The sequence below is a fragment of the Mangrovibacterium marinum genome, assembly GCF_003046625.1.
Lineage (GTDB): Bacteria > Bacteroidota > Bacteroidia > Bacteroidales > Prolixibacteraceae > Mangrovibacterium > Mangrovibacterium marinum.
In genome coordinates, this window is the sequence record NZ_QAAD01000007.1 from 173015 (window position 1) to 230685 (window position 57671).

50 protein-coding genes and 2 tRNA genes (2 of these 52 running past the window's edge) are annotated in these 57671 nt (G+C 47.9%); 26 read left to right on the forward strand and 26 right to left on the reverse strand.

Annotation, left to right across the window (positions count from 1 at the left end; genetic code table 11):
- From C8N47_RS08785 to C8N47_RS08800, 4 genes are all read right to left on the reverse strand, one after another.
- Positions 1-916: the 5' portion of a sensor histidine kinase gene (locus C8N47_RS08785; protein ID WP_107822172.1), read on the reverse strand. 695 nt of this gene lie to the left of the window's left edge; 916 of the gene's 1611 nt are visible here — the first part of the coding sequence; the start codon lies at positions 914-916; the stop codon falls past the left edge of the window.
- Positions 917-1192: 276 nt separating this feature from the next.
- Positions 1193-1942 carry a ribonuclease III gene (gene rnc / locus C8N47_RS08790; RefSeq protein ID WP_146161478.1) on the reverse strand — a complete coding sequence of 250 codons (750 nt, stop codon included), beginning with the start codon at positions 1940-1942 and terminating at the stop codon, positions 1193-1195.
- 4 nt (positions 1943-1946) lie between these two features.
- The gene (fabF, locus tag C8N47_RS08795; protein ID WP_107822174.1) at positions 1947-3188 is read right to left on the reverse strand and encodes a beta-ketoacyl-ACP synthase II; all 1242 of its coding nucleotides are present in this window, start codon (positions 3186-3188) and stop codon (positions 1947-1949) included.
- Positions 3189-3207: 19 nt separating this feature from the next.
- Positions 3208-3444 carry an acyl carrier protein gene (locus C8N47_RS08800; RefSeq protein WP_107822175.1) on the reverse strand — a complete coding sequence of 79 codons (237 nt, stop codon included), beginning with the start codon at positions 3442-3444 and terminating at the stop codon, positions 3208-3210.
- 188 nt (positions 3445-3632) lie between these two features.
- Between C8N47_RS08800 and purN the strand changes: the two genes are divergently transcribed.
- The 8 genes from purN (at position 3633) to C8N47_RS08840 (ending at position 14439) form a co-directional block, all read left to right on the forward strand.
- The gene (gene purN / locus C8N47_RS08805) at positions 3633-4208 is read left to right on the forward strand and encodes a phosphoribosylglycinamide formyltransferase (RefSeq protein ID WP_107822176.1); all 576 of its coding nucleotides are present in this window, start codon (positions 3633-3635) and stop codon (positions 4206-4208) included.
- A gap of 51 nt (positions 4209-4259) precedes the next feature.
- Positions 4260-4790, forward strand: coding sequence for a hypothetical protein (locus C8N47_RS08810; RefSeq protein ID WP_107822177.1), 531 nt, complete (start codon positions 4260-4262; stop codon positions 4788-4790).
- 176 nt (positions 4791-4966) lie between these two features.
- Positions 4967-5986, forward strand: a complete 1020-nt coding sequence (locus tag C8N47_RS08815; RefSeq protein ID WP_107822178.1) for an adenosine deaminase — start codon at positions 4967-4969, stop codon at positions 5984-5986.
- A 218-nt stretch (positions 5987-6204) separates the two neighbouring features.
- Positions 6205-7440: a hypothetical protein gene (locus C8N47_RS08820; protein WP_211316082.1), complete on the forward strand. Its 1236-nt coding sequence runs from the start codon at positions 6205-6207 to the stop codon at positions 7438-7440.
- Between the two features lie 48 nt (positions 7441-7488).
- Positions 7489-9456, forward strand: a complete 1968-nt coding sequence (locus C8N47_RS08825) for an SDR family NAD(P)-dependent oxidoreductase (RefSeq protein ID WP_107822179.1) — start codon at positions 7489-7491, stop codon at positions 9454-9456.
- Between the two features lie 182 nt (positions 9457-9638).
- Positions 9639-10910 (forward strand): zinc-binding dehydrogenase, encoded by a 1272-nt coding sequence (locus C8N47_RS08830; RefSeq protein WP_107822180.1) that lies wholly within the window; start codon positions 9639-9641, stop codon positions 10908-10910.
- Positions 10911-10981: 71 nt separating this feature from the next.
- A complete protein-coding gene (locus tag C8N47_RS08835; protein ID WP_107822181.1) occupies positions 10982-11647 on the forward strand; it encodes a transaldolase family protein in 666 nt (221 codons plus the stop codon).
- 245 nt (positions 11648-11892) lie between these two features.
- Positions 11893-14439: a trypsin-like peptidase domain-containing protein gene (locus C8N47_RS08840; protein WP_170111342.1), complete on the forward strand. Its 2547-nt coding sequence runs from the start codon at positions 11893-11895 to the stop codon at positions 14437-14439.
- On the opposite strand, the gene C8N47_RS08845 is transcribed toward C8N47_RS08840, so the two are convergent.
- The 3 genes from C8N47_RS08845 to C8N47_RS08855 all read right to left on the reverse strand — a co-directional run bounded on the left by C8N47_RS08845 (position 14408) and on the right by C8N47_RS08855 (position 17142).
- Complete coding sequence (locus C8N47_RS08845) at positions 14408-15754, reverse strand: sensor histidine kinase (protein ID WP_107822183.1); 1347 nt, start codon at positions 15752-15754, stop codon at positions 14408-14410. The two genes, C8N47_RS08840 and C8N47_RS08845, sit on opposite strands and share 32 nt — an antisense overlap.
- A 112-nt stretch (positions 15755-15866) precedes the next feature.
- Positions 15867-16409, reverse strand: a complete 543-nt coding sequence (locus C8N47_RS08850; RefSeq protein ID WP_107822184.1) for a hydrolase — start codon at positions 16407-16409, stop codon at positions 15867-15869.
- Positions 16410-16527: 118 nt separating this feature from the next.
- Entirely contained in the window at positions 16528-17142 is a 615-nt protein-coding gene (locus tag C8N47_RS08855) for an SIS domain-containing protein (RefSeq protein WP_107822185.1), read from the reverse strand.
- A gap of 261 nt (positions 17143-17403) precedes the next feature.
- On the opposite strand from C8N47_RS08855, the gene sucC reads away from it, so the two are divergent.
- The 4 genes from sucC (at position 17404) to C8N47_RS08875 (ending at position 23467) form a co-directional block, all read left to right on the forward strand.
- Positions 17404-18537: an ADP-forming succinate--CoA ligase subunit beta gene (sucC, locus tag C8N47_RS08860; RefSeq protein ID WP_107822186.1), complete on the forward strand. Its 1134-nt coding sequence runs from the start codon at positions 17404-17406 to the stop codon at positions 18535-18537.
- A 29-nt stretch (positions 18538-18566) separates the two neighbouring features.
- Positions 18567-19442 carry a succinate--CoA ligase subunit alpha gene (sucD, locus tag C8N47_RS08865; protein WP_107822187.1) on the forward strand — a complete coding sequence of 292 codons (876 nt, stop codon included), beginning with the start codon at positions 18567-18569 and terminating at the stop codon, positions 19440-19442.
- Between the two features lie 131 nt (positions 19443-19573).
- A complete protein-coding gene (locus C8N47_RS08870) occupies positions 19574-22462 on the forward strand; it encodes a hypothetical protein (protein ID WP_107822188.1) in 2889 nt (962 codons plus the stop codon).
- 15 nt (positions 22463-22477) lie between these two features.
- Entirely contained in the window at positions 22478-23467 is a 990-nt protein-coding gene (locus C8N47_RS08875) for a mechanosensitive ion channel family protein (protein ID WP_211316083.1), read from the forward strand.
- Positions 23468-23532: 65 nt separating this feature from the next.
- On the opposite strand, the gene C8N47_RS08880 is transcribed toward C8N47_RS08875, so the two are convergent.
- The 18 genes from C8N47_RS08880 to C8N47_RS08965 form a co-directional block, all read right to left on the reverse strand.
- Positions 23533-24102, reverse strand: coding sequence for a YkgJ family cysteine cluster protein (locus tag C8N47_RS08880; protein ID WP_107822190.1), 570 nt, complete (start codon positions 24100-24102; stop codon positions 23533-23535).
- A 147-nt stretch (positions 24103-24249) separates the two neighbouring features.
- A complete protein-coding gene (locus tag C8N47_RS08885; RefSeq protein WP_107822191.1) occupies positions 24250-25770 on the reverse strand; it encodes an MBOAT family O-acyltransferase in 1521 nt (506 codons plus the stop codon).
- Complete coding sequence (locus C8N47_RS08890) at positions 25755-27164, reverse strand: GDSL-type esterase/lipase family protein (protein WP_107822192.1); 1410 nt, start codon at positions 27162-27164, stop codon at positions 25755-25757. The genes C8N47_RS08885 and C8N47_RS08890 overlap by 16 nt, the downstream gene beginning before the upstream one ends.
- Positions 27165-27244: 80 nt before the next feature.
- Positions 27245-28822, reverse strand: a complete 1578-nt coding sequence (locus C8N47_RS08895) for a lytic transglycosylase domain-containing protein (protein ID WP_107822193.1) — start codon at positions 28820-28822, stop codon at positions 27245-27247.
- 15 nt (positions 28823-28837) lie between these two features.
- Positions 28838-29446: a DUF5683 domain-containing protein gene (locus tag C8N47_RS08900; protein WP_146161479.1), complete on the reverse strand. Its 609-nt coding sequence runs from the start codon at positions 29444-29446 to the stop codon at positions 28838-28840.
- A 22-nt stretch (positions 29447-29468) separates the two neighbouring features.
- Positions 29469-30356, reverse strand: a complete 888-nt coding sequence (locus C8N47_RS08905; protein ID WP_107822195.1) for a ParB/RepB/Spo0J family partition protein — start codon at positions 30354-30356, stop codon at positions 29469-29471.
- Positions 30357-30372: 16 nt separating this feature from the next.
- A complete protein-coding gene (locus C8N47_RS08910; RefSeq protein ID WP_107822196.1) occupies positions 30373-31173 on the reverse strand; it encodes a ParA family protein in 801 nt (266 codons plus the stop codon).
- 214 nt (positions 31174-31387) lie between these two features.
- Positions 31388-33859 (reverse strand): replication restart helicase PriA, encoded by a 2472-nt coding sequence (priA, locus tag C8N47_RS08915; RefSeq protein ID WP_107822255.1) that lies wholly within the window; start codon positions 33857-33859, stop codon positions 31388-31390.
- Between the two features lie 200 nt (positions 33860-34059).
- Positions 34060-35094, reverse strand: a complete 1035-nt coding sequence (gene pfkA / locus C8N47_RS08920) for a 6-phosphofructokinase (protein WP_245915692.1) — start codon at positions 35092-35094, stop codon at positions 34060-34062.
- Between the two features lie 222 nt (positions 35095-35316).
- The gene (locus tag C8N47_RS08925) at positions 35317-36168 is read right to left on the reverse strand and encodes a 4-hydroxy-3-methylbut-2-enyl diphosphate reductase (RefSeq protein ID WP_107822198.1); all 852 of its coding nucleotides are present in this window, start codon (positions 36166-36168) and stop codon (positions 35317-35319) included.
- Between the two features lie 34 nt (positions 36169-36202).
- On the reverse strand, positions 36203-36910 hold the full coding sequence (cmk, locus tag C8N47_RS08930; protein WP_107822199.1) for a (d)CMP kinase: 708 nt from the start codon (positions 36908-36910) through the stop codon (positions 36203-36205).
- Between the two features lie 93 nt (positions 36911-37003).
- Positions 37004-37999 carry a type IX secretion system protein PorQ gene (porQ, locus tag C8N47_RS08935; protein ID WP_107822200.1) on the reverse strand — a complete coding sequence of 332 codons (996 nt, stop codon included), beginning with the start codon at positions 37997-37999 and terminating at the stop codon, positions 37004-37006.
- A 90-nt stretch (positions 38000-38089) separates the two neighbouring features.
- Positions 38090-38593, reverse strand: a complete 504-nt coding sequence (locus C8N47_RS08940; protein ID WP_245915693.1) for a YkgJ family cysteine cluster protein — start codon at positions 38591-38593, stop codon at positions 38090-38092.
- Between the two features lie 315 nt (positions 38594-38908).
- Entirely contained in the window at positions 38909-41305 is a 2397-nt protein-coding gene (locus C8N47_RS08945; RefSeq protein WP_107822202.1) for a TonB-dependent receptor, read from the reverse strand.
- A 522-nt stretch (positions 41306-41827) separates the two neighbouring features.
- On the reverse strand, positions 41828-42754 hold the full coding sequence (locus C8N47_RS08950) for a DMT family transporter (protein WP_170111343.1): 927 nt from the start codon (positions 42752-42754) through the stop codon (positions 41828-41830).
- Positions 42755-42860: 106 nt separating this feature from the next.
- Positions 42861-42937 (reverse strand) — tRNA-His (locus C8N47_RS08955).
- Positions 42938-43028: 91 nt separating this feature from the next.
- Positions 43029-43436, reverse strand: coding sequence for a hypothetical protein (locus C8N47_RS08960; RefSeq protein WP_146161480.1), 408 nt, complete (start codon positions 43434-43436; stop codon positions 43029-43031).
- A 55-nt stretch (positions 43437-43491) separates the two neighbouring features.
- Positions 43492-44061: an RNA polymerase sigma factor gene (locus tag C8N47_RS08965; RefSeq protein ID WP_107822205.1), complete on the reverse strand. Its 570-nt coding sequence runs from the start codon at positions 44059-44061 to the stop codon at positions 43492-43494.
- 163 nt (positions 44062-44224) lie between these two features.
- Between C8N47_RS08965 and C8N47_RS08970 the strand changes: the two genes are divergently transcribed.
- The 11 genes from C8N47_RS08970 to C8N47_RS09020 all read left to right on the forward strand — a co-directional run bounded on the left by C8N47_RS08970 (position 44225) and on the right by C8N47_RS09020 (position 54831).
- The gene (locus tag C8N47_RS08970) at positions 44225-44827 is read left to right on the forward strand and encodes a hypothetical protein (protein ID WP_107822206.1); all 603 of its coding nucleotides are present in this window, start codon (positions 44225-44227) and stop codon (positions 44825-44827) included.
- Positions 44828-44909: 82 nt separating this feature from the next.
- On the forward strand, positions 44910-46019 hold the full coding sequence (locus tag C8N47_RS08975) for a L,D-transpeptidase family protein (RefSeq protein WP_170111344.1): 1110 nt from the start codon (positions 44910-44912) through the stop codon (positions 46017-46019).
- A gap of 25 nt (positions 46020-46044) precedes the next feature.
- Positions 46045-46758: a L,D-transpeptidase gene (locus C8N47_RS08980; protein WP_211316084.1), complete on the forward strand. Its 714-nt coding sequence runs from the start codon at positions 46045-46047 to the stop codon at positions 46756-46758.
- A gap of 160 nt (positions 46759-46918) precedes the next feature.
- A complete protein-coding gene (locus C8N47_RS08985) occupies positions 46919-47692 on the forward strand; it encodes a hypothetical protein (RefSeq protein WP_146161482.1) in 774 nt (257 codons plus the stop codon).
- Between the two features lie 674 nt (positions 47693-48366).
- Complete coding sequence (gene mobA, locus C8N47_RS08990) at positions 48367-48924, forward strand: molybdenum cofactor guanylyltransferase (protein WP_146161483.1); 558 nt, start codon at positions 48367-48369, stop codon at positions 48922-48924.
- 255 nt (positions 48925-49179) lie between these two features.
- Positions 49180-51423 carry a molybdopterin-containing oxidoreductase family protein gene (locus tag C8N47_RS08995; RefSeq protein ID WP_107822210.1) on the forward strand — a complete coding sequence of 748 codons (2244 nt, stop codon included), beginning with the start codon at positions 49180-49182 and terminating at the stop codon, positions 51421-51423.
- Complete coding sequence (locus C8N47_RS09000) at positions 51420-51953, forward strand: 4Fe-4S dicluster domain-containing protein (RefSeq protein ID WP_211316085.1); 534 nt, start codon at positions 51420-51422, stop codon at positions 51951-51953. Before C8N47_RS08995 ends, C8N47_RS09000 begins: the two co-directional genes overlap by 4 nt.
- A gap of 12 nt (positions 51954-51965) precedes the next feature.
- Entirely contained in the window at positions 51966-52907 is a 942-nt protein-coding gene (gene nrfD / locus C8N47_RS09005) for an NrfD/PsrC family molybdoenzyme membrane anchor subunit (RefSeq protein ID WP_107822212.1), read from the forward strand.
- Positions 52908-53003: 96 nt separating this feature from the next.
- Entirely contained in the window at positions 53004-53519 is a 516-nt protein-coding gene (locus C8N47_RS09010) for a YeeE/YedE thiosulfate transporter family protein (RefSeq protein WP_107822213.1), read from the forward strand.
- A 71-nt stretch (positions 53520-53590) separates the two neighbouring features.
- Positions 53591-54196 carry a YeeE/YedE thiosulfate transporter family protein gene (locus C8N47_RS09015; RefSeq protein WP_107822214.1) on the forward strand — a complete coding sequence of 202 codons (606 nt, stop codon included), beginning with the start codon at positions 53591-53593 and terminating at the stop codon, positions 54194-54196.
- A gap of 11 nt (positions 54197-54207) precedes the next feature.
- Positions 54208-54831, forward strand: a complete 624-nt coding sequence (locus C8N47_RS09020; protein ID WP_170111345.1) for a rhodanese-like domain-containing protein — start codon at positions 54208-54210, stop codon at positions 54829-54831.
- 156 nt (positions 54832-54987) lie between these two features.
- On the opposite strand, the gene C8N47_RS09025 is transcribed toward C8N47_RS09020, so the two are convergent.
- Positions 54988-55059, reverse strand: a tRNA-Glu gene (locus C8N47_RS09025).
- A 361-nt stretch (positions 55060-55420) separates the two neighbouring features.
- Here C8N47_RS09025 and C8N47_RS09030 point away from each other — a divergent pair.
- From C8N47_RS09030 to C8N47_RS09040, 3 genes are all read left to right on the forward strand, one after another.
- On the forward strand, positions 55421-56722 hold the full coding sequence (locus tag C8N47_RS09030; protein ID WP_107822216.1) for an oligosaccharide flippase family protein: 1302 nt from the start codon (positions 55421-55423) through the stop codon (positions 56720-56722).
- Position 56723: 1 nt separating this feature from the next.
- Positions 56724-57419: a DNA alkylation repair protein gene (locus tag C8N47_RS09035; protein ID WP_107822217.1), complete on the forward strand. Its 696-nt coding sequence runs from the start codon at positions 56724-56726 to the stop codon at positions 57417-57419.
- 138 nt (positions 57420-57557) lie between these two features.
- On the forward strand, positions 57558-57671 hold the 5' end (the start) of the coding sequence (locus C8N47_RS09040; RefSeq protein ID WP_107822218.1) for a Bax inhibitor-1/YccA family protein. 663 nt of this gene lie beyond the right edge of the window; only the first 114 of its 777 coding nucleotides appear in the window; the start codon lies at positions 57558-57560; the stop codon falls past the right edge of the window.

Genomic DNA, 57671 nt, shown 5'->3' on the forward strand with positions numbered 1-57671 from the left:
CATGGGTCATATTGTTGATGAAGTCGTTCTTGATAATTGACAACTTTTTTTGTTTCAGGATAATAAGGATCGTATAGACGAAGATGGCGATCAGCAGAAATGTCAGAATCACTGTGGGGATCACCATAAAACCGGTTGCTTTCAACAGAAAGGTATCGCGTTTCGGAAAATAAATACGCAGGTAGTTGGGTTTGGGGTTTTCATCGTGGGGGAAAAGCACATCCCGGTATTCCTTCCGTTGCCCGGGAGCATAATCGTTACTGCCAAAAACAAACTGTTCTTCGCCAAAGGGAAAGGATTTTACAGCGTATTTAAAATCGAGGTTTATATTGCTTGCTTTCAGCTCTGTCTTCAGAAGATGCTCCAGTTGCTGCTGGTCAACACGTTCTTTCAGCGGTAGACTCGATAGCAGTTGCTGGTTGATCATATTACGCCAAATAGCAGCTCGTTCCAGCTGGCGGCGTTCCCACTCCTGCATGATATAGTTGTCGTAGTCGTGAATCATGTCGAAGGCCGAAGGAAAGTCGCCGGGTTGACCGCGCTCATTTACGCCAACGGGTATCGAATCGAAGAAACTAACCGACAATTCTTCGCGGATAGTACTTAGTCCGTTGTTTTTCGAAAATTGGCGGGCAAAACTAATTGCTTTGCGATTGCTTGCGGTTCCCATGTTTTGAGTGCTTCTGGTATTGGGGAACAGCGAATTGCCCGATGAGTAATAGTTGGGAGCCAGATTGGCCATTTCTTTTCGTTCCAGGTTGCCGATCACTTGTTTCAATACGCGGGCAACCGCTTGGTCAAATTGTTCCTCGCGGATATCAAAAGCTTTTTTTATGGAGTTGGACTGAACCAGAATCAGGCTGGTCATAACCAAGGCCATCAGGATAATCAGGCTTATGATGATCTTTCTACTCATACGGACAAAGATAAGTTTTTATGGTTGGCTGGTATTGCTGCTTAACACAATTTAACAGGCGTTGATTGTCTGTGTGTTAGCCCGCTCGGGAGGGCTTGGAATCGTTAACAGGCTTTAACATTTCTTTACAAGTAGCCAGCTGGCGAATGCCTATCTTTGAAATGTGAAAAGCAGAAGTAATTGTCTTTTTACAATTTGGGGTTTAACTGAGTTTTAACAAGGTGAATTTAGGTTTTGGTTTAGCGGGGTCATTGGGCCCCGCTATTTTTTTAGCCCTTAGTCAAACGATTGGGCATCGGTTTTTTTCAAGTATTTGATGGCCTGATGCGAGGCATTTTGCTGCGATTCCTTTTTCGAATTACCTTCACCCTTACCAATTGGCAAGCCATCGGATGTGATGACGGTGATGAAGCTCGGCGTTTTGCTGTCTCCCGACAGATGTTCGGTTGTCTCGAAGTTGATTTCCTGCTTGTTTTTCTGGCTCCACTCAATCAGTTGGCTCTTGAAATTCGTGTTGGTGTGTTGTACCTGGTTCAGATCAACATAGGAGGGGAGAATCTTTTTTACGATAAATGCTTTGGTCACCCGGTAGCCGCGATCCAGGTAGAGCGCGCCAATGATGGCTTCGAATGCATCACCGTAAATATGACTGTTTTCAGCCGTATTGTTGGTATTGGACCGGATGTAGGCGTTTAGCCCAATCTGGTAGGTTAAATCGGTCAGGAAACTTCGGTTGACCAGCTTCGAGCGCATTTGCGTTAAAAAGCCTTCATCCTGGTTGGGAAAGCGATTGTATAAAAATTCGGCAATAATGGAGCCCAGTATGGCATCGCCCAAATATTCCAGTCGTTCGTTATTGACCTGATTACCCTGCGTATCGAGCTTGGAGGCTGATTTATGGGTGAGCGCTGTTTCATACAGTGTCATATTGTTTGGTGCGGTACCAAACAACGATTTTAAAAAGAAATAAAACTCTTTTCGTGGAGTTGAAAAGAGTTTTATTTTTTGTACGAATGATCGTATCACGTTATCAGTATTTCTTTAAAATTACTGAGGCATTGTGACCTCCGAAACCAAAGGTGTTGCTCAAAGCGTAGTTTACTTCACGCTCTTTTGCTTCGTTGAAAGTGAAATCGAGTTTTGGATCGATCTCAGGATCATCGGTGAAATGGTTAATGGTTGGAGGGATAATTCCGTGTTGCATAGCCAAAATTGATGCAATTGCTTCAATTGCACCGGCAGCCCCCAATAGGTGACCAGTCATTGACTTTGTGGAACTAATGCTTAATTTATAGGCATGATCGCCAAAGCATGCTTGAATTGCTTTAGGTTCTGCAATATCTCCAAGAGGAGTGGAGGTGCCGTGAACATTGATGTAGTCAATGTCTTCTGGTTTAATGCCAGCATCTTCCAGTGCCCATTTCATAACCAAAGCAGCACCTTTTCCTTCTGGATCAGGGGCAGTCATATGGTAGGCGTCTGCAGACATACCTCCTCCTACAAATTCAGCGTAAATTTTTGCTCCGCGGGCTTTGGCGTGCTCGTACTCTTCAAAAATAAGAGCACCAGATCCTTCGCCCATTACAAATCCATCACGATCCTTGTCGAAAGGACGAGATGCAGTTGCCGGATCGTCATTACGTGTTGAAATTGCACGCATCGAATTGAAACCTGCTAAACCAGCTTCGTTGATTGCTGCTTCCGAACCTCCTGTAATAAATAAATCTGCTTTACCCATACGAATATAATTGAATGCATCAATCATTGCGTGTGAGGCAGATGCACAAGCACTTACAGTTGTGAAGTTTGGACCGCGGAAACCATAGCGGATAGATAATAATCCACCAGCTATGTTCGCAATCATTTTTGGAATAAAGTAAGGATTGAACTTAGGACGCTCAATATTGTAGGCTTTTACATCTTCGTAAAAAGTCTGCAAACCTCCAATGCCGGCACCCCAAATTACACCCGCACGATCTTTGTCTAAAACTTCCAAATCTAATCCGGAATCTTCGATCGCTTGTTGTGCAGCTGCATATGCGTAGAGTGCATAAGGGTCGTTTTTACGAACCTCCTTTTTCTCAACGTAAAGCGTTGGGTCAAAGTCTTTCAACTCACATGCAAACTGAGTCTTGTGCAAATCAACATTCATTCTGGTAATGCGTGCTGCTCCACTGACTCCGTTCTTTAGCCCTTCCCAATATTCCTGTACAGAATTACCAAGCGGGTTTACGGTTCCAAGTCCGGTAATAACTACCCGTTTAAATTCCATAAATTTTTGTTCTGATTTATTACTTTTTGTTTGCTTCGATGTGAGCGATAGCTTCACCTACAGTCGAGATCTTTTCAGCCTGATCGTCTGGAATAGCCAAATCAAATTCTTTTTCAAATTCCATGATCAGTTCTACAGTATCCAAAGAGTCAGCACCAAGATCATTTGTGAAAGAAGCTTCAGTAGTTACTTCGCTTTCGTCAACACCTAATTTGTCGACAATAATTGCTTTTACTTTAGATGCAATGTCAGACATAGTTCTAATTTTAAGTTAATATTCAATTTTGTTTTTAAAAAATCGGTGCAAAGTAATAAATTTACCCAAGATAAATCAAAATAAAAGTGAAATAAATCGTTGCTTTGGGGCGTTGAAAGGTTTTCGAGACAGCTATAATTGAACAAGTTAGTCTAAAGTTCTAAAAGTAATTTCTAAGAGGATAAAGTATGAAAAGAATCGCCATTTTTGCTTCAGGGTCAGGCACTAATGCACAAAATATAATCGAGTATTTTAAAAACAGCCGCGACATCGTTGTCGACTCCTTGTGGTCTAATAATGAGGATGCTTATGCACTTATTCGGGCTGAAAAGCTGGGCGTGGATACCAATACCTTCGATCGGGATGTGTTGTATCACAGTATTGATGTGTTGGAAGAGTTGAGCGATCGGAAAATTGATATGATTGTGCTGGCCGGTTTTCTCTGGTTAATGCCGGGCAATCTGACCAGCGAGTTTACGACGGTTAATATTCATCCGGCTCTGTTGCCCAAATACGGCGGAAAGGGCATGTACGGGAAACACGTTCACCAGGCTGTTATTGCCAATAAAGAAAAGGAAAGCGGAATTACCATTCATTTGGTCAACGACAAGTACGATTCCGGAAGTATTATTTTCCAGGCTTCCTGCGAGGTAAATCCCGGGGATACGCCCGAGTCGTTGGCCGACCGTATTCATCAGCTCGAGTATGAACATTACCCACGTGTTATTGAAGAGTTGTTGATGAAAGATGAAGAGCAGGATTAGTTTCGTGTTGTTTTTTTATCTTTCAGCCTAAACCAATAAAAACAGAAACAAATGGAAGATCTGGCTATCGGAACCCGGGTAAAGCACCCGGTATATGGCGAAGGTATTGTAAGTCGTTCGCATTTGACCATTTTTGAGATCTTTTTTGAACGGGGCGGGAAAATGGAGCTCACCAAGTATAATGCCGATCTGGAAATCATCAGTTCCCCTATTGAGGAGCCGCGAACCGGCTTAACCCTTTCGGAAGTTGAAAATGCTTTGGCTCTTGTGCTCGATAAGTATCAGGGGATAACTTATGGGGCCAAGCTGGCCGACAAGTGGAAAGGAGGCATGCTGGAGATGAAGCCTGCAAATCCCGATTTACAGGCAAAAGAGATCCCGATGGAAACCTTCTTCCATAAGATTGTGATGCTCCGCGACCGGCTGCGGGTACTGGAACAAAACATTAACACTCACCCCAAACTCGATGATCAGGATAAAGTGCAATTGCAACAGTACATCACCCGGGCCTACGGGAGTTTGACCACTTTCAATGTCCTGTTTGCCGACAAGGAGGCTTACTTTAAAGGACAGTCGAAATAGCCCGCTGTGTTTATGGGGCCGATTGATAATATTGACAGAAAGAAAGCCGGGAAAGTCCGGCTTTCGCATTTTAAAGTAGTTCAGTCCCCGATAATTGCTCATCATAGCTGATAAACTGACATTTGTCTTGATGTAGATTGAAAAAGAATGCAGAACTTTGCCGCAAATATTCATTTATGGCAAAAACAGTATCACCCGATTTTATCAAAGGCCTGCCAAAGGCTGAATTGCATGTACATATTGAAGGAACTTTAGAGCCCGAATTGTTGTTCGAGCTGGCCAAACGCAATAGTATTCACCTCAAATATCCAAGCATCGAGGCGCTGAGAGAAGCTTATTCCTTTACCAAACTTCAGGACTTCCTGGATATTTACTATGCCGGAGCCAATGTGCTTCAAACCGAGCAGGATTTTTATGACTTGACCTGGGCTTACCTGAAAAAAGCCCAAATGGAAGGCATTGTTCATGCCGAGATCTTTTTCGATCCGCAGACACATACGGCGCGCGGTATTCAGTTTGAAACGGTGATCAATGGTATTTCGAAAGCACTGGAAGACGGGCGCGAGAAGCTGGGCATTTCTGCAAAACTGATCATGTGCTTTTTGCGACACCTGGTCGAGCTGTCGGCCTTCCGCACCCTTGAAGATGCTTTGCCCTACAAAGATCAGATTGTTGGCGTTGGGCTCGACTCATCAGAACGCGGCAATCCGCCGTCGAAATTTACCGATGTATTTGCTGCCGCCCGACGAGAAGGCTTTAAGCTGGTAGCCCATGCGGGCGAAGAAGGAACTGAAGCCTATGTGCGTGAGGCCATCGACTTGCTGAAAGTGGATCGGATTGATCATGGTAATGCCTCCATTCAGGATGATCATTTAGTGGATGCATTAAATGAGCGGCGCATGCCTTTGACTCTTTGTCCGCTGTCGAACAAAGCCTTGCATGTTATTCAAAATATGGAGGAACATCCGTTGAAAAAGATGTTGCACAAAGGCTTGTTGGTTACTGTAAACTCCGACGATCCGGCCTATTTTGGCGGTTATATCAACGCGAACTTTCAGGCCGTTGCCGATGCGCTGTTGCTGAATAAGGAAGAAGTAGCACAATTGGCGCGTAATTCGTTCCACGGGAGCTTTTTGTCGGACGACGAAAAAGCCTGCTTCCTGGAATCGATCGATCGTTATTGTGCCAATAATTAATCGTATGACATCGAGCTGATAATTAAGCTCAGGCAAATAAATAATGGGGATTTGTAGGCAGGGGTGCTTTTGAAAAGGTACCCCTGTTTGATTTTCGGTGCTCGCTACCAGTTCCGGGGCGTATCATCGGCGATGAAGCAGGACACCCAAGGATAGCTTTCCGGTTTTGATTTTTTAATATTGTAAGGCAAACCAATACAATACTAAAAATCAAACTTATGGCAACTTCTGTTTTTGCAAAATACCCGAAGCCGGAGCAGCTGTTGGCAATGGCGCCAACCATCCCTCAGGACATCCTTCCGGTGAACGGACATTTCCATACGCCGTATTCGTTTAGTGCTTTTACCGAGATTCAGCAAGTATTTGCCATGGCACAGGCGGAGAAGGTCCGGGTGTTGGGAATCAACGATTTCTATACAACCGACGGGTATGACGAGTTTTGCGAACTGGCTCGCCAACGGCTTATCTTTCCGTTGTTTAATATCGAGTTTATGAGCTTGCAAAAGGACTTGCAGGCCGCCGGTATTCGGGTCAACGATCCCAATAACCCGGGACGCACTTACTTTAGCGGCAAGGGATTGAAGTATCCGGTGCGCTTAAATGCCGATATGATTGCCCGTCTGTTTCAGGTTCAGAATGAAAGCAACCGGCAGGCTGCACAGATGATCGACAAGTTGAATGACTTTCTGGAGGAGCTGAAAGCCGGATTTTCGTTTACTTACGATGAACTGAAAAGCCGATACGCCAAGAATTTGCTTCGCGAACGCCATATTGCGAAAGCGCTGAGGGAAGCGGTTGTTCAAAAATTCCCGACAGAAGACGAGCAAAAAGCATTCTTCACAAAACTGTTTTCGGGGAAAGAGCCCAAGTCGGCGATGCACGATTTCGCCAGTCTGGAAAATGAAATTCGGTCCCATCTGCTAAAGGCGGGTGGACCAGCGTTTGTGCCGGAAGATGACAAAGCTTTCTTAAGCTTAGAGCAGGTGAAAGAGTTGATCATTCAGGCCGGAGGTATTCCTTGCTATCCGGTGTTGCTGGATAATGCCAAAGGGGAGTTCACCGATTTTGAGGGCGATTACGAACAGTTATACCAGCAACTGGTGGCAAAAAATGTGTCTATGCTGGAGCTTATTCCCGGGCGCAATAAGCCGGAAATCATGGAAGAATTTGTGAATTTTTTCAACAATCGCGGCTTTGTTATTACCTTCGGAACAGAGCATAATACCCCAAAGTTGGATCCAATTACGGTTTATGGAGGCGATGGCGGGGAACTGAGTCCGGCGATGAAAAAGATCGGTTATGAAGGGGCTTGTGTCATTGCTGCGCACCAATATCTGGTGGCGAAAGGCCGATTGGGATACTTGGATAAACAGGGCAAAGCGAAGGTCGACGAGCGTGACACATTTATTGCCTTGGGAAATGCCGTGATTAAAAAATTTGTTAGCGGGCAGTAGCCGTATATTCAGATATAAACCAAAGATCAACCAGGAATTTTCAAACTTATGGAACAAGGAATAAAAGACTTAATTGAAATCTCGCAGTTTTACGGCAAACAAAAAGATTTTGTATTGGCGGGCGGAGGGAATACTTCGTGGAAAACAGCCGGATGTTTGCGCGTGAAAGCCAGCGGATTTAGCCTGGCGACCATTACCGAGCCCGGCTTTGCAAAGCTGGATCGCAAGCTGCTACACGAAATTAACTCCAAAAGCTATTCAACGGATCCTCTGCTGCGGGAAGAGGAAATTAAAAATGACCTGTTGCGAAGTCGACTGGAACCGGAGAAAGGCAGACGTCCTTCGGTTGAAACATCACTGCACAATCTCATCGATTATGCTTTTATTGTACATACGCATTCAACCAAGGTAAACGGATTGATGTGTAGTCAGCAGGCGGCGGAGAAAGCCGCTGAGCTTTTGGGTGACGATGTGTTGTACATTCCGTACGAGGATCCGGGATACATTCTGTTTAAGGTGGTTGAGAAGGCCGTTGTGCAATATCGGGCTGATAAAGGCAAGGATCCGGCAGTCATTCTGCTTCAGAACCACGGTGTTTTTGTTGGTGCCAACACCATTGCTGAGGTGAAGGCTATTTATGATGCTATCATTCAGAAGCTGGATGCGGCTTATGGGCCGGAAGCGCCGGTTGAAGAGTTGCCGGTTTCAGCAGATGCTGCAAAGGTGATTCCTGCCGTTCGGATGATGTTGTCGGCTGACGGCCTTAAAACGGTCAGGCTGGTGAATAATAGCCTGCTGGATTTTTACCTTCAGGAAGAAAATTTTTCCCGAATCTCGAAGCCCTTTACGCCCGATGGCATTGTATATGCCAATTCGGCCTACCTATACACACAATACACCGGTGATCCGGAAGCTTTTTTAGCAGATCTTCAAACTAAAATTGACGAATATAAATCGGCGAAAGGAAAGCTTCCGAAAGTAATTTTTGCACGCGGACTGGGGGTAATGCTCATTGCCGATCATGCTCAGGGCACCGATGTGCTGTATGATGTGGTAACCGATTGTTGCCGAATTGCAGCTTTCGCACAATCCTTTGGCGGCGAGCATCCGATGACTGCCGAACAGGTTCGGTTTATCGAAACCTGGGAGGTGGAGCAATATCGCTCCAAGGTATCCATGGGAGCAACCGCCGGCCGTGCCGATCGCAAGATTATGGTGGTAACAGGGGGCGCTCAGGGCTTTGGTGCCGGTATTGTGGAAGAACTGATGAAGCACGGCGCCAATGTAGTAATTGCCGACCTGAACGCCGAGAAGGGACAGGAATTTGCCGATGAATTGAACGCTGCAAACCGGAAAAACAAAGCATTATTTGTAAAAGCTGATGTGTCGGATGCCGAGTCGGTTCAGAATCTGATTGACAAAACCGTCGTGAATTTTGGCGGTTTGGATGCTTTCATTAGTAATGCCGGTATTCTGCGCGCCGGCGGCCTGGACGAGATGACGCCCGATACTTTCGAGCTGATGACCAAGGTGAACTATTCAGCTTACTTCCTGTGTGCAAAATATGCTTCGGCGGTGATGAAGCTTCAAAATAAAATTAAGCCGGATCATTTTGCCGATATTATTCAAATTAATTCAAAATCAGGCTTAAAAGGAAGTAATAAAAACTTCGCTTATGCCGGAGGTAAATTTGGCGGAATTGGTTTAACACAGTCATTCGCACTGGAGCTGATGCCATCGCGTATCAAGGTGAACTCGATATGTCCCGGGAACTTTTTCGATGGCCCGCTGTGGGCCGATCCCGAAAAAGGCTTGTTTGTTCAGTACTTGAATGCCGGTAAAGTCCCGGGAGCCAAAACCATTGACGATGTGAAAGCTTATTATGAAGCGCAGGTTCCCGCAGGCCGCGGATGTACGCCACTGGATGTGATGCGGGCCATTTTCTATGTCATGGAGCAGGAGTACGAAACCGGGCAGGCAGTTCCGGTTACCGGAGGGCAAAATATGCTGAATTAGGTTCGGCTTTCTCGTCGCTGGTTTTTGGCTTTTGCAATCCGGAACAGCGGCGGAAGCGTCGGAACAATGCGAATGAATCGTATAACAGTAAATTATTAATCTGCGTTGGCAACTAGCAACTAGCAACTAGCAACTAGCAACTAGCAACTAGCAACTAGCAACCAACGCCTAGCAACCAGAATATGAAAACAAAAGCTATTCGACTATACGGCAAGAAAGACTTGCGTCTGGAAGAGTTTGACCTTCCGAAAATTAACGATGATGAGATTTTGGCCAAAGTGGTGTCCGACAGTATATGCATGTCGTCCTACAAAGCGGCTAGCCAGGGGAGCGATCATAAACGTATCCCGAACGATGTGGCCGAAAATCCGGTTTTAATAGGCCACGAGTTTGCCGGCGAGTTGGTTGAAATTGGAGCAAACTGGCAACACAAGTTTAAGGCCGGACAAAAGTTCTCCATTCAGCCTGCAATCTATTACGAACAAGGTCCTGTTGGCGTGTTGAGCGCTCCGGGCTATTCGTACCCGTACATTGGCGGCGATGCCACCTATGTGATCATTCCCAAAGATGTGCTGGTGCAGGACTGCTTGCTGGCCTACGATGGTCCCGGTTACTACCCCGCATCGCTGGCCGAGCCATTGAGTTGTGTGATTGGTGCCATGCACGCCAACTACCACACCAAGCCGGGCTCGTACGTCCATCAGATGGAAATTGTGGACGGCGGAAAAATGGCTATCCTGGCAGGCGTTGGCCCGATGGGTTTGGCAGCAATCAATTATGCGATTCTGCGTCAGGACCGCAAACCGGCACTGCTTGTGGTAACCGATATTGACCAATCTCGGCTTGATCGGGCAGCATCGATCTATTCTCCTGAGTGGGCTAAAGCAAATGGAATTGAGCTAATTTACCTGAACACAAGCGGCGACGATCCGGTGGGTAAACTACGCGGTTTAACCGGAGGGGAGGGCTACAACGATGTGTTTGTCTTCGCACCGGTTCCGGCGGTAATTGAACAGGGCGATGCCATCCTGGCAAATGATGGTTGTCTGAACTTTTTTGCCGGCCCCGGCAATGCCGACTTCACGGCAACGATGAACTTCTACAATGTTCACTATGCATCAACGCATCTTGTTGGGACGTCCGGAGGAAATAATGATGATATGGTTGAGTCGCTCGACATGTTTGGGCGGGGGCTCGATCCGGCGGGTTTGGTAACCCACATTGGCGGACTGAATGCGGTGATCGAAACCACCCTGAACCTGCCCCAGATTCCCGGGGGTAAGAAGTTGATCTATACCCATAAGGATATTCCCCTGACAGCAATTGCTGAATTTAAAGAAAAAGGAAAATCTGACCCTTTATTTGCCGGTCTGCACGAAATTTGCCAGCGAAATAACGACCTTTGGTCCGTCGAAGCTGAAGATTTCCTACTCGCGAATGCGAAGGATATTTAAATGCAGGTATTTGTGATCATATTGCCTGCGATCTTTTCAACTCAACGAATAATATAAAAATTGCAGGCACTATGATTTACATGGCAGACACAGCCGATATTGAGGCTCTGAAGCAGTTGTATGACTTCTTCCCGTTGGAAGGCGTCACAACCAATCCCACAATCCTGAAAAATTCAGGCAATAAGTTGTCGGTAGCAATCGACAGTATTCTGAAAATTATCGGACACGGAATGATTCATGTTCAGGTAATGAGCGAAGAAGCTGAAGACATTGTCCGCGAAGCAAAAACCTATAAAAGTTTTTTCGACGTAGGCGATAACTTTTATGCCAAAATTCCGGTTACTCCGCAAGGCTACAAAGCCATGTCAATCCTCAAGGATGCGGGGATTAATGTGACCGCAACGGCCATTTTTACGCAGCAGCAAGCACTGGTGTCAGCCAAGGCCGGAGCCGATTTTGTTGCTCCTTATGTTAGTCGTCTGGACAATATCTCGTCGCACGGTATCGAGGTTGTCCGCGATATTGTCAAAAATATGAACGACTTTAAGCTGCCGACAAAAGTTCTGGCTGCCAGCTTTAAAACGGTCGACCAAATTCACCGGGTAAGTATGTGTGGCTCGCAGTCGGCAACAATAGGTCCCGATTTGCTGATGCAGCTCATTAAGCACCCCATGACCGATATTAGTGTGAAGACCTTCCTCGAAGACGGGAAAGACTTATACGATATTTCGTTTTAAACGAAAAATACGCCAAAACAACAGATGAGGGCCTTGATGGCCCTCTCTTCGTTTAAATGAAGGGCTAACCTTTGCTGTGCCCGAGTTGTTGTTCTGATAGCGAGCATTTGTGGCTGGCTGAAGAGCAGGAGGTAAACTCCTGTAATATTTCTGAAAAGCATGAAAGACTTGCGTTTTTTCTATTCCTTTGTAAGAGAATGGATTTTCGGGAGTGGCGAGATTATTTGGCATTTGAATTTTTGAGAATGATGACGATCGAAAAACGATATTCTGCTTCGGCGACTTGTGGCTGCCTTCGAAAGCTTGCGATGCTGATGTGGGGCCTACTGCTGTCGGCCGGTTTTGCTTTTGCACAGGTTGCGGATGGCAGTATGCCGGCCTCTTTTAGTGGAACACTGAAAACGGCAACCATTATTCCTGTTGGCAAGCTTCAGCCCGTTGATGCTGCTCGTTTGCAGGCTATCGACGAACAGGAAGGCGTGAATAACCGGTATGGCGTGCTGCAAACCATGAACATAAACTTATGCGAGAAAGCCTTGCGCAGCCAAGTTGGTACGATGAATGTGTGGCGATACAGGCTTTCCGGGAGCGGTGTGTATGCTTTGGGGTTGAATTTCTCAATCTTCGACATTCCCGAAGGAGCCGCTCTCTATGTTTATTCGGCCGACGGAAAGCTGATCCGGGGCGGTTTCACCAGCCGAAACAGCAAACCCAACGGTGGCTTGACGCTGGCTGATTTTCCGGACGACGAACTGATTATCGAGTATAACGAGCCTGTTGATGCAGCCTTCCACGGTGGCGTTATTTTGGGCTCGGTGTCGTCGGCCTATGTTGAGCTATCAACGAAAGCGAGCAACCGGATTCAGATTAACTGTGTGGAAGGAGAAGACTGGCAAGCCCACAAACGGGCGGTGTGCCTCATTACTTTTAACGACGGCCAGAACAGTTATTATTGTACCGGTTTTCTGGTGAATAATGTCAACGAAGATGGAACTCCGTTCTTTTTAACCGCCCGGCATTGTATCAGTTCGGCAGCCGAAGCATCAACATTGGTGGCTTATTTCAATTACGAAAATTCGAGCTGTACGGCAGATGATGCCTCCCGAGAGCAGACCGTTTCCGGAGCCTCCCTGTTGGCCTCCGGTTCAGCATCCGACTTTACCTTAGTGCGCCTCGACGAAGAAATTCCCCAAGAATATGAGCCCTTCTTTGCCGGATGGGATGCAAGCGACAATAACCCGCAGAGTGGTACTTGTATTCATCACCCGAACGGCGCTCCCAAAAGCTTAGCGCAGGACAACGATGAGGTGTTTAGTAACGATACGCCCATTATCTGGGAGCAAAATGAAGGGATATCTGAAGTCGATTCGCACTGGGAGGTTTTTTACGATGTTGGTTCTGACGAGAACGGGTCGTCGGGCGCTCCTTTGTTTGATCACAATAAACGGGTGGTCGGACAATTGCACGGAGGCGATAATTCGACCTCCTTGTTTGGGAAGTTTTCCTGGTCGTGGGATCGGCGTGCCGGAGCTTCGTCGCAGCTCAAATACTGGCTCGATCCGGATAATACGGGTGTTGTGCAAATGGATGGATTCGACTCGACCGCCAAGCCGATCGCTGCCTTTAGCCCCAACGATTCAATTCTTTGTTTGAGCGAAATCCTGATGTTGAATGACCAAACCAAATACGCCCCGCAAAGCTGGGAGTGGAGTATTAGTCCGGCTACTTATAGCTATGTGAACGGAACAGATGAACATTCTCAGAATCCGCAGGTTCTGTTTACCGCCGAAGGAAGTTACACCATCTCGTTAATTACAGCCAATGACAACGGCACCGACCAGCTGACCCGCGACGCGGCAGTGTCGGTATTTGCCCAACTACCGGTAGCCCTCGCCGGACTGCCCGATGAGATGACCATTTGCGGCAGGGAGCTGGATAATTACGAGTTTTGGGCTGAAGGAGCTTCCGATTTTTCCTTCGAGATCACGGCAGCCGAAAAATTCACCACATCGGTGCAGGGCCAATTGCTAACGGTTGGCTTAACCGATGAAGCCCGTCAGGAAGGATCGTTCGATACTTATGTGAAAGTTACGGGCACGCAGGGAGCTTGCTCCAGCGCCGACAGTGTGCTGATTCATGTCATTATTCCGGCTAACGACAACATAGCCCAGGCAATTGGATTGAACCTGGGCTATAACGGTTTGTTTTCCAACGACTGTGCCAGTATCCAGGATCGGGAGCCCGGTCCAGGAACAGCTGAAGATCCGGAGAACTCGGTTTGGTTTTATTTTGAGGGACCTTCCAGCGAGCAACTCACGGTGCAGGTCGATGGTATCGACTCCGAAATTGCTGTTTACCGTGCAGCGACTCCCGTTTATTTATTGTCGGGCAGCGAAGCATCGTACCTCAGGGTGGCCTCTGCTTCAGGAAGTGGCCTTGCTGTGATGCCGGATCTCGATCTGGTGGCCGGAGGCAAGTACTGGCTACAGGTTGATGGAATAAATGGGGACGAGGGGGAGATGTCCATCCAGCTTTTGTCCAATACCATTGAAGTATATCCCAATCCGTCCACGGGAATCTTTCATTTAACGGTGGCCAGTGTGTTGGATGGCGATGCTGAGATGGCGGTTTACAATTCGAAAGGACAGCAGGTGTATGCCGGAAACGGACTGTTTAATCAGCAGGCCAATACGGTCGATTTCGACCTGTCGGGCAATCCGGCTGGTTTGTATTATTTCCGGGCTATGATCAACGGAGCCCTTATGACAAAAATACTTGTTCTTGTAAAATAGTTGCTTTAGGCGCGCCAACGCTTGCCGGAAGTCCAAATGAGACAACCGTGCCTTTCCCTAACGTTGATTCGATTCGGATAAAACCACCTTGTTTTTCAATCAGCTCCTTGCAAAGAATCAGCCCCAGGCCACTACCCGACTCGCTGTTGGTTCCCAGTGTCGATTTATTGGGATTGAAGTTGAAAATTGTCTTCAGTTTTTCCGGATCAATGCCAATGCCGTTGTCACTAACCGAAATAAGAAGGAAGGGCTGGTTGTTCTCTAAATGCTGATCGCAGCGTATTTGTATTTCCCCGTTATGTAAGGTAAATTTGAGGGCATTCGAAATCAGGTTTCGGATAACAGTCAGGGTTACATATTGATCACAAATCGCATAGCTTTCGAGCGATAACGCATTGATGATCTGAATGTTTTTTAATTCAGAATGCACCAGCTGCGAATCAATGGCATCGTCAACCAGATCATAGAGCGAATGGCTCTGGAGGTTCAGCCGGAGTGATTTGCGCTGGTTGTGGGACCAGCTAAGCAGGTTCTCCAATAAATCGTAAAGATTGGAGCTGGCCAAGTGGATGGACGAGAGCATTTGTTTGGTCGTTTCGGGATCATTCTTCCCGAAATTATGCAACAGCATTCCGGTAAGCATTTTAAAACTTCCCACGGGGCTGCGCAGGTCGTGGGCGATAATCGAAAAGAATTGATCCTTGACATCATTCATCTCCTGAACTTCGTTGGCTGAGTTTTTAAAACGCTCCTCGCTGCGCTTTTGCTGCGTAATATCGTAGGCACTAAAAACAGCCCGATTGGGCGATTGGTAAACTAATTGGCCATGGTAGAAGTAGGTTTGGTCTTCCAGGCTAATTGAGTAATCCCAATTCACGGTCTCCCGGCTTTGGAAGCAACGATCTGCGTGTTCCTCAATTGTTGGGCTATGTTTGTGCTTAAAAAACTGCAGAGGAGAATCCCCTTGGCAGGGCTGCCTGCCTGCCAGAAGTAGCTTATGATCGCATTGGACAATCTGAACAACTTGTTTCTTGTTGTTGATGACGGCAATAACTGCGTTTACCGCGCTAAGGGTGGTTTTATTCTCTTTGCGTATTGATCGGATCTTTTGCCCTAGCCCCAAGGTCGTTCCAAACAAAATAGCGATGATTATCGCTGCAATTGTCAGTAGGTCGAACGGGATTTTTTCGCCATTGGCGATGAGGCCGGATGGGGCGAACTGTGCGATGGCCAGTAGTGCACAAAGCCCGAACAATAGCGCGCAACAAGCGGGTATCAGATTTTTAAGCGTTATTTGTTTTGAGGTGAAAATCATAATCCCGTCGGGCTTTAACAAGGTGCACTAAAAATAAGAAAAGTTGATTAGATAATTGAATACCTGATCAACTTTTCCAATAAAATGGTTCGGTAAAACCGGTTTCTTCCGGTTATTTTACCAATTTCGAAATAGCCTTAAATTCAGCGGCTGATGCACTTCTTGTTAATTCAAACAGAATCGATTCATAGGAAGTCATCATAATTCCTTCGTGACGGAAGCGCTCAGCGGCCAGGTCAACATTGTCGAACGAACGCGAAGACACACAGTCCATAACAACAACCGGGTTTAGTCCGGCTTCCTTCAGGTCGATGGCTGTTTGCAAGACACATACGTGACATTCAATGCCGGCAATAATCACATTGTTAGCTCCGGTTTTTTCAAAAGCTTTGGCAAATTCAGTTTCGTCGCAACAGCTGAAATCTTTCTTTTCAATGGGGCTGAAGTCTTTGATGATGCTGCTGATTGGTTCAACAGTTTCACCCAATCCTTTGGTATATTGCTGTGTGGCTAAAATCGGAACATTCAGTTCCTGAAGGCCGTTGATCAGCGTCTGAACATTCTCCAGTAAAGCTTCCGATTCTTCCATCGCCGGAAGTAAACGTTCCTGCATATCAATGATCAGTCCGACCGTGTTTTCTTTGTTAATTCTCATGACGTATAAATTTTGATCTAAAAATATCCTTATTCGTTCGGCTTTGCTATTTGCATTGTGCGAAACCGCAAACTGTCGCCGAATTTTTAAAATAGCTTAACAAAAGCGACCGGGGCTTTTATTTGTTTGGCTGTTTGGCTTGACGGCGCGACTTATCGCCCAAATAGCCGCCGTGGTGCCGTTTGGCATAATCGGCATTGGTGAAGCCAATTTGCTTCATCATTAGCACAACCAAAATATCGCCAATAACAGTCATGGTTGTTGTAGAAGTACTGGGCGTCAATCCCAGGGTACATACTTCGGCCGGATTGCCGGTAAACAAAGTCACATCGGCTGTTTGGCAGAGCTCTCCCTCCGGATTGCCGGTGATCACGATAATGGGCAGGTCCGGATGTAAGTTGTCGGCCAGGTCAACCAACTCCAGAATCTCACGGGTTTTTCCCGAGTTGGAAATCAGCAGCAAAACATCGTTGGGTTGAATAACCCCCAGGTCGCCGTGCTGAGCATCGCTGGGATGCAGAAAAACGGCCGGTGTGCCTGTCGAACTGAAAGTGGTCGCAATATTCAGTGCAATCTGGCCGGCTTTACCCATTCCGCTGGCTACCAATTTGCCTTTTAGTTGATGTACCCGGTGCTCAATAAGTTCAATGGCTTTTTCGTATTGGTCGCTTACCGGAATATTCTGAATAGCATCAGCTTCATGCTTGATTAATCTGGCTACTTCGTTAATCATGGTTTTTGTGGATTTAGATGAAGCTGCAAAGCTATATCAAATTTTAGTCCTGGCAAGGAAATAAATCAGCTTTGGACTTAGCCCGGATAGGAGCGTATCGGTTTTTGGCCGGAAAACAAAAACAGCAGCAAACAAATCAGTATGGCTCGTGTTGATATGTTTTAAAATAGCCCTTCGGCCGTGTTTGTTTTGCCGCTGATTGGCAGATATTTGATAAATTTAGAATCCTTATAACTAAACATTAAAATTAATTACCAGACTATGAAAATACACGAGTACCAAGCCCGGGACCTCTTCTTCAAGTACGGCATCCCGGTTCCCAATCATGTTCTTTGTCATACGGTCAAGGAGGTTGAACAGGCGATGGACAAGATCGATCACCTGGTTGTTGTCAAAGCCCAGGTGTTAGTGGGGGGCCGTGGCAAGGCCGGCGGCGTTAAGCTGGCTAAAAATAAGGCCGAAGCGGTGCAGGCTGCCAAACAGATTCTGGGGATGGATATCAAAGGGTGCACGGTTGAGAAAATCATCATTGCCGATGCCGCCGATATCGCCAAAGAGTACTACGTTGGCCTGATCAACGACCGAAACTCCAAGTCGGTCACGCTCATGGTTAGTGCCGAAGGAGGGGTTGAAATTGAGGAAGTTGCCAAGACAAATCCCGAGTTGATTCACAAGTTTCACATCAATCCGCAAACCGGCTTGCTGGATTTTCAGGCCCGCAATATGGCCATGAAACTGTTTAAGGATGTGAAGCTGGCCCGTAAAGCAGCCGACATCTTTCAGAAGTTGTACCGGATTTTCCTGGATACCGACTCAACTCTGGCCGAAATCAACCCGATGGTGCTAACACCCGATAATGAAATTCTGGCGATCGACGGTAAAATGAACTTCGACGACAATGCCCTGTATCGTCAGCCCGAGCTGCTGGCCATCCGCGAGGTTGACGAAGACGAACAGAAGGAGATTGATGCCAAGGAAAAAGGACTTTCGTACATTAAGCTCGATGGAAATATTGGCTGCATGGTCAATGGTGCCGGCCTGGCCATGGCAACCATGGATATGATCAAGCTGTATGGCGGTAACCCGGCCAACTTCCTGGATATTGGCGGTAGCTCGAACCCGCAGAAAGTGGTTGATGCCATGAATATCCTGCTTTCGGATAAGAACGTTGAGGCGGTGATGATCAACATTTTTGGCGGAATTACTCGCTGCGACGATGTGGCTCGTGGATTAATCACAGCCCTGGAAACCATAAAAACGGAGATTCCGATTGTTGTGCGCTTATCGGGAACAAATGCTGCCGAAGGGCTGGCCCTGATCAAACAAACGGGCTTGCCGACGGTAAGCACAATGAGCGAAGCCGCACAAAAAGCAATTGAGTTGAGCAAACGCTAATTAATCATCATCAATAAAAATCACACCCAATGAGTATACTCGTTAATAAAGATACAAAACTGGTGGTACAAGGAATCACCGGACGTGATGGCCAGTTCCATGCAGGCCGAATGAAAGCTTACGGTACACAGGTTGTTGCCGGTACATCTCCTGGAAAAGAAGGAACTACCGTGGATGGCGTTCCCGTTTTCGATACCGTTGAACAAGCGGTAAAAGCCACCGGTGCCAATGCTTCGATTATTTTTGTTCCGGCGCCTTTTGCTGCCGATGCAATTTTGGAAGCATCTTACGCCGGAGTGGACTTGGTTATTGCCATTTCGGAAGGTGTGCCTATTCTGGATATGATCCGGGTGACACCCATTCTGCAGCAAAACGGCACGAAGCTAATCGGCCCCAACTGCCCGGGCTTGATCACCCCCGACGAAGCGTTGATTGGTATTTTGCCCGGCATGATTTTCAAAAAAGGGCATATCGGTTTGATGTCGCGCAGCGGCACGCTTACCTACGAGGTGGTGAATATGCTGACCGAGAATGATATGGGACAAAGTACCGTTGTGGGGATTGGTGGCGACCCGGTTGCCGGTTTATATTACATCGATTTGTTGGAAATGTATCAGAACGATCCGGAAACCGAGGCCATTGTGTTGATTGGCGAAATTGGCGGTGATGCCGAAGAGCAGGCTGCCGAGTACATTGCCAAGCATATTACCAAGCCTGTTGTGTCGTTTATTGCGGGGCAAACAGCGCCTCCCGGAAAACGAATGGGGCACGCCGGAGCGATTATCTCAAGTGGCTCGGGAACTGCCGAAGAAAAGATCAAAGCCTTCGCCAGGGCAGGTGTTCCCGTAGCGAAGGAACCTTCGGAAATACCCGCGCTGTTGAAGGAAAAGCTAGCAGCTGTTTAGCCGAACAGCGAAAACCGACGGTCTGAAATATTGAAAATCCTGCCCTTTGCAGGATTTTTTTTTGACTCCACTGGTAATTCAGCCTAAAAATTAAGCGATTTACCTTAATTTTAGTTCATATTATTGATTGAATGGTAAAGGAAAAACAAGGCTCCGTCCCCGGGAATAAGTATCACTTTGTTGAGCAACAGTTGCTCGATTCGCTTGCTTTTGAGAAGCAATTGCTCGATTTGCTTAGCAATAAAATAGCACAAATTGACGAAGAAGGGGCTTATACGGGCTACACTGCGGCATTGTCTGATCTGCTGTCCTGCAACTTACAGGAAGAGCACATCAGTTCGTTTTTGCCGACCCACAACGACTTAACGGATTTGCATGCTTTGCTGGAAACTTTCGATGAGCTGCATGTTGCCGAGCAGGCTGCGGAGCGTTTTCACAGCCAGCCCGGGGATGCTGCGGGCATCCGTTTGCAAAAGCTCGGTAAACGACTAGCTCTAAAGTTGGGCTGGGGCATGCAGTGGTGCGCGAACCTCCTCCGCACTAAAAAGAAGGCAAAACGCTATTGGAAGCATCAAATACCACGGGCACGGCTGGCTGAATATGTCTATGTCATCGGTTTTTGCGAGCTGTTACAACCTTTTTATGCGGATTTTTTGAAGGATCGGGAACAGCGAATCCGGCAGTTTTATCTGTTGGATCGCGAAATTGAACAGTACCGGCTCCGGGGAGGCGAAAAAAGCGACTGGTCCCTTCGTTTGGCGGATATTGAAGATAGTTTAGAAGAGCGTATGACCCTTTTAAAACAGTTTTTTGCCGGTATCGACGAGCAACTGGACGAGCAATTCATACGACTTAGTGAGAAAGCCGGCACTATCGAGTTTTCGAATAAGCGTATTTCAGCAAAAAAGATTGCCCGTGGAAAAGCAAAGGTGTTTAAGCAGCTCGATGGACTGTTGGAAGCTGAGCTGCTGGTGTTTTTTGCCATTGGCGAACACTGGCGCCTGAAACTGCAAAACAGAAGTCTCATCTTCCGTTTCAACGAGCAATCGGCAGAGAACGCTTCGGTGCTGCTCGAGCAAATCAATCAGACTTTGAAGCCGGCTTTCATCCTGCTCAAAAAAGAACTGTCGGGTTTTGCGTCGGTCGATAAACAGCAATGGGCGCCGGAGAAACTGGAGACTGTTAACGAATATGTAGAAAAGCAGATTCCCGGCTTGGTGCAGCTGGTTTATCAGGCTCGCCTGGTGAATGTGTTCGATCGTCCGCTGGTGCAGCTGGAAGAGGCCGTGGGGAAAAGCGCTGAAATGTACCAGTTTGCAGCTCCTGCTTTTGCTGCTAAGCCGGTAAGCCGGAAGTTGTTTCACAAAATTGCCACCCGGGAGTTGATTCGCGGAGGGATTTTAGAGCCTCTGAAGCAGGAGTTTGATAGCGAACGTAAAAAGTTGCTTGTCCTGGTGCAGAAGTTAACCACCAACCTGGAGGAAATTCGCTATACGACAAACTACAGTGTCGACTTTTATCGCTCGCAGCAGGGAACCGAGGAGGCGGCCGGCGAGTTGAAGGCTGGCTTGGAGCGAACGGTTAAAAAGGCTGATGAGATGATGGCTTACCTGGCGGCAATGGCTCAGTTGGTCGAAGCTGTCTTTCAGCAGCAGGGCAAATTATTTACCGAGCAGCTGATCCAATATTTCGAACCTCAGCATTTGCAGCGTACCGAAAAGAAGAATCTGCGCCGCGAAGCTGCTGCCCGCCGCAAGGCACTTATGCAACAGTATTTCAAAAAGTCAGTGTCCCTGGCCAAACACTATTTTCACCTGCTGAAGAGCTTACACTCGGCTTTCTATCACCGGTATTTCAACCTGAAAAGCTTACTGGGCATTTCCTATGTGAGCGAACCCATAAGTACTGAGCTTTCCAATTATTTGTCCGAAACAAAGCAGGCTATCGCACGGCTACCGCTGATGTATCAAAAGCTGTACGAGAATGTGCCGCTGACAGAAGATCGTTTCTACACTCCGCGCAGACCCGAAATGCAACAGCTGAACGCGGCCTTTGCCAATTGGCAGGACGGACGCTTTTCGCCGGTTTGCCTGGTGGGCGAGCAGGGCAGTGGCACAACTACGCTGTTCAATTTCTTCGAGCAGTCAATTGCGGCAAAGTATCCAACCATCCGCCTGGTCTTGAACGAGAATCAGGTGGAAGATCACCGGTTGTTCGAGTTGTTGCGCACGCTCTCCAATCACACGGTGGTGACCGACATTGATGAGTTAATTGATCAGGTCAACCGCAGCAACGAGCGAAGGGTGGTATTTCTGGAAAATATTCACAATTTGTTTTTGCGCAACAGCGGCGATTTTGGCAACCTGTTTTTACTGTTTAAGCTCATCAGTCAAACCAATCAGCAAATATTTTGGGTGACCAGCTGTTATCTGTACAGTTGGAAATTGTTGAATTACACCAATTCCATCGCGGCTTATTTTGCGCACATTATTGAGTTTTCGCCCTTTTCGTCCGATCAAATTCGCGATCTGATCCTGAAAAGACATCAACTCAGTGGGTTTTCTCTGCGCTTTCTCGAGCCCGAAGGCTTCAGCCCCAAGCGGAATTTCCTGAAAATGGACGACGAACAGCAACAAGCGTTCCTGAAAGATGTTTTCTTCGAGGAACTGGGTGCCTACGCGCAGAGCAATCTTCGCCTGGCCTTCATCTATTGGTTGCGGGCAATCAGTCAGGTTGAAAATGGCGAAATCAGCATCCGCACCAAACGAATCGACTTCAGCTTTCTGAACTCGCTTAAGACTCCTGAGTTAACAACCTTGCACAGCATCCTGATTCATGGTGGCTTGGGCCAGAAAGAGCACAGCCGTATTTTCAGGTGCAGTACCGAGGCTAGTTTTCGAAGCCTAATGGTGCTCACCGATGATGGCTTGCTGGAAAAGCAAGGGGCCATTTACCGGATTAATCCACTGGTGTACCGGGTGCTGGTTAGCCAGCTGAAATCGTTGAATTTTATCTACTAGATTATGCAAAAACGAATGTATAAATTAATGGTATTGCTGGTGTTGGGCATGACTTTGTCGCTATCGCTTGCAGCAGCCGATACCACCCGGATTGAACAGCTGAACCCGCTTACCGAGCTTCAGCAGGACTCAACTTTCGCAATGGCCGACACGCTGAGCACGAGCGATGAAGCGAAATCGACCGACAACGCAATTAAAAAGACAATTAAGACCATTCCGTCGGTGGAGCTGCGCGAGATATTCTCCTTTACCAAATTGTTTTGGGCGGTGGTTTTCTTTTTAATCGGCTACTTTGTTATTCGTTTTATCGGGAAAAGTATTGAAGCCTGGTCGGAAAAAAATGCTGAACGGCGCATTCGGGGCAAGGCCATCCTGCCGGTTGTGAAAATCGTTAGCTGGCTCATTGTTAGTTATATTATCATTCGTGGTATTTTTAACCCTTCGCCCGAGTCGCTGATTGCTTTCGGAGCGTCGGTTGGGGTGGCCGTGGGCTTTGCCGCGCAGGATTTGTTGAAGAATATTTTCGGGGGTTTTGTGATTCTGATAGACCGCCCCTTTAAAGTGGGCGACAAGATTGAAGTAGGCAGTGTTTACGGCGAAGTGCTGGATATGTCGCTGCGCTCGACCCGCATTCAAACGCCCGACGACTCGATGGTTACCCTGCCCAATGGCGAGCTGCTCAATCAACCCATCTCGAACTCCAACTCGGGCGAATCCAATTGCCAGGTGGTGGCCGAAATTTACCTGCCCATTACCATCGATACCGTTAAGGTGCGCCAAATAGCCATTGAGGCCGCGCAAACTTCCCGCTTTGTCTATCTGGCCAAGCCCATTGCGGTGGTCTTTTTCAACGAGATTAAACACGATAAGCTGTGTTATAAAATGCGCCTCAAGGCGTATGTGATGGACATCCGTTACGAGTTCGTTTTTAAAAGCGAGATGACCGAAATCGTGATCAGCGACCTGTTGAAAGCCGGCTTGCTCGACCCTGCAATTTCGATTTAAACGCTACCTGGGCCCGATTGTGGCCAACGAGCTTAGGGGATGGTCATTCTCCCTAAGCGGGACGATTAGGCTCGTCTACCTCGTCCGCGGTACATATAGTAAGTCATGACCAGCTCCAGGGCCCGTTTGATGGCTTGATTAATTGGCATGGCTTCGTTGCCCAGTTTAAAATCAATGGCGGCCAGCTGCATATAATAGTCGGCCATGACCGGCGCTTTGGCCAGTAGTTTGGGCGGCAAGAGTGCTGCCGTTGGGCTTTGCTTGATGGTTTTACAGCTCACCAGCCGGTTGTGTCCTTGCTTGTCGTGGTTGGTGGCATAGCCAAACAGCCGACAGATTAAGCCGCGATAAGCATATTCCGAACAAGCCCCGGCTGCCCCCAAAGGTGAAAAATTAATGCACAGTGTATTGGCGGGCAGCTTCTCCAACTGATCGTAAAACAACTCTGCTTTTCCGGTTTTATAAAGATGGTAGGCCAAGGGCAGAAACTCGAGCGGGCTGGCCGAAATATCGGTTTTCAGGCAACAATGGTGACAGTTGGCGACACAGGTCAGGCCACTCTTATGGCTAAATTTTTCGGCGTGCAAAGCCGCATTTTTCAATACTTTTTGCACGCGTTGTACTTTTCGATACATAGAAAATACGCACAAATTAAATCGATAAACATAAAATGTAAGGGACGCATACTCCGGGACGGACATCCGCGGATGTTGGGCGTAAAGCTACGAATTAGTCGAATCCGTTATGCTGCATGAGGTGAAAATTATCATCATCGTTTTACCTTAAAATTGAAAGTAGATAAACTGCTGAATGTCGGATTGCGAAACCGCCTGAATGAGCAGGATTATGAACACGCAAAGGATCAGCTGCACCGCCATATTCTGTCGGATAAACCATCCCCTGATTTTTTCTTTTTGATGAAACGGAAACCAGATCAGCAGAAAACCCAGCAGCAGAATGCCGCATACCGGCAAATACGACCACAGTCCTTCGCTGGTGGTTCGGGGCACAAAATGATGCTTTATTTGGTAAAACAGATGGTAGATTTTCTCTTGATTTTCGCCCCGAAAAAAGACCCAGCCAAAGCTGACCAGCTGGAAGGTGAAGAAGATGGAAACGAATTTGCCGATTCCCCCGGTGTTGGGCTTCAGCAGCCTTAACTGACGGAACAGTTTCTCCAAGGCCAGGCCAATCCCGTGAATTCCTCCCCAGATGATAAAATGCCAGCTTGCCCCGTGCCACAGTCCTCCCAGAAGCATGGTGATAAGCAGGTTGCTGTACATCCGAAGCTTGCTCTTTCGGTTTCCGCCCAGCGGGATGTAAAGGTAGTCGCGCAGCCACAGCGACAGAGAAATGTGCCAGCGGCGCCAGAAATCGGTTAGCCCCCGGGCACAATACGGAGCATTGAAATTCACCGGTATTTTGTAGCCCAAAAGCAGGGCCAGCCCAATGGCAATGTCGGTATACCCCGAAAAGTCGCAATAAATTTGCACCGAATAGCTGTAAATAGCTGCCAGGTTTTCCAGCCCCGAGTAGGAGCCGGGAGCATCGAACACCCGATCAACCAGGTTGAGAGCCAGAAAATCGGCAATGACCAGTTTCTTGAACAGTCCCTTCAAAATCAGAAAGACAGCATGGCTTAGTTCTTCGCGGCTCAGCCGATATTTTTGATACAGCTGCGGGATGAAGGATGCTGCCCGCACAATGGGGCCGGCAACCAGTTGCGGGAAAAAGCTGAGGTAGAAGCAGAAATCGACCGGATTTTTCACGACCGCAACTTTGTTGGTTCGCAGGTCGGCCAGGTAACTGATGGCCTGAAAAGTATAGAATGAAATGCCAATAGGCAGTACAATGCTGTGCACATCGGCCATCCCCGACGAGACTTGATTGAGCAGCCAGCCCAACCAGTTAAAAACAGTATAGTTGGTTCCGAAAAAGTGGTTGACGCTTTCGGTAAAGAAATAGCTGTACTTGAAGTAAGCAAGAACAAGCAGGTTGAAGCTCACCGCAGCAATTATCCATAGTTTTGTTCGTCGAAAACGGTGGATCAGCAAGCCAAAGCCGTAATTGGCCAGGCAGGAGAAAAGCAGAAGCGAAAGAAAAGCGCCATTGATTTGGTAGTAAACATACCAGCTGACAAGTAGCAGATAGCTGTTCCGGAGCAAACTCTTTTGGTAGAAAAAGCTGTACAGCCCCAGGATGATGGCAAAGGCAAGCCAAAAGGCGATGCCGGTGTAGAACAGCGGCTTGTTTTCGTTATAATGCAGCAGCTGGTCGGCGATGTTTTTCAGTTGTTCGTCCATGCCAGTTGCTGCTGGTTGTCAAACTCGCTGATAAGTAAACGGGCGATTTCGTTGCCAATTTTTTCTCCACCGCGTTGCGAAAAATGAATATAGTCTTTTCGGCCCAGGGGAGGCTCGCTGTTTACCCATCTTATCATGCTGCCCGATCCGCCCATGAAGGCTTCCAGATCCCAGAACAGGCACTGGTTGGCTTGGGCTACGGCACGCTGTACTTGCTTAATTTGGGCAATGTTGGCATACGACCGAAACTCGCCGTTCTCGCGCTTAGCCATATCGGAAACCCCAACGATGATGATGGGTGTGTGTGGGCACAGCTCGCGGATAATTTGTACCTGATCGCTTAGATGTCGTCCGAAAGAGCGGTTTGTGGCGGTGAAGTAGGGCACCACATTCACCCCGAACTGAAGAATAAACAAATCCGGAGTCAGCTGATCCATCATGGCTTTCAGTTCTGCTTTGTTTCCCTTGCTGAACGGGGGAAATGCCTGTCCGCGCAAAGCAATATTGTCGACAAAAACGCCCCATGGACTATCCAGCGACAGGCCGGCAATCCACAAGCTGTCCTTCGCGGTAAATTGGATGGTCAGTTCCTTCGGCGTTTGGTCAAAGTCAAGTTCGATGTTGCTTGTTGCCAGAGTCGGAGCGCTCTGTTTTTCAAAAACGGGCCGGGCGGCATTGCTGCACGAAATACGAACCGAATCGTTGGCATAGTAGAACAACCGCACTTGCTGGTAGTCGGACTGCGGGTTGAGGAACTTCAGCCGATTGATGCGGAACCAGCAGTCGTGTTGCTGGGGGGCCAGTGCCAGGCTATTTTGGAACAGCACGCTTTTGTTGCGCTGTCCCATGGCTTTTATCGGAATCATTTTCCAATTATCCGAAGTGGTCATGATCAGCTGATGAGCCGGATTGTAGTAGGGGGCTCCGGCAATCAGCCCGGGGCCGTGACCACCGTAGTGCTGTTGTAGTTTTTGGCGCAGGGCCGATGTAATTTGGTCTCCTTCAATTTGCGAGTCGCCGTAGTAGATAATCCGCACTTGCTCTTTGTTCGATGACAGTTGCCCCAGCTTGTGAGCCAGCGCAGCGAGTCGGATGCTGTCGGTTGCTGCATATTCCAGCTCCGATGTGTAAGTTGCCGGCAGTTGCGGCTTAAGGGCAGGGCCCGGCAGCAGGCTGTCAGCCTCGTTTGCCCCCGCCGGAGCAACTGCTGTGTCGGGAATCAGCTTTCCCGGCGGGCTGGTTTGCTGGAGGGGCGTTGATACGGCGTGAGTGAGTTGCGGAACGGGCGTGAGCACAAACTTTTCTTCCTGGTTTGCCTGCATACGATACAAGGAAACCAGGAAGAGTAAAATAAGTACTGAGCTAAGGAAGAGAAAGGCCCGAAATGGTTTCATACTCAATCATTCAACTTGGCTAAATGTAGTATGAAAATCGGGGCTTTGCAAATGTGTAAGCTGCTAAGCAGTGCTCGCGTTTAGCCTTTGGGCTGTATTTTTAATTTTTGTCCCGGCTTGATGGTATTTCCACTCATCTTGTTCAGGCGCATGATATCCTGATTCGACACGCCCGGGAAACGACGGGCGATGGACCATAGTGAGTCGCCACGGCGGACGGTGTAGTACACAAATTTGCCGTCGGAGCTAACTTGCGATGAGGCACTGGCTCTGTTAGTCAGTTTTACGCTGCTCGATTGGGCATAGGCATCGCCTTTGCCACTGGGCACGTAAATTACTATTTTCTGGCCTACGCGGATTAGGTTCCGGCGAATGTTGTTCCAGTAGCGCAGGTCGTTAATGCGCACATGAAAGCGGTTGGCAATATAGCCCAGGTTGTCGCCCGATTTTACGGTATACACCAGGCGGTCTTTACCGCTTACATCGCTTCCTCCCGAATAGTAGCCCCGCTCTTTGGGAACCAGAACTTCGTTGTTGGGGAAGAATTCATTTCTGCGTAAAGCATACACCTGTTCTTCCATATCGATGAACTCCGGAATTTTCTCAATTGGCAAACGTAGCGCGTACGGTTTGTTGGCTTTGGCGGGGATAATGTCCAGACGGTATTGCGGGTTCAGGCTTTGCAGCTCTTCGATCGGTACATTCAGTGTTTCCGAAATCTGCTTAAAGTGAACGTAGTTGTTCACGTGAATGGTGTCGGTCACAATCGGGAAATCCGGATAGCGCGGCGTCAGGTTGTGCTGCTGGTAAAAATTCATGACATAGGCAGCGGCAATGAAGGCCGGCACATAGCCGCGGGTTTCGCGGGGCAGGTAATAGTAAATCGACCAGTAGTTGCGGGCACCTCCGGCACGGCGGATGGCTTTGTTCACATTGCCCGGTCCGCAGTTGTAGGCGGCAATCACCAAATGCCAGTTTTTGTAAATCTTGTACAGATCGTTCAGGTAGCGGGCGGCAGCCTCGGATGACTTCTCCGGATCGCGGCGTTCATCAACAAAGGTGCCAATGTCGAGTTTATACATTTTTCCGGTTCCGTACATAAACTGCCACAAGCCAACCGCATTGGCACGTGAGCGTGCTGTGGGATTTAAGGCCGACTCGATCACCGGCATATATTTCAGTTCCTGCGGCAGATCGTATTTGTCGAGCTGTTCTTCGATCATCGGAAAGTAAAAGCTCGACAAGCCAAGCATCATCTCGGTAAGGCTCTGGCGGCGTTGTACGTAAAGCTCAATAAAGTTTTTGACGGTTTTGTTGAAGGACAGATCAACAAACGAGTCGATACTTTGTAAACGCTGAATATAAATTGAATCGGGCAGGGAACTCAGTTGAGCATCGAGTGAGTCCTGCTGAAAAAAATCGGTATTGAAGGAATTCTGAATGTACCACGAGTGATAAAGACTGTCCAGCTGTTCGGCGAACAGGTCGTTCAGGTTCTCGTCGGGATAGGCAAATTTCGATTGGTAACCGTTTACCGTATCCAGGGCTAATACTTCAATGCGTTTTATTTGTTTCAGATTAATGCGTTCTTCGCTTTTGGCGTAGCCGCTGTAACCGATGAGTACTGTCAGTAAAAATAAAATAAACTCCTTCTTCATTCTTCTCTCCCCGTGTTAAAAATTAAAACTTACATGAACTCCGGGGAAAGCTTTGCCCTGGCAATACATCGGACCCGGCGTCCATTGCATCGTCAGGTCGTCCCCGATGTCAAAATTGAAAAAATGTGCATCAACTGTGGCATCGATGATGTTTAAAGCATAAAAACCAGCCGTCAGGATAATCATGAAATCCCGATTCCGACGCGCGGCATCTTTGGCGTTCTTTAGCCTGGTGGTAAACTGGGCAACCTGACTGGCATTGTTCCAGTTCCAGTTTCCCTCAATCACCAGTTCTTCATAAGAGTTTGAATTCGGATCATCGTCGATAATGTCGGCATAAGCCTGCTTATACAGAACGTAATGGTCGTTATTCCAGTTAATTGCATATCCAAATGCGATGAAGCCACCATATATTAACGGTAGTTTCCAATATTTCTTGTTATAAATTTGTCCTAACCCCGGAAGTACCGCCGAGTAGATGGTGGCTTTACGCGGCGAATGGACCTGTTGAGTGCTTGCAACATCCAGGGTGTCGGCCATTGCGCGGATCTCCTGTTGTGCAAACGACGAAAATCCTGTTAATGCCAACAGGATTGTTACGATGACTATTCTTAAATGCCTCAATTTACTTTTTCTTTGAAATTGTTTAGCGGCCCAGTTTATCCAGAATACCCATAATCCGTTCCAAATCTTTAGGCGTACCAAAAGGAATGACGATTTTACCTTTCCCTTTGTTGTTCATTGCAAAGTCAACTTTAGTACTGAAAAAGGAACTCAGGTGGCTTTTCAGTTCTTCGTATTCCTGCGGGTATTTTTCTTTGCCGGCTTTTTGTTCTGTTTTGGCCTGGGCAGCAGCTCCGTTTGCCAGATGCCGAACGATCTCCTCGACCTTGCGAACCGATAGATCTTCCTCCAGAATCAGCTCATAAATCGACAGCTGATCTTCGGGGTTGGCAATGTTGACCAAGGCACGGGCATGTCCCATGCTGATGGTCTTATCGATGATTCCTTTTTGGATTAATGTTGGCAGTTTCAATAAGCGCAAATAGTTGGAGATGGTCGACCGTTTTTTGCCGACGCGTTCACTCAGCACTTCCTGCGTTAAGTTGCATTCGTCGAGTAAGCGCTGGTACGAAAGGGCTACCTCAATGGCATCCAGGTCTTCGCGCTGAATGTTTTCCACCAAGGCCATTTCGAGCATGCCGTCATCCTGTGCTGTGCGAACATAGGCTGGCACTGTTTTCAATCCGGCAATTTTTGATGCCCGGAAGCGTCGCTCACCGGCAATGATCTGATATTGATCCTCGGTTACTTTCCGAAGCGTGATGGGCTGGATAATCCCCAGCTCTTTGATCGACGCTGCCAGTTCTTGCAGGGCTGTGTCGTCAAAATTTGTCCGGGGTTGAAAAGGGTTGGCTTCAATTTGATCAACCGCTATTTCGTTGATCGATGCCTTGGCCGGAACTTCTTTTTGTTTGTCGGCATCATCGATCAAAGCGCCTAAACCTCTACCTAATGCACTTCTTTTCGCCATATCTTATCGAGCTCTATTAGTCAATTACTTTTTCAGAATTCTTGATCTTGGTCAGATCATTTTTTTGTAAAATCTCGCGGGCCAGTTCCATATAGCTGACAGCTCCACGCGAGCTGGCATCGTACAAGACGGCAGGGATCCCAAAACTGGGGGCCTCGCTGAGTTTGATGTTACGGTTGATCAGGGTTTCGAAAACCATATCACCAAAGTGGGTACGAACTTCCTCTAACACCTGGTTGGCCAGGTTCAGCCGCGAGTCGTACATGGTCAACAGGAATCCTTCAATTTCCAGCTCCGGGTTTAAGCGGGTTTGGATAATCTTGATGGTATTCAGAAGTTTTCCTAATCCTTCCAATGCAAAATATTCGCACTGTACGGGAATAATGATTGAATCGGCTGCCGTAAGGGCATTCACGGTGATCAGCCCCAACGATGGGGAGCAATCAATCAGGATAAAATCGTAATCCTCCCGGATTTGGTCGATCACCATGGTTAAAACCTTTTCGCGGTTGGGCAGGTTCAGCATCTCAATTTCAGCACCTACCAGGTCAATATGCGAAGGGATCAGATCAAGTCCGTCAATTTCGGATTTGAGAATGATCTTGCGCGGATCCATTTCTTCAACGATACATTCGTAAATGCTGGTTTTTACGTTTTTTACGTCGAAGCCGATTCCGGAGGTGGCATTAGCCTGTGGGTCAGCGTCGATAATCAGGACTTTCTTTTCCAGCACAGCAAGGCTGGCAGCCAGGTTGATGGCTGTTGTTGTCTTGCCAACGCCTCCTTTTTGATTTGCTAAAGCGATAACTTTTCCCATAGGTTTTTCCAGTGTTTTGCAGAGATTCAAAGTTAATATTTTATGCGAAAATGCTTCGTAAGTTGAAAAATTAATCGATTGGATACCGGAAGAGCCGGACATACTTTCTCCACGCTGGAGGGGATGTTTTCTGGCTTTTTCGGAGTTTGCAAAAATAACATTTTTTGCGTGGGATTGCTGGTTTTACAAAATTTAACAGCACATTTGCCCAGCGCTACATGGGGTCAATGTCAGCATAAACCAGCAGGCTGCTGTTGTTGGGCAAAGCGCGCACTGCTTTTATTTCGTCCATGATTTGTTGTTTGGAATGTCCCAGTTTCTGATCCCGTTCCAGTTTGATCCAGATTTCTTTTTGATACCAGTTTTGAATGCGACTCACCAGCGGATACTCGGGCCCCAGAACTTTAAACCCGAATAGCTTGCGCAGGCGGATGGCCAGCTGGTTGGCCCCCATATTCAGTCGTTCGCGGCTTTTGTGTTTCAACACCACCTTGGCAAGCCGAAAGTACGGGGGGTATTTAAACATTTTCCGCTCGTTCATTTGGATGTTGAACAGTCGGGTGAAATCGTTTGCCACCACATCGAGCAGTACCGGGTGCTCGGGCTGGCTGGTCTGGATGATAACCAGGCCCTGTTTGTTTTTGCGTCCGGCACGTCCGCTCACCTGGGCAATTAACTGGTACGAACGCTCAAAAGCCCGGAAGTCGGGGTAGTTGAGCAGTTGGTCGGCGTTCAGGATGCCCACCACGCTAACATGGTCGAAGTCGAGTCCCTTGGTGACCATCTGCGTACCCACCAAAATATCGATTTGTTTGCTCTCGAATTGGTAGATCAGTCGCTCGTAGGCTTTCTTCCCCCGGGTGCTGTCCATATCCATTCGTGCAATCCGTGCATCGGGATAAAGGATCGACAGTTCTTCTTCGATTTTCTCGGTTCCGAATCCGCGGGTTTTTATTTCGGTGGAATGACATTCCGGACAATTGGCCGGCATGGTTTGCGTATGCCCGCAATAGTGACAGGTCACGGCGCCCATGTTTTTATGGTAGGTGAGGCTTACATCGCAGTTGGTGCATTTGGGAATCCATCCGCAGGTGCCGCATTGCAGGTAAGGGGCAAAACCCCGGCGGTTTTGAAAAAGGATGACCTGCTCGTCGTTTTGCAGCGCCTTTTCGATCGATTCAAACAAGTCGGGTGTCAGTAACGACTTCATCTGTTTGCGCTTGGTAGCCTGTCGCACATCGGCAATCCGTATTTCGGGCAGGCTGATGTTCTGGTAGCGCTGCGTGAGCTCCACCAGGGCATATTTGCCGGTTTTAACGTTGAAATAGCTCTCGAACGACGGCGTGGCGGAGCCCAGCACAACAGCGGCCCGGTGAATCTGGGCAAGCACTACTGCTACATCTCGAGCATTGTAGCGGGGCGACGGGTCGAACTGTTTATAGCTGTTTTCATGTTCTTCGTCCACAATGATCAGCCCCAGGTTGCGAAAGGGCAGCAGAGCCGCCGATCGTGCGCCAACGATAATGCGGAACGATTGTTCCCGTTCGTGCAGGGTGTTCATCCATATTTCAACACGCTCCGAATCGTTGAAGCGCGAATGGTAAATGCCGGCTTGTGCGCCAAAAGCCCGCTTCAACCGGTTGATGAGCTGCGTGGTCAGCCCGATTTCCGGAACCAGGTAGAGCACCTGCTTGCCCTGTTTTAGTTGTTCCTCAATCAGTTTAATGTACACTTCGGTTTTGCCGCTCGACGTAACCCCGTGGAAAAGTACCGGCTTAGCCTGAGCTGTGGCTTCGCCAATGGCGGCGAGTGCCTGGTTTTGGGCTTCGCTAAGGTCGAATATTCGTTGTTCGCCCTCGTAGCTCAGATCCAGACGGCCTACTTCGATTTCCTGGAGATGCAGATATTCTTTGTCCAGCAGTGCCCGAAGAACACCTTCACTGATGCCGCTTTTCTCGAGTAATTCTTTTTTCGCAATCTGGGCTTTCTGTTCGGGATGGTACAGCGTTTCCGACAGGAAAAACTCCAGCAGCTGTGCCTGCTTTTTGGCTTTCTGAAGGCTGGCCAGCGCTTCGCCAATGGCCTGCTCGGTGCCTAATTTGGGATGCAAAAACAGGAAAGGCTGCAGCTTGGCAGCGTAGTTTTCTTCAATTTTTTCCTCAATTAAAACGGCATTCTTTTCCAGCAACAGTTTGATGACCGGAAGGGCCGATTTCTTGCCCAGAAATTTATTGATACTTTGGATGTTGGCTTGTCCGTGCCCCCGAAGCATCAGCAGCAGCGCCTCTTCCTCACCCGGTAAATCTTCCGGTATTTCAAAATTGGGGTTAAAGCTGACCTTGGTCTGGCTTTCCAGTTTTAGAGCCGAGGGAAGGGCGGCCTTATACACCTCGCCGAGTGTACAGCAGTAGTAGCCGACCATCCATTCCCACAGGATGATTTGGGCCGGAGCAATAACCGGCTGCTGATCCAGGATGGCGTCAATATCTTTCAGGTCGAACGAACCGCCCGGCATATTGTTGTGGAGCTTGTAAACCAGCGCCGAGTAAAACTTGCGGGCACCAAACTGGACAACCACGCGCACGCCAACCTTTATTGTGCTTTGGAATGCAGGTGGAATCCTGTAGGTGAATAAATCGCCCAGCGGCAGTGGTAATATGACATCGGCATACAGGTGTTCGGACATGATGGTGCAAACTTCGCAATTTTTTGGCAGGAATGCCGCAACGGTGGCCAAAGTGTTGATAACTTTACGATGGAGGCGAATTAAAATAGTGAGATAGGGGATGCCAGGGGGCGTAAAACAAGAGGCTCTGCGGGCTGCTGCCAGCGGTTGGTTGTGCAGCAAATCGCCGAAAAGCCTCTTGTTGTTTTCAACCGGAGCTGTTAGATGTTGATCAGACTCTGAATCTGTACCAGATCCTCATCGATGGCATGGTTAAGCTTTACGGCTTTCTTGAATGGCACATGGTCGATTGCAAAGTTTTTGACCAGTGCAATCATGATGCTCTTCTGGTCATCAAGCAGTGCTTCAACAGCTGCAACACCCATTTTTGTGGCCGCAATACGGTCGCGAGCCGAGGGTTTTCCGCCCCGTTGGATGTGGCCCAAAATGGAAACACGGACATCCAGGTTCGGATAATTTTCTTCAACAGCTTTTGCAATTTTAATTACGCGCCCCGTTTCGCCACCTTCGGCAACAATAACAATTCCGCTTCGGTCTTTTTCTTTATAGCCTTTTTTCAGGAACTGATCCAGTTCTATTTCCAGCCTTTTGGCCTCCGGAATTAAAATGGCTTCGGCGCCTACGGCAATGCCCGAGCTAAGCGCCAGCAATCCGGCTTCGCGTCCCATCACCTCGATGAAGAAGATGCGATCGTGCGAGGCGGCGGTGTGGCGGATTTTATCTACTGCTTCTACTACCGTGTTCAGGGCTGTATCGTAGCCAATGGTATAGTCTGTGCCGTACATGTCGTTGTCGATGGTCCCCGGAATACCGACAAAAGGGATGTCGTAATCCTGCGAGAACACCAGGGCTCCGGTAAAGGAGCCGTCGCCACCAATGACCACACAAGCGTCGATACCTTCCTTTTTGAGGTTTTGGTAGGCTTTTTCGCGGCCTTCTTCAGTGCGGAACTCTGCACTTCGGGCGGTTTTCAGCACTGTGCCTCCGCGGTGCAGGATCCCACTAACGTCACGAGCACGCAATGGGACAAAGTCGCCGTCGATCATGCCCTGGTAGCCATGGCGGATACCAACAACTTTTAATTTTTTTGCAATGGCCGCACGGGTTACTGCGCGGATGGCGGCATTCATGCCGGGAGCGTCACCACCGGAGGTGAGAACGCCTATTTTTTCAAGCTTTTTACGTTTCATATTATACAGCTTTTCGTCGTGGTTTACTTCCTTTCTTTCCCGCATTTTCTTCATAATTACAGATGGGCATAGCCACATCCAAGTCAGCCAGATAAAGCTTTGGAATAAAATTAAATTCGCATTGCAATCGATTGCATGTAGGATATACCTGCATATCGCCTTGTCATTGGAATTATTCAAAAAAAGTTTTGTGAGCCAGCAAAGTAAGTCGGAATAATTTAGCAGCGATATCGGTTGGTGCAAAAACCGAGCAAGCTTAATGTTGTGTTAAAGTTGTTTTAGTAGCTCCGCTATTTCGTCCATTTGCCATTTGGGGGTTGATGTTGCTCCGGTGATTCCAATGGATTGAAAGTTACGTAGTTCGTTTGATTGGAGCTCTTCTTTGTTGGAGATAAAGTAGCTGTTTGGATTGATGCTTTTGCAGATGTTGAACAGGGCTTTGCCGTTTGAGCTTTTCTGCCCGCTTACAAAAATGATGGCATCGTGTTGGGCGGCAAATTCCTTCATCCGGGGGACACGATGGGCTACTTGCCGGCAAATGGTGTCTTTAATTTCGGTTTTCGAGCGAACCATGTTTCGGATTTCGGCCGACAGACGATGAAAGTCGTCGAGCGATTTGGTGGTTTGCGAAAATACCAGGGTTGGTTTGTTCGGATCTATTTGTGCAAGATCCTCTTCACGCTCAATAATGATGGCCTGGTTTTCGGTTTGCCCGTTCAAGCCAATAATTTCTGCATGACCTTTTTTGCCGAGCAGGATGAGTTGGCCATTTGCCGGCTTCAAATCGTCGAATGCTTTCTTTACCCGTTGTTGTAATTTCAGCACAACCGGGCAGGTTCCGTCAATCAGTTCAATGTTGTTTTGCCGGGCGTAGGTGTAGGTTGAGGGTGGCTCTCCGTGTGCCCGAAGCAGAACTTTGCAATTCGAAAGCTGAAAGTATTGCTTGTGGTCAATCGTCTCCAAACCCAACTGCTGCAAGCGCTCCACCTCGAGCTGGTTGTGCACGATATCACCCAGACAATATATTTTCGTTCCTTGTCGGAGTAGTTGTTCTGCTTTTTGGATGGCGTTCACAACACCAAAGCAGAACCCGGATTTGTCATCAATCACTACTTTCATTTCAACTTTTGGATGCAATTAAGAAAATGGCTTGTTAGGCTGCACCGGTTAGGCTGGCCACCTGTTGCAGCACCCAGTCCAGTTGTTCCTGGCGGGTGATGTCGCTGTTGTCCAGAATCAGGGCATCGGCTGCCTGTTTCAGCGGGCTAACTTCCCGGCTCGAATCGATTCGGTCGCGCTCAATCACATTGGCCAAAATATCGTCGAATGCAACCTGTTGCCCTTTGGCGGTCAGTTCATCGTAGCGGCGTTGGGCACGTACTTCGGGGCGGGCTGTCATGAAAATTTTCAGTTCAGCCTCTGGGAATACAACCGTGCCGATATCGCGGCCGTCCATCACGATGCCTTTATTTTTCCCCATTTGTTGCTGAAGAGCAACCATGGCTTCACGAACTTCGCGGATGGTTGCCACCAAACTTACATGTTGCGAAACGGGTAGTTGGCGTATTTCTTCTTCAACATTTTCACCATTTAACAGGGTTTCGTTGCGCAGGTTTTGGGGGTTGAAGCGGAATTCAATTTTGATTTCGGGCAAGCTCTGAATGAGTTTTTGTTTATCAACTTGTTCGTTGCCAGCAATATTGTTGCGCAAAGCAAACAGGGTTACTGCCCGGTACATGGCGCCACTGTCGATGTAGATGTAGCTCAGTTTTTGGGCTATTTCCTTGGCTACAGTACTCTTGCCGCACGAGGAGTGTCCGTCGATGGCGATGATGATTGGTGGTAGATCCGCTTTTTTCATGGCGCAAAGATAGTTTTTTTGCGTGGATGGCCGGTGCGAAATACGTGCCGACGGTGGCCGGAAATAATTACAGGGCTGCAATTGCCCTGCCGGCTAGGGTTGAAGCCTGAAAGCAACCGAAAAATGGTTGCTCGATGAGGCCAGATGATAGCGTGCCGAGCCATAGTCGAAACGGAATCGTTTGATCCGGAAGCCAAAGCCCCAGGAGAATCCAACGGTCGATTTGTTTTCGTCGAAGCTTAATTCCTCGCGTCGCTGAAAGTTGTAGCCCGCCCGGATGTGAAAGTTCTCGGAAGGCAGTAGTTCCGCACCCAAAACCAGGTGAGCGAGCAGGTTTTTGCCGAAAGTCGCCTTCGATTCCATGTCCGGATCGTTGGCAAGTAGTTGCCAGCGTTGCAGATGCTGCATAGTTGCCAGCAGGTGAAGGGGAGCATGAGCCAGCTTATGACCAATACCCAGTTGAAGGTCGAAGGGCAGGCTTTCGTGCCCGGCTCCTTCGTAGTAGGTGGTGAGCTGGGTGCCGATATTGCGAAGCACCAGCCCCAGAGTGGTTTGCTGGTTCGGACTGCTATAGGCGGCCCCCAGATCGAAGGCAAGGCCAATCGACTGGTACGACTCCAGGGACGATAGCAGCGGTTTAACGGTTATTCCCAGCCGGAATTGCTTGATTTGCCGCGCCCAACTAGCCATTAAGGCGTATTCGGCAGCGTTAAAAGTACCTTCCCTTTCACCTTCGGCATTGGCATTGGTGAATTTCCCGTAGTTGATGTATTGGACACCCAGACTGATCGGACCAACATTTTTCGAGTCGAAAGCCCAGGCTGCATAGCCGTAATTGATGCCGGCGATATAGCTGACATAGTTGGCCAGTGCCAATCCGGTCATTTCCCGGCTTAGCAAGGCAGGGTTGTTGTAGCTTGTATTCAGGTCGGTCGAGTCACCCAGTGCAATTTGGTTTCCTCCGAGGGCTCCCATTCGTGCCGAGTTGGTCAGGTTCAGGAACTCGAAGGTCGACTCGCCGCCAATTTGAGCATAGCCGGGCAGCTGAATGGCCAGCAAAAAAAGTATGATTAGTTTGTTGAGCTTCATTGGGGATTTCGTCAGTTGAGCTGCAAATTACAGGATTTTACGGGCTTTTGATTTGTCTCTTTCAGCAACGTTGTTTCGGGCTAAATATTGTTACCAATCCAGTTTGGTCAGCTCTTTAACCAGGGCAAAAACAACCGGACAAATTTCGCAGTTCTTTTTGGTCAGGTTGAGGATCTGGTAGAAGCGGCTCCGGTCGGTATGTGGATATTCGCGGCAGGCACGCGGCCGGTTTTCGTACACACAGCAATAGTTGTCGGCCATCAGAAAAGGACAGGGCGTTTGCTGAAAAACGTAGTCGTTGTCTTCGTCTTTATACAGGTAGCTGTCAATGAAATCAGCCGGCTTCATTTTTTGGCTTTTCGCCAGCCGCTCGGCATCCTTATCGATGATGATGGGGCTGATGTGGGAACAGCAGTTGGCGCAGTCCAGGCAGTCGAACTCATCAAAAGCTTCCTGGTGTAGTTGATGTACAATGGCGTCCAGGTTTTTCGGTTTTTTCTTTTTCAGCTTTTGAAAAAGCAAGGCGAACTCCTGACGGTTGTTATTGGTCATTTCCTTTAGTTGCGCAGGTGTGAAGTATTGGATTTTATCCACGAGTGCTCAATTTTTACAATTTGCCACAAAGATAAACGGATTCGGAAAATAGAGGCCCGGCATCGCCGTGTTCATTGCCTTTCAAAAAAAAACACAGATGATTCAGGGGAATCACCAACAGGAATGAAAGTTTAGGATTCTTTCAACTATACTGTTGTCGTTGTTTTCGCAGGTTGTCGGCCCGAATAGCGTCAAAGCCTCTTGATGATCCGGCGGTGTGGCGTTCATTGCCTTTCACGCAGAACGAAAAATCCCGACGGAATCAGTCCGTCGGGATTGAAAGTAACAGTGCTTTTCGGCTTGTCCAAATTCGTTTTAAAGTTTGGTTCCAAACGGAACGATTAATTTGACGCTGAAGTTGCGCCCCCTATTAAAATAGCCTTCCCGGCCGGTTTCGTCATTGTGTCCGGTATATTTTAAACGGCTCAGGTGGCTTTGATAGGCCTTGTCGGTCAGGTTTCGGCAGCTGATGTAAAGCGATGCCCATTTGCGGTGCTTCCCCACAATGTCGGTTCCCACGCCGGCATTGAGCAGTGTGTAGGCCGCCGTTGCCGTTTCGGTGTTGTAGGCAGCATAGTAGCGATCTTGTTTCCAGTTATGCTCCAGCCCGAAGTTTAGCCAGCTGTTTTGCAGCCAGCGGTTGATCTTCTTAAAATCAACTTTGATTTCAGAAATCCAGCGTGCCGGAGGAATCAGCGGCAAGTTTGTGGCTTCAGTTGTCTGATTAACCAATTTTCCACGGGTATAGGAAAAGGTGTTCTGGAAGTGCAGAAAATCGAGTGGATGCGGGTGAATGTCGATGAAGAATTCGCCTCCGTACAGGTTCGCATCGCCTCCGGTGAATTTAAAGACAGGCACTTCGTTGATCAGAGAATCTGTTTCGGCCACATTCTGCAGTTTATGGCTGTAGATGTAATGATTGACATGGTTGTGGAAAAGATTTAGCTCGGCCGAGACATGCTTGCTGTCCAGACCAATTCCCCAGTCGAATTGTAAGCTGTTCTCGGGTTTGAGAGCGGTGTTCCCGATTTCGTAGCGAGAGGTGCCTTCGTGCGCCCCATTGGAGCCAAGCTCTGCAATGTTTGGTGCCCGGAATCCCCGGGAGATGTTCAGCTTGGTGTAGACCGATGAGGAGAGTTGGTAGCTGGCGCCCAGGCTTGCCGAGAAGCCGGTGAAGGAGCTGTCGAAGGCCGAAAAACGGGCCGTTGCCCCCGCTGTATTTTCCATTGTTGGCTCGTCCGAAGCATCGAGATAAAGCGGATCGCTGTCGATATGACGTCGGTCGAAACGTAGGCCACCGCTCAAATCCAGTCGGTTGATTTGTTTGTGAGCAATGGCGAAAATGCCGGCATCGAAGAGCTGATAGGCCGGAACCAGAAACTCGCTGCCTTCATTTTTCGATTGTTGCCACATGCCGCCCATGCCGCCTGTTAGTGTCCAGTTGTTGGCCGTTGGCAGGGTGTACTTCAGATCGTAACTCAAAGTGTTCAGCTTAAAGTAAAGCCCGTACGCATCGGCCGACTCAAACTCTTTGCGGTTGTTCTGTTGAAAACCGAGCGTGGTTTGAAGGTTGCCCTGTCCGACAAAAAGCTTGCTGTTCCACGCCATCTTATAATGGTTTATTTTTTGAAAGGGTGCTTCCGGTTGGTACGATTTCGGCTTTCGTTCTTGTTCGTGTTCTTCGGCTGTTTCTCCGTCGTGGTGATGATGTCCTTCGCCAACGATGCCCGGTTCCAGATTGTAAAGGCTGAGCGTTAGGTGCGAGTAGCCCCACGACTGGTTTAGCCCGACCAGCAGGCTGGCAGCATTTTCGCGGAAGGCCGAGTTTTCAACCCAATTGTCAATATTGTTTTGATAGTCGTGAGCTCGTTTGCCGCTAATGCGGGCATCCCAGATAAAGCCCTCGTTGTTACCGGCGGCATTGGCTGAGTAACCGAACAGCCCGTTGTTGGTCTGGTAGTTGGTCATAACTGCTCCCCGGATGTTTCCTTCGGGAACGGTGGGTGCCGAAATCAGGTTGATGACCCCGGCCATGGCATCGGATCCAAAAGCCAGGCTGGCCGGTCCTTTCAGAATTTCAACATGGTTGACCCCGTATTCGTCGATCTCAACACCGTGCTCGTCGCCCCATTGCTGACCTTCCTGGCGGATACCATTATTGATTACAATCACCCGGTTGTAGCCAAGTCCCCGGATTACCGGTTTGGAAATGCCTGCTCCGGTTGTGATTTGCGATACGCCCGGCTGTTTAGCCAGCGCATCGATAATGTTGGTCGAGGTATTTTGCAGGAGTTCTGTTTTCGGAACAACGCTGATAGGCGAGGCCGTTCTTTTCTGCTCAATCAGTCCCGGTTGCCCGGTAATGACCACTTCGCTGATCTCGGTGATTGCTTCGCTCAGCTCAAAACTGACCGAGTTGATGGTTTTCAGATCCAGCATCTTCGATATCGATTCGTAGCCAATCAAACTAAGTTGAACGGTTAATCTGGCCTGTGGTAAGTTGTGGAGCTGAAAGTTTCCCTGCTCGTCGGTTAGCGTGCCGGTTTTTATTTCGGGGAAATAGATGGTAACAGCCGGAAGAGGCTCCCGGGTCTCTGCGTCCAGTACTGATCCGCTGAGGCTTGTTTTTCCGGTATTTTCAATGGGTAATGCTACGGTGTTCCGTAGAAGTAGAAAAAGTACAGCTAATACGGTTAATATAGAATGTTTCATGAATGAGATATCAATGTTTATATCGGGTTATTTTTGGCAACAATAGTGCATGGCGAAACATTGTACTGTTGCGCACGAAATGAGGTTCACCCCTTGAATAAGGCATGAACTGTTTTTTGTTGAAGTTTTAAAATTGTGGAAATCAGGCTATCGGAGGCCCGCGGAGTGAGTAATGCCGGGGCGGTTCCGGATGGAATATTGCGGGTGATGCAAAAACTAAAACCGGAAAACTTAAGGGACCTGCTGTTGGTCGGTAGGCTGGCTCGGCTACGAAGCTGAGTAGCTCAAAGTCGCAGATTAAACAGTGCTCAGCCTGCTTTGTTATTGCAGCGCCGGCGGTATGGCTGTCGCAGTTGCATTGGTGTGTCTGCTCGTGGGTATGCAGCGTTTTGCTTGCCATGGGGTAGGCAAACAGCAACAGATGCAAAAACACCAGAACGACTAAATTAATATGCTTTCTACTTCTCATACTGCGATAACCAAACAGCTAAGCGGGCAAAGTGTTTGCGTGAGCTGGTAAAATTAGATTTCGATGTTGGAAATTTCAACCTTTTTGATGGCTTTTATTTTTCGTCGCTTTAGCTGAGCAATAAACAGCCCGGCAATAACCCCAACGATCCCGGTGATCTTCTGGATGTTAATTTCTTCGCCCAGGATGAAGAAGGAGAAGATAACCACAAATACCGGCATGGTATTGATGAACATGTTCGATTTGTTGATGCCCAGGTTGCGGATGCTGTAGGTAAAGAAAATGAAGCCCAAGATGGAGGCAAAGATAGCCAGCTTGACGATGGCCATAAATGCTTCCTGGTGGAAAGGAGTCTGAAATGTTTTTCCGGCTTCGAAGACCAGCCAAAAGGGGAGAAATAAGATTGATCCGAACAGGTTTTGATAGCTGATGATGGTGAAGCCGTTGTAGTTGTGGGTTAGTTTTTTCAGGATGATGGCATAGCCCAGTGTCGATAACACGGCCAGAAACTCCAGGGCCACTCCAAGTGGCGAGGCGGAAAACTGAAACGAATTGTCGAGCACAACCAACGAAACGCCGGCAAACGAAATGAGCAGCCCCGTGAAATTGGCCCAGCTCATTTTTTCCTTATGGAAATAGAGCGCGGCCAAGGGCGTAAATAGAGGGATGGTAGCCACGATTACTGCGGCAACCGTCGGGGATACGTATTTCAACCCAAAACTTTCACCCATAAAATACAGGAAAGGCTCAAAAAACGAGAGCAGGAACATCCACTTCCAATCGCCTTTTTGTATGGGCTGCAGCTTGCCGATAAGTTTGGCGATTACGAACATGATTGCTGTGGCCAGGCATAAACGGATCAGGACAACGGTCATGGGCTCGTAGCCGCGGTAGGCAATTTTAAACCAGACAAACGAAAAGCTCCAGAAGAACATTGCTAACAGGGCCGCACCATAGTATTTAAGATTGTTGTTTTGCATCGTCATGTTTCAGTTTCGAGATGCAAAATTAAGTTTTTATTGGCTGAAAATTTGGAGGAGAGTTTTAAAACGAAAAAAGGATGCCATTTCTGACATCCTTTTGTTTTGGGGTGGAAGACCGGTCTCGAACCGGCGACCTTCGGAACCACAATCCGACGCTCTAACCAACTGAGCTACAACCACCGTTTTGCTTGCGGGTGCAAATATAGTATAATATTTCTGATCCGTGCAAGTATTTTTTAGTCGCCGCGCTTAAATTTTTTTCAGCGGCTTTTTAAAGCTTTTCTTTTTCAATGACTTCCCCCTCGTGAGAAATTAAAAGAAAATATCGATTCATCTGCCGGTCGCGCACAATCAGCTCGAATTTGAGGATTTTTCCGTTTTCAATTCGGATCACATTCATCAGTTCACCATGTTTTTTTGCTTCGGCTTCGATGTTTTCCGGTAGCTGCTCCAGGGGAAGATTCACTTTAAGGTTGGTCATTTCGCCTGTTGGAGCATAGCGGGCGATATGTTCCAGCTCGTTCTTGTAAAAAAGAGCTTCGAACTGATCGCCGATTTTTTGCCATTCAACATTCAACGGGTGCTCAAATTGCTGGTTAAACCGAGTCAACACAACGGGAGGCGTGTGTGTGCTTTTATTGGCGGAGAATAGTTTTGTGAAAAAATGTTTAGCGTCCATGGTGTTCTGTTTTGTGTCTGTTTTTGACGTTGATCCGGATCAAAGTAAGGGGGACTTAATCTTTTTCGAGCATCGATTGATAAAGGTAAATAACGCGTGTGCGAGCTCTTTTAAGCCGCATTTTTACAGCATCCTCGCTGATGCGCAGCGTTTGGGCAATGGCTTTTCCCGGCAAATTGTCCTGATATTTCATCAGCAACAATGCTTTTTCTTCGGGGTGAATCCTCTCTAAAATGATCAGAAGTTTGTCGTAGCTCATTTCCTCCAGATCGGCTTCCGACTCGTCGGGGATATCGGGGATTTCATTTTCGCTGTTCCAATTCGGGTAGTGGAGTTTCTTTTTTAACCGCAAGTAATCGATGGAGTAGTTGTAGGTGATAGCATACAGCCACGACGAAAAAAGCGAATTGCCTTTGAAGCCCGGAAGTTTCTCGTAAGCTTTGGCTAAAATGTCGTTGGCAAAATCTTCGGCCATGCTTTTATTTTTGATAAAACTGTAGCTTTTGTCGACCACCTTAAAAAAGTATCGCTTGTACAGTAGCTCAAAAAGCTCGGTTTTCCCTTCGTGAATGATTCGCGCAACCAGCTCTTCGTCATTCAGATGTTTGTGCTGATCCAGGTGCATAAAAGCGAATAAAAATAAATTAGAAATATTTTTTCCTCTTCGGCGTTACTTCCGGTTTTCCTTCCGTCTAAATGGAAATTTCAATCCGAAATGCCATAGATAAAACGAATTTAAGCATTGGGTTGAATTTTAATACAGAAAATTAAATTTTACTTATTTGACGATGAAAAAAAAGTTGATGATTGCGTTGACAGCTGTCAGTATCGCTGTCTTGTTTAGTAGCTGCGGAAAAGTTCCTCAAGCTGAAATTGATGCAGTTAATGCCGCAATTGAAGCTGCTAATACGGCCGGTGCTTCTGTTTATGTTGCTGAAGATTTCGCCGCATTGCAGGATTCGATGCTTGCAGTTAACGAAAGCATTGAAGCTCAAAACGGAAAATTGTTTAAGAATTTTGATGGCGTAAAAGCTCAATTGGCTGTGGTTAGCCAGCTGGCTGCTGACACGAAAGTGAAGGCTGAAACACGCAAAGAAGAGGTAAAACAGGAAGTGATCGCTCTGCAAACTGATGTGACCAAGCTGCTGGCTTCGAACAATGCGTTGATTGCGCAGGCTCCGAAAGGAAAAGAAGGTGCCGCTGCTTTGGAAGCTATTAAAGGCGACAATGGACTGGTTGAAACTTCGCTGACAGAAGTGTCTGAGCTGGTAGCTGCTGATAACTTTATGGCAGCACTTGATAAAGCTAAGGCTGCTAAGGAAAAAGGCGATGCAATAAACGCTGAGCTGAGCGAAGTGATTGCAAAGTATGCCAAAAACAAAAAGCGATAAGCTCATCCATTTTTTAGAGCTGTAGTAACCATAGAATTTCCCCGGGAGAATTGTGCCCGGGGATTTTTTTAATGCGATGTTTATGCGGAGGCTAAAGCGGAAGCTTGTCTGGTCCTTGGGGACTGTGGCAATCGTTGTGTTGTTGGTTGTGTTGGCAGTTTATCAACGGCCGCAGCCGCCGGTTTCCGGGTTGAAAACAGCTCGTGAAGCATTGCTCGCTGCGCAAAATACAAATGCAGTCCGGTATGCGAGCGAGGCTTATGTTGAAGCGAAGACGGCCTACGACTCGGCGATGCATTACTGGGCTGTGGAGAATGATCGGTTTATTTTGGCGCGTAATTATTCGACCGTTGAATACTGGGTGGCACAAACCCTCCGTAAAGCTGTTGAGGCTGGCGAGCTCTCCGGCCGAAGAGCTGCCTCGGCCGATAATCGACTTAAACAAGCCTTGCAGGAGGCTGAAAACCAGTCCCGTCTTTACGATCGGTACTATAAGCATTTGCCGCTCCCGGCCGCAGTAACCCGGAACCATAACAGGGGAGTGATGAAGTTGGCCGAAGCGAAGTTCTCGTGGCAGAACCGCCGGTTTAACGAGGCGGAAGCGCATCTTGCAGAGGCTGAGGGCTTGCTGCATCATTCCAATGAAAAAGCAGAAGCCTTAGTTCGTGCATGGTTCGGAGCACACAGCAGTTGGCAAAAACAGACTCAGCAGGCTATCCGACAATCGAATGGAGGCCAGAAGGTTATCCTGGTCGATAAATTGGCACATCGCTGTGTTGTTTATCAGACTGGAAAGATCATTCGAACTTTTGACGTTGAGTTAGGCATCAACTGGCTGGGCGATAAGCAACGAAAGGGAGATAAGGCGACGCCCGAAGGCGTATACCGGATAAGCCGAAAGAAAGCCGGCGGACAGACAAAATTTTATAAAGCTTTGTTGCTGAACTACCCCAATGACCGAGACCGGGCGCGCTTTGCAGCAGCCAAACGCAATGGCAGCCTGTCGGCCAAAGCGGATATCGGTAGTTTGATTGAAATTCACGGGATGGGAGGCAAAGGCGTTGATTGGACCGATGGCTGTATTGCATTGCATAATCAGGATATGGATGCCCTGTTTCGGCTGGTGTCGGTCGGCACTCCTGTTTTCATCGTCGGATCTGTTCGGCCGTTGAATGAAGTTCTTGGGGAGTAATGATTTAATCGCTTGGAATTGAAGGATGAAAAGAGAAATTGATTCGGTAAAAGAAGATGGTTTCAAGCTTATTTTAGCGAAGCCTTTGTGGCGATGGTTAGGCTTCGTGCTGACGCTGGTCGGTGTGCTATTGCTGTTTTTGTGGCTGGTTTTCGGAGCCACGCCATGGCTTACAAAACAGCCTTTGTTGTACCGCCTGGCTACCGACAGCAGCGCGGTAATGGCCGCCATGCCCGGTTCGCAGGAGCTGACTGCAGATATTGGCCGCTTGCAAAAGAAGATGGATCGGTTGACTCCAGGAGGAATGTACCTGATCGTGAACACCACCAATAATACCTTTGAACTGTATCGAAACAAAAAACTGATTCGTCAGGGCCTTTGCTCTACTGGCAGCTATATCCGGCTCGAAACCGATCAGCAAAAACATTGGGTGTTCGAAACGCCCAAAGGGGTTTTATCGGTGAAGGGGAAAATTACTGATCCCGTATGGCGCAAACCCGATTGGGCGTTTGTGGAGGAGGGCTTGCCGGTGCCGCCGGCCGACTCGCCCAGTCGTTACGAATATGGTGTGCTGGGCGATTATGCCCTGGCGCTGGGCAATGGCTATTTGATTCACGGAACGCTTTATCAGCGATTTTTGGGACAGCCGGTAACTCATGGCTGCATCCGTTTAAATGATGAAGATCTGGAGGCCGTCTATAAGACGCTGCCCGTGGGGGCAAAAGTGTTTATTTACTAAAATGAATAGCTCCTTGAATTGTTGCAATTGGCTGGCTTTTTGTGCTTTGTGGACTTGTGGCTTGGGATGTCAAAGCGCGCTGGATCATAGCATTATAAGTGCTTTGTGGTCTGAAAATCTAACAATTTATTGAAAAATGAATCCCGAAAAATATACGCAGATGAGAAAGTCCAAAGAACGAAAATTCATCACAATTTTTGGTTCAGTAATCTTGTTGTTGGTAGCCGTCCAATATGTGGTTTTGTCGATCATTGCTGTGCGGAATTATGTGAAAATGCTTTACCAGCAGGAGGATGTAAGGCTGCTTTCGGTTGCTGCTGAACCGGATGCGGAAACCTGCACGCTTTATCGGGATAAAACCTGGCTCGAGAGTCGCTTTCAGCTTACAAAAGCCGACTCCATCAGCTTGTCAGTAAACCTGAAAGATAGTGTACTGCAACTGGAACTAAAAGGTGTGGTTCTGAAAAGTTCGAAATTGATCGACTTTCAAATCGACGAGTTGTTCCGGCGCTTGAATATCGGGGCATACCATCATTATTTTGGAGAGCCGGCCCGAGGGACCAGCCTTTTGTCGACAATTGCACGGTCACCATTGGTTGTGAAGAAAGCTCCGCGCGACAGTGTGGAATATGCCAATCAGCAGCATATTATTGCTACCACCCGGCAGGAGATTGTGCACTGGATGCTCACCCTGGATAATCAGATCGTGCTGAAAATTGAAGGAGTGGATACTGACGCGAGAAGCGAGTGGCTGCAAAGTAAACAGTTTTGGTGGAAGCAGGATTTGAAACAGGCGAAGACCGACTTGCAAAAGACCATCCGTTTTAAACAGCCGGACTATCGCCCTTCGATAAGTTTGATTTTGAATGAAGCAGACGCCAAAGCGATCTTCCGGGCTTTGCCTGATCAACCGCAGGTTTGTGTGCGCTTGTGAAAAGAACAACCTGATTCCCGGGAATCACCAACAGGAATGAAAGTTCACTGTTTTTCGACGATGCTGTTGTCGTTGTTTTCAAAAGTTGTCGGGTTGTCGCTCCACCTCTAATCAAACCCAGTTGTTGGCAATGCGGCTTAGCGCCTCTGCGTAATAAAACTTTCAGAAAAAAACATTCATGATTCATGGGAATCACCAACAGGAATGAAAGTCTACAATTTTCGACGATGCTGTTGTCGTTGTTTTCAAAAGTTGTTGGGTTGTCGTTCCACAGCTATTCAAAACCAGTTGTTGGCAATGCGGCTTAGCGCCTTTGGGTGGTAAGACTTTCAGAAAGAAGCACCTGTTCTCCTAAAGGACTGGTGCTTTTGGGGTGTGTTAAACACAAGGCTTTCCATCGCTATGCTGGATGCTGATCTTCGTGCAAGTGCGATTGCTCTATCGCATTCTTTCGATCTACGAAAAATAAACCAGCAGCAAAAGCAAAATCAGGATAGCTCCAATTGCAAAGGCGATCAGGTTGCCATGGTCTTTTCTTCTTCTTCTGTTCATAGTTCGGTGGTTTAAATTCAGATGTTCAACAGAATGGTTTTTACGGTTTGTACGAAAGATAGCAATTTTTGATTTATCCCGGATTTTCCGAACTTCGGTTAAATCGAAAAAAATCCAAACAGATGACAGAACAGTTTGGCGGCATCATCCTGGCAGGAGGAAAAAGCTCCCGAATGGGAACAGATAAAGGTTTAATGATGTATCGGGGGAAATTGCTCGCACAGTATGCAATCGATTTACTGCGCCCGCTTTGCTCCGAGATAATTATTAGCACGAACGATCCGGATTATGAGCAGTTTGGACTGAAGACCGTTCCCGACAGCTTTTACAATTGCGGCCCGCTTGGCGGTTTGCATGCCGCACTGTCTGAGTCCCGTTTTAATTATAACATGGTCGTTAGTTGCGACGTACCTTTTGTGGTTCCCGAGTTGTTTAGTTTGCTCCTGGCAGAACGACAGGGTGCCGATGTGGTCGTTCCTGTTCATCAAAACGGGATTGAACCCCTGGTTGCTCTGTATAGGAAGGAGGTGGCTTCGCTATTAGAAATAAAATTGATGGCTGGAAACTACCGGGTTCAGCAGGTTATTCGCAGCTGTCACGCTCGGGAAGTGGCTGTTGATGGGCTGTTGAAAAGATATCCTGATTTATTCCGGAATTTAAACGCGATGGTTGACTTGTGAACGAAAGATCAATATCTGCTAAATGCTGTTAATCAAGCTATTGTGTTGAATCATTCTAGATTATTTCTTTTTCTTATTTGTAGACTTTCTAAATAAAAGCGACGTGTTTTGTTTGTTGGTTGGTAGTCAGTGTAGTAGTGGTTTTCCTCTGCCTGGTTGCAGTAAGTAGTAATGGCTGCTGTAAAACATATTGAAATAATCACATATTGCTATATCGATAGTTTTGTATGTTTATGTGACTAAATCAATCTAACTATGGCTCACAAACGTCGGGATTTTATAAAAATTTCTTCCTTGAGTGCTGCAGGCCTTTTATTTGGAGCACATCAGTTGCGCTCGGCCAGGCCCGATTTCAATAAAACGCCTTTCAGTAACATGCGACCTGTTGGTTCTGTACGGACTTCCACTTATTGCGAAGTTTGTTTTTGGAAATGTGCTGGTTGGGTATACAAGGATCAGGAAGGAAACATCAAAAAAATTGTTGGAAACGATGACGACACAAACTGCAACGGACGGCTTTGCCCGCGCGGAACAGGAGGTGTTGGCATGTATTACGATCAGGATCGTTTGAAAACACCTTTGATCCGTGTTGCCGGAGCGGATGGGCAACAAACATTTCGGGAAGCCAGCTGGGATGAAGCACTGGATGTGGTTGCCAAAGGACTGGCAAAAATTAAGCAGGAACACGGAGCTGAGTGCACGGCCTTGCTCACGCATGGTAGTGGCGGCCATTACTTCGGAACCTTGTTGAAAGCATTTGGCTCGGGGAATATTGCGGCGCCATCGTACGCGCAATGTCGCGGACCCCGCGAGGTCGCTTTTATTGCCACTTATGGCGAGGGGCTGAACTCTCCCGAACCGACCGACATTCGGGACACGCGCTGTCTGGTGCTGATTGGCTCACATCTGGGCGAGAATATGCACAACGGACAGGTGCAGGAAATGTCGGACGCTATTGATAAAGGAGCAACGATAATCACTGTTGATCCGCGTTTTTCAACAGCGGCCAGCAAGTCCAAATTCTGGCTGCCCATAAAACCCGCTACCGATCTTGCGTTGCTGTTAAGTTGGATTCATCTGATCATCGAGAATAATTGGTACGACGAAGAGTATGTTGAGAAATATACCTATGGCTTTGAGCAGCTAAAGCAACATGTAAAAAGCTACACGCCCGAGTGGGCTTACGGAATTACGACGATTAAACCGGATGTGATTCGCGAAACAGCCCGCGAGATGGCCAATGCAGCTCCTTCGGTGATTGTTCATCCGGGGCGCCATGTTACCTGGTATGGCGACGACACACAGCGCTTGCGGGCAGTGGCTATTCTGAATGCGCTGCTCGGTTCGTGGGGGCGACGAGGTGGTTTCTTTGTGCCTGAGAAGGCTGAAGTGCCTGATTACCCGCATCCGCCATTTCCCAAACCAGCTCGTACCTGGCGCGACGCAATGGATGGAAAGTTCCGACTGGCAGATCTGGCGTTGGCTAACGGAGTTTGTGAGGCTACGATTCCGTCGGTTCGGATGGACTGCCATATTAAAGGGTGGATTGTTAATGGCACCAACCTGATTATGACCCTGCCCGATAAACAAAAAACACTGGAAGCCATTAAAAGCCTCGACCTGCTGGTGGTGGTGGATACCATGCCCATGGAAATTACCGGTTATGCCGATGTTGTGCTCCCCGAGTGCACTTACCTGGAGCGCTGGGATGATCTTCGCATTGTTCAGGGGCGGGTGCCCAATGTGGCACTGCGCATGCCTGCAACCGATCCGCTTTACGATACCAAACCAGCCTACTGGATTGCCAAAAAGCTGGCGGGCAAAATGGGACTGGGTGATTATTTTGCCTGGGAAAATTTTGAGGATTCGCTGGATTGGCAACTCAAACAAATCGGTTCGTCGCTCGACGAAATGAAACGGATTGGGGTGAAAAACCTGCCGCGCGAATACGGTCCGCTGTATTTTCAGGATGGGGAAGACAAAGAGTTTTATACCAATACCGGTAAAATTGAATTGTATTCGACTGCTTTTGCTGAAGAAGGCTTCGACCCGTTGCCGGTCTATACTCCACATCAGGAGCCGCCTGCAGGCTATTATCGTCTTAATTACGGGCGGGCACCAATGCACACCTTCAGCCGTACGGCTAATAATCCCAACCTGACAGATCTGATGGATGAAAATGTGGTCTGGGTGAATCCGAAGGTGGCCAAAGAGTGGGGCTTAACTGCCGGACAGGAGGTTTACCTGCAAAACCAGGATGGTGTCGTCTCCGATTTTCCCATTAAGGTCCGGATAACCGAGCGTATCCGCTTCGATTCGGTATATATGGTGCATGGTTTCGGCCATAATCATAAACAGCTGAGCCGGGCGCATGGTCGCGGAGCCAGTGACTCGCAACTGATTACCCGCGTGTTGGTCGATCCGATTATGGGCGGAACCGGTATGCGTGGAAACTTTGTAACATTTCGATTTGAAAAAGAAAGTGAGGTGGAATCATGAGATACGCCATGGCTATTGATACTAAAAAATGTGTCGGCTGCGCGGATTGCGTGGTGGCCTGCCAAACCGAAAATATGGTGCCCATTGGCTATTGCCGCGACTGGATTGTGGAAGTTACTGACGGAACCTATCCGCAACTGGAAATCGAGATCCGCTCGGAACGATGCAATCATTGCGATAATTCGCCCTGTGTGCGTTGTTGTCCCACCGGTGCCAGCCATTATGTTGAGGGCGGTATTGTGAAGGTTACCCAGCACAAATGTATTGGTTGCGGTGCCTGTATTGCCAGTTGTCCCTACGATGCGCGTTACTCGCATCCCGATGGCTATGTGGATAAATGTACATTTTGCGATCACCGTATTAAGCTGGGCGAGCAGCCGGCCTGTGTTGCTGTTTGCCCGACCAAGTGCATGTATTTCGGCGATTTGGACGATCCGAACAGCGAGGTATCCAAGGTGCTGAAAAAGCGAAAGTATAAAAGCCTGATCCCCGAAGCAGGAACCAGGCCTCATGTTTTTTACCTGATCTAAACCAACAGAACTATGCGAGAAGAACTAATCACCAGCGGACGCATGAATGCCCATATTGATCCGCATCTCGAAATTTGGCACTGGCATATTCCGCTTTACTTGTTTTTGGGTGGTTTGACTGCCGGAATCTTGTTTTTTGCGGCTTTGTACACCATCTTGGGTAAGGAGGAACGCTATGCGGGAGCTGTACGCCGGGCGCCGGTTGTTGTGCCTTTTTTGCTGATAATCGGCCTGGCTGCTTTATTTCTCGATTTGCGCCATAAGTTGTATTTCTGGCAATTGTATACCACCATTAAACTGGAGTCGCCCATGTCGTGGGGTGCCTGGACCTTGATGGCAATTACGCCCATCAGTGTGATCTGGCTTGCCATTCATATTCAGGAATTTTTTCCGAAATGGGAGTGGAAGAATATCATCCTGAAAGATTTGAATGGCTTTTTTGTGAAGAATAAGGTTGGGCTCGCTTGGGTGATGCTCGTGTTATCTCTGATTTTGGGGATTTATACCGGTATTCTGTTTTCAGCCTTCAATGCACGCCCGCTTTGGAATACCTCGATTTTGGGCCCCTTGTTTCTTGCTTCGGGCTTGTCGGCCGGAGCAGCAACGATTATTCTGTTTGCACGAAGTCATGATGAACGTCTGTTGTTTGCCCGCATCGATTTGATGCTCATCGGCATCGAACTGTTTCTAATCATTCACATGTTTATGGGCTTTCGTGCCAGTACGCAGGTGCAAATCGAAGCTTCCGGTTTGTTCCTGGGGGGGCCTTACACTGCACCATTCTGGATTTTTGTGGTGATGTTGGGCATGGTTGTCCCGGCATTCCTCGAAATTCTGGAGCTTCGACACAAAAAAATACCGGTTTATCTGCCTGTGGCTTTGGTGTTGTTTGGTAGCTTGATGCTGCGCTTCATTATTGCTTATGCCGGGCAGTTTAGCCGGTGGTTGTATTGATGGGGCAGTCGCCGAATTTCGGCAGTTCTAGCGAAACGAAAAATGATGTTTGTATGACGAATGATTGAAATCCAATAACCTAAAAATCTATTTGAGATGAATGAACCGAAAAAATATATGAATCCCTATCTCGGCGGTGTGCTGCTGGGATTGGTGTTGGCAGTGGCCTTCTGGGTGTCGGGCCGCGGGTTGGGGGCCAGCGGTGCTGCTAAGTCTGTTATTGTTGCCGGTGTCGAAACGGTGGCACCCTCGCATGCCGAAAATGCGTTGTTTTATCAGGAGTACGGCTCAACCCATGAGCATCCGCTCAAGTCGTGGCTGGTATTCGAGATGCTGGGCGTGTTGGTTGGCGGTTTCCTGTCGGGGGCTTTGGCCGGGCGGTTGCATTTCAAGGTAGAGCGAGGACCGAATGTGAGCAGTCGGATCCGCGTCATCTTTGCTGTTATCGGTGGTATTTTCTTTGGCTTTGGCGCGCAGCTGGGCCGTGGCTGTACTAGTGGTTCGGCGCTAACGGGGATGTCGGTGCTGTCGGCAGGCGGATTTATTACGATGGCGGCCATCTTCGGAACTGCTTTTGCCTTAGCCTGGTTTGCCCGCAAGCTGTGGCTGTAGTCATTGATTAGTGATAATTGATTAATTGCTATTCTAATTTTCTGATATTCGAACACTCAAATCTTACAATTATGGGACCATTAATTGTCAACGAAATAATTTCACCCAATACAAATTTTCTGATTGCATTCTTCATTGGCATTGCTTTCGGATTTATTCTCGAGCAAAACGGATTCTCCAGCAGTCGTCGCCTGGCGGGTATGTTCTACGGCTACGACACTACGGTGCTTAAGGTGTTTTTTACGGCCGCCATTACCGGAGGCCTGGCCCTTTTGTTTATGAGCCTTTTCGGTTGGATCGATCTTAGTTACATCTATATCAATCCCACTTTTTTGTGGTCGGCTATTGGCGGAGGCGTCATCATGGGGGCAGGTTTTATCATGGGGGGCTATTGCCCGGGAACCTCGTTCTGCGCCGCAGCTATTGGCAAAATAGACGCACTGGCTTTCATTGGCGGAATCTTTATCGGCATTTTTGCGTTTGCCGAAGGCTACCCGCTGTGGGAAAGTTTTTATAAGGCCGAGTTTATGGGCAGCCCGCTGCTGAGCGATTGGCTGGGGCTGTCGCGAGGCGTACTCATGTTGCTGATTATTTTGGTGGCTTTGGCCATGTTCTGGGTCGGCGAATGGGCCGAAAAGAAATTTGCACGGAAAGATTATACCATCAATCAACGTTAAAAACAGAAAGTATGAAAGCACGATTAATACTGGCCAGCGTGATTGTTCCTCTTGGGTTGATTATAGCTGCCATTCCCGAAAATACCACCAAGCCCTATCGTTTAACGGCCGATCAGTTGCTCGATGAGGTGAAAGAAGAATTACAATTTGTACATCCCGATCAAATTGCGGATATGTTGATTCAGAAAGATCCCACCTTGCAGCTGATTGATGTGCGTAGCCGCGCCGAATTTGAAAAATTCAGTTTGCCCGGTGCTATCAATGTCCCGATCGAAAGTTTGCTGGATGCGGAGTACACCGATTATCTGAATCAGGATGTGAAAATGAATGTCTTTTACTCCAACAGTTCCAATAAGGCTAACCAGGCGTGGATGATTACCCGTCAGTTGGGTTATCGAAATAATTACGTCTTACAAGGGGGACTCAATTATTGGGTCGAAACCATTATGAACCCGGAAATGCCGGCACAAACCAGCCCCAATGAAGAGTTTGCCAAATACGATTTCCGAAAAGGAGCAGGTGCTGCCCTGGGAGGCGGAGCAATTGTTCCGGCAACCAGCACGCAGGAAGCTCCGGCCGCATTACCTCCGGTTACCAAAACTAAAAAGAAGAAAAGAGTACAGGGAGGTTGTTAGTCGTTCGGATTTTGGAACGAGAAAATACTGTTTGCAGACTGCCCGATAGCCGGGTGGTCTGTTGCTGTTTTTTGGGAGCTTTGTTTGCCTCTGTTGTGGCAATCGAATAGTGCTAAAAACAAAAAAGAAGAACCGTTGCTGATTCTTCTTTTTGCGTAGCCCGTAGGGGAATCGAACCCCTGCTACCAGGATGAAAACCTGGCGTCCTAACCGCTAGACGAACGGGCCATCATTTCTATTTGTTTCCCTTTGTTTAAGGTGCTGCAAAGATATACGCTTTTTTTATTCGTCCTATAGTTTGATGAAAAAAAAGACGGAAATTTTAATTTTTTTGTGCCGTTATCAGCAGCCCGCTGTTGCGGTGATTTTTCACTGTTTTAACAAATTATTGAGTGAGAGTACTTTTAGCTATTCGCTTGTTTTTTGGGGGCAATGTCTTCATGATTTTTGCCGGGTAGGGGCATCTGAAATTTGCCCAAATAAATGGTTCTGGCAGTTTCCTTCATTTAAAAATGAATAGCCCGCCGGCGGTGTCACTTTATCGAAGTTTTCAGTTGGTAGTAAAAGGCCTAAATTTTAGCTTTGGGGGATGAAGCTCAAACTAACAACCATCACCGCCATGCAGCTCAATCAGCTGATGCGCTACGGCAGCATGATCCTGATTGGTGTTGTGATGGCTAAAAGTACCTTGGGGATCGGTGCTATTGGTCTGTATGAGCAATTCTTGTTCATAGCCGGCAGTGTTAGTTTCTTTTGGTTGAATGGCTTGTTGCGCGGTTTGCTTCCCTTGTACGAGGACGACAACCAGGTCGGGATTGGTTTCTTCAATGCTTTTTTGCTGCTGACCGTTCTCTCTGTTTTTGCCGGAGCTTTGGTGTTCTCGGTAGGGGGAATCTGGTTTCCCGGGCTTGTTGGCGGTAATGGCTCATCGCAATTGTGGATGCTTGCTTGTTTTCTGTTTTTTTCGGGGCCGGCGAGCCTGACTGAAAACTATTTTCTGGTGCGAAAACGTACCAGCTGGCTCATTGCCTATGGCATTTTTAGCGCTGCACTGATGCTGGTGGCGGTGCTTTTACCTGTTTTTTTTCATTTCGGGATTGATGGTTGTATCCGCGGGCTTGTTGGCTGGGCACTTGTACGCTATGTTGTTTTGTGGCTGTTTGTTCTGCGCGGGCTGCCTTTTCGTTTCTCTTGGGCTTATCAAAAAGAACATATCCGACTGTCGTATCCATTGGTGCTTTCAGCCTTGCTAAGTGGGTCCGCTCAATATGTCGATGGATTTATCATTCGGTCGCGTTACGACGAACAGGTTTTTGCTGTTTTTCGCTTCGGAGCGCGCGAGTTGCCTTTGGTGTCGCTGTTGGCCAATGCGTTTAGCAATGCCATTTTGCCCGCTTTTGCCGGCGGTGGCCCGGTCGATCGCAGCTTGACAAGGATTCGCAAGGAATCGTCGAAAATGGCGAATTACCTGTTCCCGCTATCCGCCGTACTTTTGCTTACCAGTCATCTGTTCTTCCCGCTATTTTTTAATGCTGGTTTTTCCGAAAGTGCGACCGTATTTAATATTTACCTGTTGTTGATTATAAGTCGCCTGCTTTTTCCGCAAACGATTCTAATCGGGCTGAAGCAGACCGATCTTATCTGGCGGGCTTCCCTGTTCGAGCTGCTGCTGAATGCCTGTCTGAGCTTGCTCTTGGTTCGTTTCTGGGGAATCTCCGGCGTCGCCTGGGCAACAGTTGTCGCCTATTTAGCCGAAAAGATAGGGCTTTCGTATGCCGTTAAAGCAAAGCTGGGAATCTCCTGGTCAAGTTATCAGAATTTAACCCGCCAGCTGATTTATTCATTACTTTTGCTGCTCGTATTTTATTTGGTTGAGTGTATAATTTATTGATATGGATATTTTATTGGACGATCCGGCAACGGAAAAAACATTTCAGGAAATTCTGGCCAAAATTCGGCTGCGTAAAAATGGCGAAACGGTAGCCCTAATGAAAAAGATGGGGGTGAAATACAAGGTGAACTGGGGAGCTTCCATTATTCACCTTCGCGAGTTGGGCCGGAGTTATGAGAAGAACCATCTTTTAGCTTTGAAGCTTTGGAATAAAGGTTGGCGCGAAACCATGATTTTAGCCAGTATGCTGGAAGTGCCCGACGCCATGACTGAAGAGCAAATGGACTTTTGGACCAAAAGCACCGAGAATATTGAGCTGATTGAGCAACTGGTGGCGAATTTGTTTGTGCATTCGAAGTTTGCTTTTGTGAAAGCCCTTGAATATTGTTGCGGGAAAAAATATCTGGTGCATTATGCCGGTTTGCAGTTGATTGGCCGTCTGGCAATGGTCGACAAAAAAGCCATCAACGAAATGTTCGAGCCGTTCTTTGCGGTGATGGCGCCCCTGGCGAAAGACCCGCAGCTGGGGCAGGTGTTCTATCGGACCATGACTGCTCTGATAAACCGGAACGACGATTTGCGTCAATCGTGCGAGTCGTTTTTGAACCAGGTGAATGAGATGGAAGAAGAACAGGCCCGGAAAATTGCATCAGTACTGCTGGAAGATATCGCCGATTTGAATGCCGACATGGCTTAATGCCGATAGCCGAAGATTATTTTGGCAGCAATGTTAACAGATGTTACAGGAAACTGCTGTTTCGGCAGTTTTGGTTTTTCAGACGCTGTTTGGCATCATTTTTATAGATAGTTTTCGCGAAAATTAAATTGATTGAATATGAATTTTACTAAATCATCGAATCCGGTTTTCGGAAGTTCAGTTTTTAGCCGTTTGGGAACATCCGCCGATAGTGGTGTTATGACTGTAAACGGCACCATGAATAAAACCGGG

Excerpts from the sequence above, each read along its gene's own strand:
- fabF (WP_107822174.1), bottom strand. The coding sequence starts at position 3,188 with ATGGAATTTAAACGGGTAGTTATTACCGGACTTGGAACCGTAAACCCG.
- C8N47_RS08800 (WP_107822175.1), bottom strand. The coding sequence starts at position 3,444 with ATGTCTGACATTGCATCTAAAGTAAAAGCAATTATTGTCGACAAATTA.
- purN (WP_107822176.1), top strand. The coding sequence starts at position 3,633 with ATGAAAAGAATCGCCATTTTTGCTTCAGGGTCAGGCACTAATGCACAA.
- C8N47_RS08810 (WP_107822177.1), top strand. The coding sequence starts at position 4,260 with ATGGAAGATCTGGCTATCGGAACCCGGGTAAAGCACCCGGTATATGGC.
- C8N47_RS08815 (WP_107822178.1), top strand. The coding sequence starts at position 4,967 with ATGGCAAAAACAGTATCACCCGATTTTATCAAAGGCCTGCCAAAGGCT.
- C8N47_RS08820 (WP_211316082.1), top strand. The coding sequence starts at position 6,205 with ATGGCAACTTCTGTTTTTGCAAAATACCCGAAGCCGGAGCAGCTGTTG.
- C8N47_RS08825 (WP_107822179.1), top strand. The coding sequence starts at position 7,489 with ATGGAACAAGGAATAAAAGACTTAATTGAAATCTCGCAGTTTTACGGC.
- C8N47_RS08830 (WP_107822180.1), top strand. The coding sequence starts at position 9,639 with ATGAAAACAAAAGCTATTCGACTATACGGCAAGAAAGACTTGCGTCTG.
- C8N47_RS08835 (WP_107822181.1), top strand. The coding sequence starts at position 10,982 with ATGATTTACATGGCAGACACAGCCGATATTGAGGCTCTGAAGCAGTTG.
- C8N47_RS08840 (WP_170111342.1), top strand. The coding sequence starts at position 11,893 with ATGATGACGATCGAAAAACGATATTCTGCTTCGGCGACTTGTGGCTGC.
- C8N47_RS08845 (WP_107822183.1), bottom strand. The coding sequence starts at position 15,754 with ATGATTTTCACCTCAAAACAAATAACGCTTAAAAATCTGATACCCGCT.
- C8N47_RS08850 (WP_107822184.1), bottom strand. The coding sequence starts at position 16,409 with ATGAGAATTAACAAAGAAAACACGGTCGGACTGATCATTGATATGCAG.
- C8N47_RS08855 (WP_107822185.1), bottom strand. The coding sequence starts at position 17,142 with ATGATTAACGAAGTAGCCAGATTAATCAAGCATGAAGCTGATGCTATT.
- sucC (WP_107822186.1), top strand. The coding sequence starts at position 17,404 with ATGAAAATACACGAGTACCAAGCCCGGGACCTCTTCTTCAAGTACGGC.
- sucD (WP_107822187.1), top strand. The coding sequence starts at position 18,567 with ATGAGTATACTCGTTAATAAAGATACAAAACTGGTGGTACAAGGAATC.
- C8N47_RS08870 (WP_107822188.1), top strand. The coding sequence starts at position 19,574 with ATGGTAAAGGAAAAACAAGGCTCCGTCCCCGGGAATAAGTATCACTTT.
- C8N47_RS08875 (WP_211316083.1), top strand. The coding sequence starts at position 22,478 with ATGTATAAATTAATGGTATTGCTGGTGTTGGGCATGACTTTGTCGCTA.
- C8N47_RS08880 (WP_107822190.1), bottom strand. The coding sequence starts at position 24,102 with ATGTATCGAAAAGTACAACGCGTGCAAAAAGTATTGAAAAATGCGGCT.
- C8N47_RS08885 (WP_107822191.1), bottom strand. The coding sequence starts at position 25,770 with ATGGACGAACAACTGAAAAACATCGCCGACCAGCTGCTGCATTATAAC.
- C8N47_RS08890 (WP_107822192.1), bottom strand. The coding sequence starts at position 27,164 with ATGAAACCATTTCGGGCCTTTCTCTTCCTTAGCTCAGTACTTATTTTA.
- C8N47_RS08895 (WP_107822193.1), bottom strand. The coding sequence starts at position 28,822 with ATGAAGAAGGAGTTTATTTTATTTTTACTGACAGTACTCATCGGTTAC.
- C8N47_RS08905 (WP_107822195.1), bottom strand. The coding sequence starts at position 30,356 with ATGGCGAAAAGAAGTGCATTAGGTAGAGGTTTAGGCGCTTTGATCGAT.
- C8N47_RS08910 (WP_107822196.1), bottom strand. The coding sequence starts at position 31,173 with ATGGGAAAAGTTATCGCTTTAGCAAATCAAAAAGGAGGCGTTGGCAAG.
- priA (WP_107822255.1), bottom strand. The coding sequence starts at position 33,859 with ATGTCCGAACACCTGTATGCCGATGTCATATTACCACTGCCGCTGGGC.
- pfkA (WP_245915692.1), bottom strand. The coding sequence starts at position 35,094 with ATGCGGGAAAGAAAGGAAGTAAACCACGACGAAAAGCTGTATAATATG.
- C8N47_RS08925 (WP_107822198.1), bottom strand. The coding sequence starts at position 36,168 with ATGAAAGTAGTGATTGATGACAAATCCGGGTTCTGCTTTGGTGTTGTG.
- cmk (WP_107822199.1), bottom strand. The coding sequence starts at position 36,910 with ATGAAAAAAGCGGATCTACCACCAATCATCATCGCCATCGACGGACAC.
- porQ (WP_107822200.1), bottom strand. The coding sequence starts at position 37,999 with ATGAAGCTCAACAAACTAATCATACTTTTTTTGCTGGCCATTCAGCTG.
- C8N47_RS08945 (WP_107822202.1), bottom strand. The coding sequence starts at position 41,305 with ATGAAACATTCTATATTAACCGTATTAGCTGTACTTTTTCTACTTCTA.
- C8N47_RS08950 (WP_170111343.1), bottom strand. The coding sequence starts at position 42,754 with ATGCAAAACAACAATCTTAAATACTATGGTGCGGCCCTGTTAGCAATG.
- C8N47_RS08960 (WP_146161480.1), bottom strand. The coding sequence starts at position 43,436 with ATGGACGCTAAACATTTTTTCACAAAACTATTCTCCGCCAATAAAAGC.
- C8N47_RS08965 (WP_107822205.1), bottom strand. The coding sequence starts at position 44,061 with ATGCACCTGGATCAGCACAAACATCTGAATGACGAAGAGCTGGTTGCG.
- C8N47_RS08970 (WP_107822206.1), top strand. The coding sequence starts at position 44,225 with ATGAAAAAAAAGTTGATGATTGCGTTGACAGCTGTCAGTATCGCTGTC.
- C8N47_RS08975 (WP_170111344.1), top strand. The coding sequence starts at position 44,910 with ATGCGGAGGCTAAAGCGGAAGCTTGTCTGGTCCTTGGGGACTGTGGCA.
- C8N47_RS08980 (WP_211316084.1), top strand. The coding sequence starts at position 46,045 with ATGAAAAGAGAAATTGATTCGGTAAAAGAAGATGGTTTCAAGCTTATT.
- C8N47_RS08985 (WP_146161482.1), top strand. The coding sequence starts at position 46,919 with ATGAGAAAGTCCAAAGAACGAAAATTCATCACAATTTTTGGTTCAGTA.
- mobA (WP_146161483.1), top strand. The coding sequence starts at position 48,367 with ATGACAGAACAGTTTGGCGGCATCATCCTGGCAGGAGGAAAAAGCTCC.
- C8N47_RS08995 (WP_107822210.1), top strand. The coding sequence starts at position 49,180 with ATGGCTCACAAACGTCGGGATTTTATAAAAATTTCTTCCTTGAGTGCT.
- C8N47_RS09000 (WP_211316085.1), top strand. The coding sequence starts at position 51,420 with ATGAGATACGCCATGGCTATTGATACTAAAAAATGTGTCGGCTGCGCG.
- nrfD (WP_107822212.1), top strand. The coding sequence starts at position 51,966 with ATGCGAGAAGAACTAATCACCAGCGGACGCATGAATGCCCATATTGAT.
- C8N47_RS09010 (WP_107822213.1), top strand. The coding sequence starts at position 53,004 with ATGAATGAACCGAAAAAATATATGAATCCCTATCTCGGCGGTGTGCTG.
- C8N47_RS09015 (WP_107822214.1), top strand. The coding sequence starts at position 53,591 with ATGGGACCATTAATTGTCAACGAAATAATTTCACCCAATACAAATTTT.
- C8N47_RS09020 (WP_170111345.1), top strand. The coding sequence starts at position 54,208 with ATGAAAGCACGATTAATACTGGCCAGCGTGATTGTTCCTCTTGGGTTG.
- C8N47_RS09030 (WP_107822216.1), top strand. The coding sequence starts at position 55,421 with ATGAAGCTCAAACTAACAACCATCACCGCCATGCAGCTCAATCAGCTG.
- C8N47_RS09035 (WP_107822217.1), top strand. The coding sequence starts at position 56,724 with ATGGATATTTTATTGGACGATCCGGCAACGGAAAAAACATTTCAGGAA.